This window comes from Bacteroides caecimuris, from assembly GCF_001688725.2.
In the GTDB taxonomy this organism is placed as follows: domain Bacteria; phylum Bacteroidota; class Bacteroidia; order Bacteroidales; family Bacteroidaceae; genus Bacteroides; species Bacteroides caecimuris.
Map to the genome: position 1 here is coordinate 3,399,741 of NZ_CP015401.2, position 57,671 is coordinate 3,457,411.

The window sequence follows — 57,671 nt, forward strand, 5'->3', positions numbered from 1 at the left end:
TATTGAAAGAACGGCACACCGGACGGAGCCGTATACCCCTGTTCTCGCGTGACGGCTCGGCGTTCCGAGCCATCATGAAGCGGATAAGGCTGGTAGCCCCCACCGACATGAGCGTGCTGATATTCGGGGAGAACGGCACGGGCAAGGAGCATATCGCCCACCTGCTGCACGACAAGGGCAAGCGGGCAGGAAAGCCGTTTGTGGCTGTGGACTGCGGTTCGCTCACCAAAGAGCTTGCGCCGTCGGCATTCTTCGGACACGTCAGAGGGGCGTTCACCGGTGCGGACAGTGCCAAGAAAGGTTATTTCCATGAAGCGGAAGGCGGCACGCTGTTCTTGGACGAGGTGGGCAACCTCGCACCGGAAACCCAGCAGATGCTTCTGCGAGCCATACAGGAACGGAGATACCGCCCGATAGGTGACAGAACGGATAAGAGTTTCAATGTCCGCATCATCGCCGCCACCAACGAGAATCTGGAAAAGGCGGTCAATGAAAAGCGTTTCCGGCAGGATTTATTATACCGCCTGCACGACTTCGAGATAACCGTTCCGCCGTTGCGCGACTGTCAGGAGGACATCATGCCTTTGGCTGAGTTCTTCCGTGAAATTGCGAACCGGGAACTGGAATGCGATGTCATCGGCTTTGACGGTGAAGCCCGCAAGACATTGCTGACCCATGCGTGGCCGGGCAACGTCCGTGAGCTTCGGCAGAAAATCATGGGTGCTGTTTTGCAGGCACAGACCGGTCTTGTCACGAAAGAGCATCTGGAACTTGCCGTGACGAGGGCGACCTCACCTGTCAGTTTCGCCCTGCGCAATGATGCGGAAGACAAGGAGCGTGTCTTACGCGCGTTGAAGCAGGCGAACGGAAACCGCAAGGTTGCCGCCGAACTGCTCGGGATAGGACGTACGACGCTGTACAACAAACTGGAAGAATATGGATTGAAGTATAAATTTCAGCAATCATAACTGATAATCATTGGATATAGGCTATTATGAATATCAATGTTGCAATTTCATTCATTGTAAAGATATAGGCTTCAAAAAATAATGTTATCTTTACATACAGACTAGTTGTTCAATAGTAACGAGCCGCAAAACTTTGAAATTAGGTAATCATTCTATTTTCCGCCACGACAATTTTATCGGCTGTTTTTCAGCCGATAAAATAAAAATGCCCGCAAGAAAATATTTTTGTTTTAACATTCCGGTTTATAAAAACATGGTAGAAGAGTCTTCTTGTCGCAGTCCTTACCATGAAGAATACATTCGAACAGGTGCTTCAGGTAATCCTGAGGGTCTATGCCATTAAGCTTGCAGCTTTCTATCAGAGAGAAGATGAATGCCGAGTTTTCTGCCGCATCCTCACTGCCTATGTTCATACAGTTCTTGAGCAACAGCTTTACCGGTTTCATCCTTTGTTCACAGAGGTTGTTCGATATTTCCGCTGCACCGTCCTTGAGGATATTTCTCAGGGACTTCCACTGGTTTAACGTATAATTGACAGCCTTTCTCATCAGTTCGTTAGCCATAATCTTCGCATCCTGCATCATCATGACCACCTTATGATGGATACTTTCAAGGATCGGTCCTGTAAGCTGCCGTCTTTTCCCCTTTATCTGCTCACCGCTGAGCTTCATGGTGCGGAACAGCTCTTCATTCATGAACATATCGCCGATGGAGTCTATTATCTCCATCGCTGTCCTGTCCGAAGGCAAGGCGTCAACCCACAACCTTCTGCAGTGCGTCCAGCATCCTATATGCAGCACCTTTGAGTCTTCTCCATCAAACATTCTGTAAACCGTATATCCGTCAGTGGACAGGGTCCCCATAAAATGTTCCAGGAACGACTTCGCCACATCGGATGACCTGCTGCCGTTGTTATAGTGATAATAGACCATCTTCATATGCTTTGCAAAGAATGCCCATAAGTACTTTCTCCTGTAAGCCTTGCCTTCCTTTGTTTCGATGCCTACAAGTTCGGTCGTCTCATCAACCATAAGATATTCAGCCTGCTGTACAAACCCCTTGAATACCTCTCCGATAAAACCCTTGAGTTTGGCGATTCCGTTATGGATATAGCTGTTCAGTGTGGTATTGCTTATGTGGATGCCCTCTCTGGCAAGCAGTCTTATCTGCCTGTTCTCCGGCATGCTGAAGTCATATTTCAGACAGAGCAGACGGGCAAGCAGTTCAGGAGAGAAGATGCCTCCAAGGTCTTTCAGCGGATGTTCCATCGTGTTCGCGAAAGTGCCGTCCGCAAGCTTCACCCTTGCCACCTTGTAGACATGCTCCACGTTATGAGCCCTTACATGTTCTATGACCCTGTATTCCCACACATCAGGCATACCGTTGCGGTTCATGAACCGTCCTCCTTCGGGAAGCGTGTAATACTCGTCCACTTCATGTACTACCACTTTGTCAACTTTCAATTTGGTTTTCACGGCACGTGGTGCAGTTTCCTTTCTTCTTGAAGGTTGGCTGTCCTGTGCAGGTGTGCTACCAGAAATGGTACTGCTGCCGGTTTCGTTACCGTCAGCCTTATCGTTGTCATCATCCTTTCTGTCAGAACCGTCATATTCGGACTTATGCAGTGCAGACTTGTCAAGGTTACGGTTGTTCAGCAGTTTTCTTTGCTCGGATGTACGGCCGAAACGGTGTTTCCTGCTGTCCTCAAGCTGAAGCCTGAGATTGGATATCTCGTTTGCCAGCATCCGGTTCACCTCGTCTTTCGCTTCAAGCTGCTTTCTCATAAGCTCCATTTCTTTTCGATAGTTCTCGACTGTTACGGATAATTCATTGATTGTATCAACCAGAGCCTTGGAGTTCTCCTTATTGGATTCTTCAATGGCCTTAAGCCTCGCAATCAGTTCGTTTACCTGTTTGCGAAGCCCTGCCTTTTCCTCATTCGCCAGACCCAACTGGCAGCAAAGTAACTCGTATGCCCTTTCATCAATCATGATATAAAGGTACGAAAAACCAGGCAGTTACGCAAACTTTTTATCGTTTATTTTTATATTATTTTACTGATAGTCAATATGTTAATATTAATCTTTTGAACTAACGTACATCTTGTCAACTACAATACTTTCCGTAAGATAGGCCATGTCTGACCATTGTATCCGGTAGCATTTGGAGACCTCATCAAATACCGGTTTCTTGAACTTTCCCATGACAGGACGTTTCTCGTAAAGCACATAAAAACCGCGTTCGTAATGAAGTATCTTCACAACCTTCCGGTTACGGGACATGAACATATATACATTGGATGCATCGCTCGGGTCAAGTGACATCTCTTCCCTTATACTCTCACACAGACGGAAAATGCCTTTCCGCAAATCCACATTACCGTTGAACAGATAATAGTTCAGGTTAGCACTCAGTCCAAGCATATCATCCTATCATTTTATTAAGCAACAAGCTCAAATCAAGAACTGTGGTGTTTCTCAGAAACAGTGTGGCACCTGATGTCAATTGCAACTTAACCCATCTTATAGGAGGCTCACCTTCAAGCTGTTTCACTTCCATTTTCACGGTTGGACTGTTGCAGGGATTGCCGGTTATCTGCACCTTGGCTACCTTGGGCTGTTCCACCCGGACTGTCTTGCCTAACTTCTCACTCCACAGCTGGTGGCGCTGCCAGTTCATGAACTTGTCGTAATTCACTCCATAATCCGCACAGAACTCGCGAAGGTCTTTGGTTTCGCAGCACAGCTGATAGAGGTCGTACACCTCCTGGTAGTTTACTTTTTCTTTTGCCATAATCTTTGTTAGTAATTGGTTATGGCGCAAAGATATGCTGGGTTGCGATGCGTGTCAAGGCGGAAAATAGAATGGTTACTGAAATTAGGACTATTGCCAAGTCATTATCATAAAAACGGATATACTAATAACTCTCACATCTTAAATTATCTGCAATCAATGTCGTTTTTTTACGAAAACCCGACATTGATTGCAGTAAGAGTGTTCCTAAAATCGATCAACAACTCTATGCTAAATGCCATCTGACCAATGAAGAAATCGCATTCATAGAATCAATGATACAGCCAATGTGATAAATAAGGGTGGAAATTACTACAATTTTTTCTACCCTTTCTATCTATTTTCTTAAATTGAGGTGTAATTATGTGAGAGTTTACGAAACCTATCGTTTTTATTTTTAAATTTCTTCGTCTATTTTTGCATTAATGACCTTCAGGTATGCATTGATATCTATCGCGGGGACAGTACCAATAGATTTCAAATAGCTCACAAGCTGAAGGAAGAATGTAAAGAGAGAGACATTCTTGTTGCTAAACTCAATCTCGTTTACTTTGCGACTCTCATACACTTGTTCTATATACTTACGATTATCCTTGATTGGGTCTATATCTTCAGGTTCTGTTTCTTTATAATCAACATAAAAACTACCCGCATCACAGAGACATCCCAAATCCAATGTCTGTAACCCTCTCAATTTCTCTAACTGCTTTATTACCGTATCGTTCCCCCTGTACGAGTTTGTTGTAGTTAAAATACCACCTATTATCTTAGTTAATGGTCGGGCAGGCGTAGTTCTTCCTGAGGCGACCATACTAATACTTGTTCTTTTCAGTTTACGCACGCTCTCAACTTTCTTTGCTGCATATTCTATATGCCCTTCCACATCTTGTTTCACCTCAAACACGGCATACACGCTTTCTGCCGGTATATACATAAAATTATCCTGCTTGAATATGAAAGGTGTGTAAATTGCGTCATAAATGACCACGTCCATCTGTTCGCTAACATTGCCTATCGAATCTATCACAATAGCCTTATCCACCTTATATCTGTCAGGAAGGTATGTGCGTAGGAACTCTATCCAATGTTGCTCCGTAGCATCACCCTTACTACCTGGATGTCCAATAAACTTTCTGTTTACATTCAGGCTGGTCTGCATTTGTTCCTGCAAACCATGAAATAATTCTTTTAAATCTACCATCTTCTTATATTCCAATAGCTTATTATTCTTATAACAATAAAATGTATGGGCACTAAGTCCATTACTTCTAACACTGACTATCAGTAGTAACGGATTCTCAATGGCCACTTCCTTCTCAATATCTATCATAGCCGCCAAATCTGTACTGCTATATTGTGTGGAACCATTTGGATGACTATGCCATTCGCCCACATATTGCAACCCCTCCTTGGCTAATTGTTCCCATACATTTTCCAAGCCCTTGGTAATGCGCATAAACTTTGTCCTACCAGTCAATTTTTCCACAGGCACCACAACTTTTTCTATATATACCGTATGCCTATCTGTAGAATATCGTCCCGCAAGCATTCCTCCGTTCTCATTAGGATATTCGCCCTCAGCCTGCAACTTTATTTGGTTGAATACTAAGGTTGGTATCTCTATATACAAATCATTACTTGCCAAATAATACTTCATAACTTGTTTATCTTTAAATTCAAGTCGTCTTCTGTTATATAAAAATCACTTAATGGTTCCTGCTTGCTCAACATCTTGATAATATGTTTCACGGCGACTTGCACTTTGCATTCTATGTCATTATACGAAGCCTTAAAGGTTGGATTCCAACAACCAATGGGATTGTACATGTCGGTTTCCACATCGTGTTTAAATAAGCCATAAACCAACAAAACAGTCTCTGTTACATTAGGAGAAAAGGCACATATCAAATCTTGTGCGTGATTGGTTATTGAGAGATTAACCAATTGGGCTTTCGTTCCAATAGAATCCATTACCCGCATCAGTTGATTATCCGTAGTACAATCAAATATCACATCAAACTCGTCAAAGAATTCTGCAAGAGCACTTTTGTCCTCATGCCCTGCCGCATATGTTTTTATCACTAAGTCAGCAATAGACTTCAAACTGGTACATTCAACATGAGGCGAAATCTGCGTCAGTAAACTCGTTATATCCAAGGTTTTCTCAATTATACCTGTATAAAAAGGATATGCAGACCGGCAAACATTACCAGGTTCCTTATTGTCTATGTCATATAGAGTCAGGTTTTTCGCACCACATCTTGTTAGAGTTTCTGCCAAAATACTTCCTATAGCCCCGACACCCATAATCAGCATTTTCTTATTAGCCAGTTCTTTGGGCATAGCTCCACGCCCAAAGAAATACTTATAGGAAATATCCACAGTTTCTGCCCATTGGATTTGCCCTTGCCTAAAATCAGTTAACCAAAGCCTATTCTTACCAGTGCCCACCCGCACAGGTTCTATCGGCAGATCATCCATGAAGAGAATCATTGCCTGCCAGTGAACGCCACCTTCGGGAATTCTATATCCACAAAACAACGGGAAGAAATCACACTTGCCTCTATGCGATACCACAAAACTATGGATATAGTTTTTCTGACTCTGCGAGAAAAGTCCCCTGATAGAATTGTAATTCTCAACAATAAACTTGTTGTATACCGATGGAATGTTGTTCAGCAGACAATATACTCCCTTAAACGACCTTAATTCTTGGTAGGACTTACTAATCCTACAGAACATTTCCGCATTCTTTACCTGTACGCACGACACAAACTTTTGTACCACATAGTTGATAACTGGCGTGTCTTTTTTACGACCTGTTGGTAATGTCGTATAGTGTACTATTCCGTAGTCTCCTTCAGTAAAATCCTCTTGAGTCTCTGCGAAACAGAAAGTATAATACTGCCCGCGAATCGTATGATGATTCACTACCAAATGCTCGTAGTGAGCATCCTTTTCTCCCCTTACATAGTATTTCTCGACCCATTCCTTCAACTGTTTCAAGTCGTTCACAAACTGACTCTCTGCATTATCATATTCCGCAGGGTGCATGCAAAGATTACCTCCCTGCATAATATGTGGATAATCCAGCAGATTTTTATTTTGAAAATGGATAGGTTCCATGCCCATAGTTTTGAACGGATAAGTAGGACTAATCTCTACATACCATTCCAAGTCAGCATGTTCTTGATCTGTAACCACGGCAATACGGCCTTTTAAGGAGCCTGCTTCATCAATGATAAAATCTTCAATAAGACTAACGCCATGAATGGAACCTATCAATTCCTTTATTTTATCTGCAGTCATCATATTTTACTATCCGAACCGTTTTGTACTTGTAGGATAAGTAGCACCTGTATCTTTCTCTTTATATCCGCAATATTTTTCGTTTACCTTGAAGTAGTAGGGCAAATATAAATCAGGATTACTGTCTATGTTGTTGAGCATGCTTTCCATATCAGATTTAAACGATTGTCTATCGTAGTCCTGCATAGTCCCCACGACATCGTTGTTCGTGTTACCTGGGTCAAAAAGGTGGAAACTACTTTCCGCGATGTGGTCACGTAGATACTCCATCGTGTATTTTAATCTTGGCCAAAGACCCATATCACCATTATAACCATCTAAGGCTCTAATTACGGCCAGTTCAATAACGAAAGACTTATATTTCTTATCTTTTTGCTTTTTCCATATTTTAAGCAGACGAATAATTTGACGTTCACTCGACTTTCCTTCGATATGCGAAATCTGCTTCTGGATATTCGTTTTCTGGCTTGATCCCTTTTTGAATCCCCAATGGTCTTCATTAAAACATAGGTTCAAATCATGCGAATCAAGATAGTTATCATCACTTAGTTCTCTACCAGGCACCACATCAAGTTCAACCGGCTTTTCATCTCCCTCTTCAATAGGGAAACTTACACCGATTGAAACCTTTTGCCTGCGAATAGTCACACCAGTATTCTTATATTCCTCTGCAAGGAAATCGTGTACGCTATCAAACATCTCCTGTAATGTTCCGAAAGCATTACGCTTGAACGGTTCCACTAAATCAAGGTCGAATTTCACATTAGTGGCAGTATGCTTAGCAAAACTGCCAGAACCAAACGAAGAATACTTGTCGCAACCATAATGGTCGTGCATTTTGGCCTTAATCTCCTCTCTACGGTTCTTAACTTTATTCACAAAATTCTGAACGTGGCACATCTTGTGTGTGTCTAACACTTCTCTTAAATGTTTGTTTTTATCAAAACTCATGTTTGCTTTAAATGTATAGTTTATATATTAATTAACAACTCTATAACCTTATGAATCTCCGAGTATGCCTTCAAATCCTCCGGCGATTCCTTACAGAGTCGGCACAACTTTTCTGAATTTGACATCGCCCTTTCTAAATCACCATTTTCTGTCAAGTATTTATAGAGGTCAGTACGTATGAAATATCGTTTTGTTTTTTCATACCCCGGCATATATTTCTGCAATTCTGGAAGCAGTTGTTCGTAACTCTCGTATCGCCGACAAACCACATTAGGCAAAAAATGAATCAAGAACCAAAATTCCGTACATGGATTCGTTTCTACAAACATCACCTTTCCGGCATATTTCTTCTTGCTATACTCTTTCTTTGCTCGCTGATACAGTTGCATTTCGGAAGGATATTGATACAGTCTGTCCATATCAAATAGGCATATGATATAATCATATTGCTTGTTCAAATAGGACTCTACCAGTTTCAAAATATGATTGATGTCGCTGTGCTGCGGAAAATCTGGGGCGACCTTGAAAGGATAACGACACGCAATCCTCAGAGAGTCGAAATAGAACCATTCCGTTTCTCCCTCTCCTATGATGGCAATACTTTTTGTTACTGTCCGCCTCATATCATTAGTCGTTTAGGTTGATATACTGGCTGCCCAAGAATGGCAATTTTACCAATTTACCCTGCTTGTAGGCATTATACGGGGAAAGATTCTTGTGCAGTCCAAGAGAAGAAAGACGCACAATTTTAGTTTCGCCGAGTTCGTCTTTGTCGGTGAACCATATCGTATCACGGCGAATGAAATCCTCGTTAAGAAGATTGATGTCGTGCGTAGTCAGGAGCATTTGGGATGTTCCGTTGCTGTTCGCTAAAAATACTTTTATAAAATAAGCTAATAGCTCATAGTGAATACTTGTTTCCACTTCATCGATAGACACAAACCGATTGGTCTTTAACAGAAAATTCAGTATCACAGCCATTCCCAAGAATCTCATGGTACCATTGGATTCGTATTCTTCCGATAAATCATATACTTTATCGCCTGCCTTATGCTTGAAAGTCAGTTCTGTATTCGTAATTTTACCCTTTCTTAGCATTTCTGACTTTGCTTCTTTATCAATAGGGGCATTCTGAATTAATTGTTCCAATTCAGGAGTAATCAATTCTTCCTCTTCGTGTAATACCACATCTTCTATGTTGAAATCTGACGCTTTCAGGAAGTTTAAAATGAATTTCTTCAAATCCCCTGTTTCGTCTTTATCCAATCGTGATTTGACATATCCCGAAAGTAGCATACCGGGAGCCAATACATCTTTTACCTGTTTGGCAAAGTAATCATATACGTCATTCAGCTTAGTGCGTTCCACGTTGCTTTTGCCAAATGCAGCAAGCACACTGCAATTATTGATAGTGTTACCCCCAATAATATCTTGACTCTTTTTTGCCATTTTTAGATTTGCTCCAAATTCTATGGTTGTCGAGTCTGTATCTGCATCATAACTACGACTATACAATTTTGCAGGACGAATAGACTCATAAACAACCAATGTTTCAGAATAGATGTGTTTCTCATCCAATTCGAAATTAAGTATATATTTTGATTGATTTATGTAGAACACCATTGACATTTTTGTCTTCTCATTCCTTGAAATATCGTCCAACATAAAAGGAATAACTCCGGTTTTTACATTACGATCTTTAGGCATTCTCAAGACAAGCATTCTGAAAAAATCAATAGCATTCAATATGTTGGTTTTCCCTGAAGCATTGGCACCATAAATAATTCCCACTTTCAGCAACCGAACACCATCCTTCACTTCATACGAATACTCATCAGACATAAAAGTATCTGATGAAGGCTCAAAGCTAATTTTTTGAGCCGATTTAATGGAAAAAAAATTCTCAATACTGAACTCTGCTATCATAATCGTTAATTCTTTATCTGATTCTGACTGCAAATATAATCACAAAACTCAAAATAAGGAAATTATAAATAGAAATTTTGTAATAATTCTACAAATTGCAGCAACAAACACACAAATCAATATTTTTAAACACAAAAGAAACTATTCAACCATTCATACCTACATACTCTTTAGCACTCCCAGAGAACAACTAATCAAAAAAAGTAATACATTCACTCTTTTTAAGGTAACATGATATAGAAATCAAAAAATAAGATTACCTTTGCAACAGATATAAAGCCAAAGAGTGGCGCGCAAAATGCGGAAAGTATCACACTGCGAAATCGGTGGAGATGATTTGAATGATTGAAAACCACGATTGAGCATCAGAGATTTATAAGATATTGGTGAGCCCCAGGCGGATCACTGAAAACAAAAGAAAAATCAAGCAAATCCCTGATAATCAGATATTATCAGGGATTTCTTTTTTTCTGGCAGGTAGCAGAAAATAGCCGTTTCAAGCATATTATCGGCTCAGTTAGCTTCCTCCCTGGCATCCGTGTCAGCCTGGATGGTGTCCCATCTGTAGGCGATGCGCATCTCCTGCAAGGCATCGCAGGCGAGTTTCTGTATATGGAAGCGGTCGATAGTCCGTATGGCATTGGGAAAACAGCGTTTGGCGATAAGGCGCATGGAATTTGACATATCCATGGTTATTTCCTTAACCATTAGCCTCTTATTCGCGTCAATGCGCATAAGGGTCTCTGTCACGGCAGCAGCGGTCACACCCTTTACAATGGCTATGATGGTCACTTTCCCTCCGCGCGACGCCCGGTTAGTGACAACCGTATACAACTCGCCATTGCTCGGGGCTGTCTCGTCAATGCAGATGCTTTCACCGATGTTCTCAGGAAAAACGAGCCATTCCTCCGCATGGGAGAGTTCACTCCATTCACGATAGCCGCTGAGTATCTCCTTGTACTGCCTTTCAAACGTATCCCCGTTTATGTGGTAATAGTGGTCAAGCGAACGGGAGGTCGTAGGGAGCGTCTCCATACACTTTTAAAAAAGCCGCGAACTCCTTCGAGTAGCGGGCCCCTTCGGCCTTGAGGTGATAAGTGTCCGAGAAATAACGGTTGTTCTCTTTGTCATACCATCTGCGCCTTCTGACAATCAGGTCCACACCTTTGTTGCGAATTGGGAAGTCACGGATGGTTACGGCATCACAAAAAAACTTGGATTCAATATCGGGATTCTCCTTGTATTCAGCCTTAACCGATTCGTCAAGGTAGATACGGATAAGCGAGGAGTCTTCTTCTAAACCTACTACTTCAAAATTTGAAAGTATCTCTAATGGCAGGATTAACTGCGCCAATACTAATAGTCCTGGATGATTCAGGATGCAAAGGTAGAATTTTATTGATGAATAAAAGAAGCATCCCCCTAGATTTATCCGGTGAGCCATCATTACCATTTTACAGGTTCACTTAAGATGTTGCCGTCTGCTGCATCTTCTGAATTAAAGGTATTACTTTTATATTGAATGCAAAGCACTACAAGTGGCTCTGTTCCATTATTGCGGATAGAACGTTTTCCTTCAGGAACTACACGTACCACACTTCCTTCCGAAATGGGGAATACTTGACCGTCTACCTGAAACTCGCCATTTCCACTAAGGAAAAAATAAAGTTCTTCATGTGTTTTGTGAGTGTGAAGAAATCCTGTTTCTGTTCCCGGTTGGAATAGCTGGAATGAAAATTCGCTTCCTGTGGTTTGAAGTGCAGAACCGCAGAATACTTTACCCGGAATTTTAATTTCAGGAGTAAGTTCCAACACGTAATCTCCTAATTCATTTAACTTACCTAAGTTGATAACATCGAAGTTTGTTGCTGATGTTGTTTTCTCAATCTGTTTCATTGCTTTTAATTTTGAATATGAATATTTCTATTGGTTATATATCGCAAATTAGCTAACTTTGCATTGAATTGTTGCTTCTTTTAGATACTGCAAATTTACAAAGCATTTATTTATCACACAAGAAGTTACAAATATGTATAATAGTTACCAAAAGGTTACTTTTGCAGAAAAACAATAGATTACAATGACGAAAAAAGAAGAAAAAAAATCTATCATTGAAATTTGTCCTATTCGGAATGTTATTGCCCGTTTTGGCAACAAGTGGGCATTATTGGTTATTTACATATTGAATGAAAATGGCTCAATTCGTTTCAATCAATTAGCAAGGCAAATACCTGATATATCAACAAAAGTATTATCCAATACATTACACATATTAGAAGCTGACGGATTGGTAAAGCGAACCGTCTTCCCGGAAGTTCCCATAAGGGTGGAGTATGAATTAACAGAAACAGGAAGAAGCCTTGTTCCTATCATTATATCATTGACAGAATGGGCGCAAAATAATATGAAATCAATAATGGCACACAGAAAAAAGTTAGAGAACTCCGCAAACAAATCCAACTAATAGACCGTTGTTTAGTACAAGTTAATTTTTTAGGTCGAGTAGGTCTGGGCATTTCAGCCCAAACTTCTCACAGAACCGTACGTGAAAGTCTCCCCTCATACGGCTCCTCTCATCCAAACGGTTTCAATCGATTGGGTTTAACACCATGTTGCCAATGGTAAAACAAGGCAGGATTTTTGGAAGCCACTCTTACCAGCCATTTATAAGCATCATTAGGCTTTCGCCTGAACCGCTTATATTTTCTCTCTGCCCACCGGGCTAATTTCAAATTGACACATTGTAGAAAAGCCTTTAATTGACTACCGTAAAACTTACCATAGTAATTCATCCACCCACGTACTTCTGCATTTATTTCAACTGCAATATCAGAGAGTTTTAGCTGAACCCGCCTGTTCAAGTGCCAACCACGCATCGTTTCTGTGATGCGCTTCTTTGACTTTCTACTGATTGCCGGAGCATAGCCATTAAAGACTTGTCCTTGCTTATTCCTCTGACCTCGTGGCTGAAAGGTATAGCCTAAGAAATCAAAAGTGATATCCTTATACTCTTCCCTCCGTTTACCGTCCTTGCAATAAACAATACGCGTCTTCTTTTCATTTAGTCTCAATTTACACGCAGCGAAGCGTTCCACTATGGATGCTTTTAGCATTTGGGCTTCTTCAAGGCTATAACAATGACAAATAGTATCATCAGCATAGCGTTCAAAAGGAATGGTTGGATGATAAAGCAGTATCCACTTTTCTTGCACGTGACGCTCGACAGCTTTCATTAGCAGGTCATGGTCTATGGTATTAAAGAACTTGCTTATATCCACAATTATAATGCCAACAACGCTCACGGGCTTTTCCTATTGCATCATGGGCACTACGATTAGGACGATAACCATACGAGTCTGTATGAAATATCGCCTCCAATCTGTCCTCAATCAACAATACAACCGACATTTGGGCTATACGGTCACCCACCGTAGGAATGCCCAATGGACGAGTTCCTCCGGAAGATCTAGGTATATCCACTAACTTTACAGCTTCGGGAAAATAACTTCCCGAACTCATGCGGTTCCACAACTTGTACAGGTTCTTTCCAAGATTACTCTCGTAATCATCCGTACAGACATTGTCAATGCCAGCACTGCCCTTGTTTTCTTTTACCCGTTTCCATGCATTCATTATCAAACGCTTGTCGATTGTAAACGGTTTTGTGACTTGATGTTGCATCATCCTAATAACATTAATCAATTAGTTGTACAAAATAAATACACCGGACAAGCTGCCCCCTTTGCTCCTTCGCCATTACAGCAATATCAACGCTACTACGAGACAGTCCGCCCCCTCCATAGGCATCGGTACTCAAGCCTTACGGGTTTACCGTTTTTGGTCGCTCCCTTAGCATCCTATGGCGAGTTCCCGTGTTCCCACAACACAGCCTTCATACAGGTCATGCCACCTCTACGCCGGATGCCGTTCAGACTGTAAGCAGGTAACCTCTGAACTTGTCCCACACTCCTTGCATAAGCATGGGGGTGACATCACCCATTGCATTTCGACGCATCATCAATGGTTCCCTTACGGTCATCTCCTGTACGGTCATCTGGCAGTTCATCACTGCCTTTTAAATGTATCGTTCACTACCTTAACCCTTTCGGGAGAAAGCAGCATACACCGGTTTGCAACCTCTTCCTGCAAAGCGATTGCGAGAGACCTACTCTCATCTGTATCGCAGTTACGAATGTGACAGCCATACCACATTCTCACGGCACACTGCAAGGTGCAAGTATATATCTATATATAGCTTGCACCTCGCACTAATCGTAGAATATTTACTTTCAGCGATTTGCGTATTTCAAAATAAAGTTGTATCATAGAACCGAAGATAAAGGCAAACACAATCCCGGCAAGAGAAACCAAATGTTCTTTGAAAAAAGTGCCCAATTCGTCCTCCCTAAAAGATTGAGGTACGCTAAAATATTGATTTTAAGAAAATAAGAGTCTGCGGATTTTCCAGTTCACAATCTTTTATTACACATCTCTTAATCTTGCTATTTTCAATAGAAAATTGTACTTTTGTCATCACTTTATCAGTCAATGTTTTATACAAATGGGCTTTATACACAATTTATTTCTTATTTTGGGACGTGGAATAGGGCAAGTGATGTTCCAGAATAATGCGTTCTCCGGATTATTAATGCTAGTCGGAATATTTCTAAACTCATGGCAAATGGGAATATTAGCAATCTGCGGTAATATAATAAGTACACTAACAGCCTATTTTTCGGGATATAAGCATGATGATATTAAGAATGGACTATATGGATTTAATGGAACTTTAGTAGGTATAGCAGTGGGCGTATTTCTACAATTATCGGTAGGAAGTTTAATCATGTTGATTATCACTTCCGCCCTTTCCACATGGATTGCCTATTTTTTCAGTCGGCAACGTTTGCTCCCCGGATTTACTGCCCCTTTCATTCTTGCTGTATGGGGAATGTTGGGAGTTTGTAGCTGGCTTATACCAGATTTACTAGTCGTTTCCGATACGATTATTGATACCACACAGAATATTAATTATTTCAAGGCCTTCTGTTTAGGTATAGGCCAAGTCATGTTTCAGGGAAATACAGTTCTCGCTGGATTATTTTTCCTCATAGGCATTTTGGTTAATTCTTGGAAGGCAAGTCTCTATACTATCCTAGGAGCACTTCTTCCTATTCCCCTAGCCATTTTACTTGAAGCAGATGCTACATACTTAAATGCCGGATTAATGGGCTATAATGGTGTATTATGTGCCATAGCTTTAGGAGGAACGGGCTGGAAAAGCGGTGTATGGGCAGGATGCTCCGTCTTACTGTCCACCGTATTACAGATTCTAGGAATGAGTTTGGGTATCATTACCTTAACAGCTCCCTTTGTTATATCTGTATGGATCATATTCAGACATCAAGCCAACGGGAAAACGTAATCTTACGACCCATACTTTTCAATCCTTTCATAACCGAAGACTTTACTACGCTCATCTTCCAGCCCTTGCAGCTTTTTACATATAATCTGTGCTCCAATCATACTGAAAGTAATGCCATTGCCACCATATCCCAAATCAAAAAACATCCGTTTCTTACCCGGCCAAGTTCCGATAAAAGGCAAACCGTCTTTCGTCGTACTGAACGTACCACACCATGCCATCTCCGTTTTGAAAGGAATATCCGGAAACAACTTTCTGAATTTCTTCTCCAATATACGGATTTTCTTTCTAAGCAACGCATCACGACGTTCCGGTTCACAGAATTCCTCGTCTTCACCACCCACAATAATACGGTTGCCGCCAGTAGTCCGAATGTACAAATATGGATCGGCCGTCTCCCAAATCAGACAATGTTCAGGCCAAAGTTCACCGGGATCCACCGGATGAGACACTAGTGCATAAGTCGATGTCAAATCCATAATCTCCCGGGGCAGGAATTTCCCGGCTTCAAATCCGGCTGCCACAATCACATATTTACATTTAATTTTATACCCTCCGTCTGTTTCGACAACATATCCTCCACGCTTCTCAACACATTCCTTTACACCTGTATGAGTGAAAACCTCCAGCCCATCTTTCTTTATATGGTAAAGCAACAGACCGGTAGCTGCTCTATAAGCATCAATCTGCGCCGACTCTTCATTCAACAGCCCACAACCCGGCACCTGCAACTTATAACGCTCCTTTATTTCTTCTTTCCCGAGCAGCGAAACGGGTAGATGATGCTTTTTCCGCATCTCATATTCTTCCTTCACCAGTTTCACATCTTTCTGAGTACTCGCATAAAACAGACTGGGCACCCTCTCGAATCCGGCCTCTACCCCAGTGGACTCCAATACCTTTTCAATGTCGGAAATAGATTGCAAACATGCACGGTATGCAGTCACTGCATTATCCTCTCCAATCATTTCCGCCATCCGGCAAAGAGGGACATCTATCTCATACTGCAACAAAGCAGTACTTGCCGCAGAACTCCCCGTTGCAATACTACGTTTATCTATTACACAGCATTTTAAACCAGCATTGCACAATTCGTGCACCATCAAAGCTCCGGTGATACCGGTGCCTATCACCACAATATCTGTAGAAAAATCATCCTTCAACGGATGAAAATAGTCCAATAACGAATTTTTAATAACCCAATAGGGCAATCCTGAATGTAAGTCCATAATATATCCAAACTATACTGATCCAACATTAGTTACGCTCTCATTTGAAACAACAGTACATCAAAAAATATAGTTCGAAGGTTACAAATGTATTTAACATCTATTTAAATAAAAACAAATCATATAGAGCAGTGTCGCATGAGCCCCTATTCATTTTTTAACACAAGAATAAAGTATCATCACACAAATTATCAAACAAAAAATCTTTTTGCACTGTTTCTTTTTCTGAAGTATGAATACATTATTAACTTAAAAACCTTACAATTATGAGAAAATTAAGTTTGGCTGACCTTAAGGGCAGAGTCTCCTGGGGCAGCGTTTTCGGTGGTGTAATGACCGTCTTGGCGATTTCCGTATTGCTATCTATTCTAAATTCAAGTATCGGACTATTCATGCTAGATCCTTTATCCGAACATCCGGCTTCGGGGATAGGTGCAGCCGTTGGCATCGGCTCTGCCATCATACTGATTGCCAGTATGGCGGCAGGCGGATTTGTTGCAGGCAAATTGGCAGGCATGGACGGAATCATACACGGTTTTCTTGTTTGGGCAACCACCTTGATTGTTGCCGCTATCTTAGGAATTTTCTTAGCTGTTGGAGCAGCTAAAATGACAGCAAATGCCTTAGGAGCTGTTTCATCTGTTACCGGAAACGTCATATCCGGAGCAGGAGGTATTGTTGGGAATGGTGTTTCCGCATTATCAGAGAAAGCAGAAGATTTGTTCGGAAAGATTGATTTCAATGCTACGCTGAAAGAGGAAAACATACCGCAAAACATCCGTACCGCACTTATCAAAAGCAATGTGAAGGAGTTGCAACCAGACTACCTGAACAAACAACTGGAAGAGGTAAAGGATGACTTAAGCAAATCTGTCAAAGAAATTGTGGCTTCTCCCCAAGAAACGGATGAAACCATTAATGGTTTCCTAGAACGTCTGAAACAACGTGCAGAAAATCTTAGTCAAAAGATCAATAAGAACGATCTGTCTAAAGCGATAGCCAATAATACCAATATGTCCAAAGCAGAAGCGGACAAAACGGTTGAAGAATATATGAATCTAATAGATAATGCACGTGCGGAAGCCGGCAAACAGATAGATAAGCTGGAAGCAAACCTGCAAAAAGCGGAACAAGAATGGAAAGAAATCAAACATAAAGCATTAGTGGCTGCTGATAAGGCAACAGACGCAGCAGCACGCTCCGCTTTAATTTCATTCTTCGCTCTGTTAGTCGGAGCAGCAGTGTGTTGTGTAGCCGGCGCTTATGGCGGCAGAAAAACACAGGAAAGAGTAGATATCTGATTCTTATTAAATTAACGTGAGTTCAATACAAGTCAATATTATTACGATTTTTTGGAAAGAATGACTAAAAAATCGGTACCATCTCCATTCTTCTCCTTTAGGAAGGAGAAGAATGGAATCACTATTGAGTGTTACCCCACTCTCCTTTATCTATAAAATCTCCACCTAACCTCTCAAAAACTTTCTCCAGACCTTTGCTCATATAAATTAAAAGATATAATTTTGCGCCCCGTTTTTTTAAGAAATTTCAAATTTAATCTAATTTTTAATCAAGCAAAGAATGAAAAAATTTCTTCCTACCGGTTTATTGATGCTGACAAGCGCCCTTATGCTGATCAGTTGTGAAGAGAGTGAGATTCTGAACAATGAGAACGGAAACGGCAATGAAAACAATGTCATAAACCACAATTTCCCCATCCAAATGTCCGAAGCCGACTACAACTCGGACAACACATATTATATACTGAACGACGACGAATCGCCCGATGTCTATTTCGACGCCAATCAGCGAAGTTTCTATGTCAACCAGCCCATGCAGGTCATGCTAGACGATGAACACTACTTCCAACTCCGTTTCTACAGCCCTCGAGCAGTGAAAAACATTACCGTGTGGGCGAAGATAGAAGGCTACGAAGAAGAGTTCAAATTCATCGAACTTGAAAAGGTACAAGCCTTCCAGCAGCTTAGAGTACATATCCCGTTTGCTACGGAAAACCTGACAGCGTATACACGTAGCGGCAAAAAGATGCAAATCGTGGCAAACCCCTATCTTACCAACGAGAACCTGACATTCACCATAGAAAGCGATGATCCCTATTGGGAAAAATTGCAATCCAACAAATGTCGGTGGAGAATCTCTTTTGGAAGATATAGCGGTAACCAGTGGAGAGACAAAATGAAGGCAACCCACACGCGAGAAGCTGTAGCCATATCACTGAACATGAGCTATATGTTTTCGACAGATGAGTTTGTGACAGCCATGAAAGAGTTCGCACCATTCTACAGCGACGCTAACCTCACCCAAGTAGTCGATAAGGACGCCCTAGTGATAAAGGCACGCAATCACGGCGCATTATTGTTCGGTCACTGTATCGGATCGAACGGTTTGGGCGGTGGCTCTACATACGGTCTGAACGAATGGTGCTACCTGGAACACTATGCCGATGACAACAATATGACGCATACTCTTTTCCATGAATTCGCGCACTGTATGGGATTCGGCCATTCGGGCAACATGACTTATGACTCACAAGCTCATCCAGGATGGCAAACACTGTGTGGACAAGTGTACACCAAAATGTCGATAGAAAAGAAACTTCCCATCTACTCCCGCCGTTTCCTGCATACCCGTCTGAACAAAAACAGATATGGAAACAATATCTACTTGGCCTCCAAGTACATCATCGAAGACCCTGAGTTGGATGCCATCGACGGCGGACTGTCACCTCTGAAGGGAGAAACAGACATGGGTGGAAACGACAAAGAAGCACTGACTCTCAAACTTGACTATACGGACATGCCCGGAGCTACGGCAACGACTTTCCGTCCCAAAGACGTATATGTGTACGGAGACACGCTGTATGTGGTAAACGATGCCGATAAGAACTACAGCCTTGAAGTGTTCAGCACCGCCCAAGGCAACAAGAAACATTTAGGCAGCATCAAAGAATGGAAGAACGGTAAAAACACGGAAACCTTCCTCGGACGTCCGAACAGCGTGACACGTGCCAACGACAAAATATACGTCACCCACGAAAGCAGCCGCACGGAAATCTTCGATGCCAAAGACCACAGCTTCATTACCCACATCGGAAGCCAAGACGGCAAATGGGGAGCAGACCTGACGCATACTGTACATGCCTTCGATGTGTTGGTATACAAAGGAATTGTCATGATCCGCGACAAACGCTACGTGGACTTCGTAGAAGAACGTCTGATACAGCCTGCAACAAAGCAGTTCATATATGCACGTACTTCCAAAATGGGTGAAGTGACCAGCACCTACGGAATGGCGATAGACGAACGCAACGGATTGCTGTACTCCACATTCCCCGGCAAGCGCATCGATATATTCACTCCTGCCGATATACGCAACGGAGCCACTTTAGTACGCACCAAGCAATTGCCTTGCAACGCCCAGCCTTACGCGCTGGATTTCTACAAAGACCGCTTGTTTGTCAGCTTCGCTGGCGCGACCAAGTTCTGCGAAGTCAATGCCGAGACAGGAGAAATCGTGAAAGACTACACCACCATCGGTGGCACCACCCTGCAAGCTCCCGAAAAGTTCTGCATACGCCGCAACACTTTGTTTGTGGTCGACCGCGTGAAAAATGGAGAATGCGTTTACGCCATCCCCGCAAGTGAACTTAACTAATATGTCCCCCCTTGCAACAAAGAAAAAACATTATGAAAAAATATACTTATATCCTGTTAATGATACTTGGAGTCATGATGGCTCAATGCACTCCGGAAGATTTAGCGACACCGGACAACAACGTACTACCCGAAGAAAAAGAGGAGGATGAATACACCAACAGCTATTGGTACTACTCTTACGAAGCAACCAATCTCATCACGTGGGAAACGTTGGAGATGGAAAACAAGGACGAGTTTATTCCCTACACTGTCGCCCATTTGGGCGACACCTTGTTTGTGGCAAACATCGGAACAGCCGGAAGTAGCCTGACAGTGTTCAGCCAAAAAGAGAACAAAGCGCTCACTACGTTGAGGACTTGGGAGTTCGGCGGCAAGGAATGGAAGTTCGGCAGCAACATAGAATCCATCGTGCCGGCAAGCAATCGTCTGTACGTAACCGAACGCCAGTCATACATCCATGTATTCCAACTTCCGGAGCTGAGCTATATCACCAGCATCGGCAACGGCCTGTGGAGCGGTCCCGTGTTTCAGGCACAAGCGGTCACTGTCAAAGACAGACTCATCTTTGCACGCGACAAGAACGGAAAAATCAGCATTTACAAAGAATCGGACGCCACTACCGAAAACCACGGTAAAGCCAACCGTTACCGCCAAGCTTCAGACAATGGCAGCCATGGCAACAACGGATTTGCCACCCATTATATGCAACCAGACGATGAGGGAAATATCCTGCTCACCGAATATACAGGAAATAAGATACGTGTACTTAATCCCGCATTGGTGAACGACGACATGGTAAACGGGGATAACATCGACATTGAAGACCGCACCATGACACTCGACTTCAGTCCCAAGACGCTGGCACTAAGCAAAGACCGTTGGTATGCGACCGGCAATAACAATGCCATCAACATCTACGACTGCCAAAAGAAGGAATGGATCAGTAGCATCAAATCCGTCAAGGGCTACAGTTTCGTACAGCCTGAACGTATCTATGCGCAGAACGATTCCGTTTTCTGGATTTCAGATATAAACAGCAATAAACGCACGCTGGTGAAAATGGAAGTACACAAGGGAGAGATACGCGACTAAATCTTTTACACACAATGCTGTATCCAACCGGATATATATGCAAAGAAAAAGAGGGTTTTCAACAAACTCTTTTTTTCTTTGTATGACCGTAAGTTTATGATTTTACCTATCATCCCCCCACTGTGGGGACTCCTCCTTCATGTCGGATTCATGTCGGATTCATGTTGGATTCCAAATCCAGCAACCTCTTTTTAGCAGAAAGTCCGCCGGCATACCCTACAAGCGCTTGATTACTGCCAATCACCCGATGGCACGGAGCAAAAATAGAAATTGCGTTCGCCCCGTTAGCAGCAGCAACCGCACGGACAGCCTTCGGCACATTCAGTTGTCGTGCCAACTCACCGTATGACACAGTCGAACCGTATGGAATCTCCAACAATTTACGCCATACGCTCTTCTGAAATTCCGTACCAACAAAAAACAAAGGCACCTCAAACACAGTCCGCTTGCCATCGAAATATTCATCCAACTGCCTAACCGCTTCCCGTATCACATCCGAAGTACTTTCCTCATATCCGGCTTTCAGCATTTTCCGCAATCTCCTGTCTACAATATCCCGGTGGCTTTCAGCCGCCCAGTCACAAAGACAAAGCTTATCCTCAACCGAGCCAAGCATCAAATCACCACAAGGAGAATGATAACGCTGTATCTGAATTATATTCGTTTTATCTTCCATACTTCCAAAGATACAGTTATTATAGTTACTCTTCAATTTAATCCTCAATTATTTTTAGTACACAATTTACTCTAACACCTGACTTGTATTCCTCTGTTCATCGCCCCTATCACACAGGAGCATCTCCATACTGTTCCGTATTTTACCGTGGAATCTTAACCATTTCAATCGGTTGCTCCTGTATCTTATCCAACGGCTGTGATTGATATTTTACCTTTGAGAAATCAATAGCCTTCAAATCGATGCAACGTATCGAATTGTTATAGGCCGTTTTATAATAAACCTTCCGATTCGTCAGGTCGATAGCCGAAGTCCATTGCGTAGCACTGGGAATATCCGGAATATCACCAACCTGTGAATATTCTATACCGATGGGGATATCAAAATTATTAAGCAAGTGGAAACATTGCTGTACGGTATCAAAGCCTGTGGCACGTTGCGGAGCTGTCCCCCGATAAAAAGCCGCACGCACAAACCGCGAAGGAGGCGTGGCATCGCCCGGAATACCGAGAAAACCGGAATTGCTACCGGTGGGCTGCAACGTAATGCCGCTCAATTTCCGCACGGAAGCGTCACCCGGATAAAGATTGACGTAGTTGTTCAAATTAGTAAGTTGCCATTCAAAGCCGGGGGCATTCGTCAATACTCCTACTCCATTCTCATAAAAATGCGGCACGCCACCTACTATTTCCAACACCACCTGACGTCCCGACGGTTCACCGATACGCCAATGTACTACCGCTGTCTTTTCCAATCCTACAACACGTACAGAAGAAAGGGCTGCCTTCACCTCATCGATAGTGGAAAACTGCGACAACATCCACTCCGTCACTTGAAGGTCTGCCAGTGTCCGTCGGTTCTGTGCAGCATCATACGTTTCATATCCCCCATAATGAGGAAAGAAAAATAGTCCGGCGGAAAGTCCTGCCTCATTGATTCCTTCGGCAATAAATTCTTTTTGTACAACAGTCAGGCCAACCACTCCATATTTTGCCGTAAACGTTAATCCATTGACACCTGTAGGAGTGAATGACGTGAGCTGTTGGCCACGTGGAATAATCACATATTCACTTTGCAACACACCGCGCGCCCATTCAATCGTACGGGCTTGCACATAACTGCCGTCACGAGATGTGAGCGAGATTCCCGTACAAGCTACAGCCTGAAAAGTGCTGCCACATACGGCAGCAATCCCTAACAATAAGTTCTTTGTCATCTTCATCATTATTTATATATTTATTCGCTAAAAACTCAATACTGTATAAAGACAACAAAATATGAGTTATTTTAGTTTGCAGATGCGACATTTGTATTCAAAAAACCTCTCTCCCGCCCCACCATGCAAATTACCGGACGCACATTCTGCCTTCTATCGAACTTATGTTACCTAATACTTTTTTAGAAGCATTTTTTTAAGTTATTTTGCAACGAAAATATCACGAACTTGTCAAATTATGAATTGGATTGGCCTTGATTTAACATTCCCTATTACCGACCCTACATGGATATTTCTCCTTGTACTCCTAATTATATTGTTTGCTCCGATATTATTGAATAAACTGCGCATCCCTCATATTATCGGTATGATCCTGGCGGGACTGGCTATTGGCGAACATGGATTTAACATTCTGGCACGAGACAACAGTTTTCAGTTATTCGGGAAAGTCGGGCTTTATTATATCATGTTCCTGGCTGGCCTGGAAATGAATATGGGAGATTTCAAAGAGACGCGAAACAAAGCATTGGTGCTCGGATTACTGGCTTTTATCGTTCCCATCGGGATTGGATTCGTGGCAAATGTATCTTATCTGAGATATGGTGTAATCACTTCTGTGTTATTAGCCAGCATGTATGCTTCCCATACGCTCGTGGCATACCCCATCGTCACCCGCTTCGGCATATCACGCCATCGTAGCGTAAGCATTGCCGTAGGAGGAACGGCCGTAACGGATACACTCACACTGTTGGTACTGGCTGTTATAGGCGGATTGTTCAAAGGAGAAACCGGAGGATTGTTTTGGATTTGGCTGGTGGTAAAAGTAATCTTTCTAGGAGCATTGATCATTTATTTCTTTCCGCGCATCGGTCGTTGGTTCTTTCACTGGTACAATGACAACGTGATGCAATTTATTTTCGTGCTTGCGATGGTCTTTTTAGGAGCGGGGCTGATGGAGCTTGTGGGCATGGAAGGTATTTTAGGAGCTTTTCTCGCCGGATTGGTACTTAACCGGCTCATCCCACACGTCTCTCCATTGATGGATCATTTAGAGTTCGTTGGTAATGCACTGTTTATTCCTTATTTCCTTATCGGAGTGGGAATGTTAATCAACCTACGTGTTATTTTCGGAGAGGGGGATGCCTTAAAAGTTGCCGCCGTGATGATAACTATGGCACTGACAGGCAAATGGATTGCTTGCTGGCTCACTCAAAAGATATACAAGATGTCTGTTCTAGAACGAAATCTGATGTATGGTTTGAGCAATGCACAGGCAGCAGCCACATTGGCGGCAGTGTTAGTTGGATACAACATTATTCTGCCCACCGGCGAACGTTTATTGAATGATGATGTACTGAACGGAACAGTCTTGCTTATCCTGGTCACTTGCGTAGTGAGTTCACTGATTACCGAACGGACAGCCAGAAAAATGGCAATGGATGATTCACAACCTGAAAATGAACCTTCAAAAGAAACAGAGAAGATTTTAATATCCATAGCCAACCCGAACACTATCGAGGACATGGTGAATCTTTCTCTAGTCATACGTGACCCCAAATTGAAAGATAATCTCCTGGCATTAAATGTTATCAACGATGATAATAATTCTGATAATCAACGAATTCGAAGCAAATATTATCTGGAAAAAGCCGAAATGACAGCAACGGAAACGAATGTATCACTCAAAAAGGTCACCCGATATGATTTGAATATAGCTTCCGGCATTATCCATTCAGTCAAGGAGAATGGGGTTACGAGTATTATCACCGGCTTGCACCGCAAAAAAAACATCACAGATTCATACTTTGGAATACTTGCCGAACATTTGTTGAACGGATTAAACTGTGAAATAATTATCTCTAAATTTCTGATACCGGTCCATACGATCAAACGGATTGTCGTTGCCGTCCCTCCTAAAGCTGAATATGAATCCGGTTTTCCGCATTGGATGGAGCACTTCTGTCGCATGGGAAGCACTCTCGGATGCCGGGTACATTTCTTTGCCAATGAAAAAACAACCATCCGCCTGCAAGCGTGGATAAAGAAAAGGCACAAACAGACGCTTACCGACTTCTCTATCTTAGAAGACTGGAATGACCTGCTGGTATTGACAGGGCAGGTAAGTTACGATCATTTATTGGTTATTATCAGTGCACGACCGGGAACTCTTTCGTATGACAGTTCTTTTGAGAAGTTACCGAGACAGCTCGGGAAATATTTCTCCAACAATAGCTTTATCGTGCTATATCCCAATCAGTCGGGAGAACCGTTGGATACGTCTTTCTTCTCCAAGCTATATACTGATACCGAAACCCTACATTACGAAAAGGTCGGTAAATGGTTTTACAGATGGTTTAAGAAAGAGTGATAAAGAGCGTCAGAAAGCCGGAACTGATAAAATCAGCTTTCGACCTTTTGGCTATAAATTAAGTTATTTCTTTGGCTGATTGTCCACAAACCATCTATCAAGCGTACATTTTTCGTATCATCATCTTCCACGTTCCATGCATAACCTCCTGAAGGCAGTCCACGTCTCTCCAATATTTCATTGGGCTGATTATTGGAAAAGAAAAGTTCCAGTTTCGTAGAGTCGGGACTAAACACAATGAAAGCAGAAGCATTGCTACCGTCCACCGCTTCCGTGCGGATTCCTTTCTCAAACAGGCGGATACAGTCTTTTTGCACTTCACACCATACATATCCGGCAGAACCGATACAGCCATGTTCATCCCGGTCACCTCCCATAAGTGGAGATTGCGGATACTGAACTAATTTAGAAGCCTGCATTCCCGGTGTATAGTTTCCGGTATAGAACACTTCCAACGTATCATTCAGAAGCAAACTGTTGACTTCATCTTTATTTGCCTCCACTGTACTGAACGAAAGAGTATCGTTCTTATCGGTAACAATCGTTACCGTATTCATGGTTGCATCACTTACGATTCCTTTTGAGCTTGCCTCTTTTGACGAGCAACCTGCCATGAGGCAGAGCGTACCTACTGCTAATAATATTGTTTTCATTTTTTTTAATTGGAGCTTTGTTTTTAAATTAATGCAAAGATAAAGGTTATACTGCCAATATTTCGCTTTTACAAAATAAATTAATTCCCGGGCAGATTGTTCACCAACCTATCGAGCAAAAATACAATATGGAACAGCTATATATGTATTCCATATTGATGCTTCACTTCCGCCATCACAAATGTACTTTCCAGTGATCCCAAGCTATCAATCGTCCCCAACACATTCAGAATAAACTCCTGATAGTATTTCATGTTGGGAGCATGAATCTTCAACAGATAATCATAACTTCCTGATATGTTATAACATTCGGTGACTTCAGGAATGTCCTGTATGATCTGTGTAAACTCTGCCGCTATATCCCTATTCAGGCGTCTAAGCTTCACACGACAGAACACGACAAATCCCTGATTCAGCTTTTCCGCATCCAATACGGCAATATACTTCTTTATATAACCTCCATTCTCCAACCGTTTAAGACGTTCGAAAACAGGAGTGGAAGAAAGACTCACCCGTGCAGCCAACTCTTTCGTTGTCAATCGGGCATTCTCTTGCAAAGTACGGAGTATTTGCAAATCTACTTTATCCAGCTTATCAAAAGTATCCATAAGAAAAATATTCTTCTAAAAGGTGATTTCCAGGAATAACGCAGTTGTATTATTCCATACAACCGCACAAAAATAGTATTATTTTCTATATTTCAGCCGTATCTTGTTCAATATATCTACACCTCATAACTTTGCAAGAAAATAAAGAAAAAATAGTAAACTTAAAAATATACGATTATGGTAACAAAGAAATTACACTTCGAGACTTTACAGGTTCATGTAGGACAAGAACAAGCAGACCCGGCAACAGATGCCCGCGCAGTTCCTATTTACCAGACCACCTCTTATGTATTTCACAACTCCGCCCATGCAGCCGCACGCTTCGGACTGCAGGACCCGGGAAACATCTACGGCCGTCTGACCAACTCCACTCAAGGAGTTTTTGAACAACGCGTAGCCGCTCTTGAAGGAGGGGTAGCAGGACTGGCAGTCGCTTCGGGTGCCGCTGCCATCACTTATGCTTTCGAAAATATCACTCGTGCAGGCGATCATATTGTAGCAGCCAAAACTATTTACGGAGGAAGTTATAACCTGCTGGCTCATACCTTGCCCAGCTATGGCATCACAACAACATTCGTTGACCCAAGCGATTTGTCGAACTTTGAAAAAGCTATTCAAGAAAATACGAAAGCCGTATTTATCGAAACTTTGGGAAATCCGAACTCAAATATCATGAACATAGAAGCAGTGGCAGAAATAGCCCACCGCCACCAAATACCTCTGATTATCGACAACACATTCGGAACTCCGTATTTAATCCGCCCCATCGAACACGGAGCAGATATCGTAGTACATTCCGCAACAAAGTTCATTGGCGGACACGGTTCCTCATTGGGAGGAGTCATTGTAGATTCAGGCAAATTCGACTGGGTAGCCTCCGGCAAATTCCCACAGTTGACCGAACCCGATCCATGCTATCATGGCGTACGCTTTGTCGACGCAGCCGGTCCGGCTGCCTATGCAATCCGCATCCGTGCCATTTTGCTGCGTGACACAGGAGCTACCATCAGCCCATTCAACGCTTTTATCCTGCTACAAGGTCTGGAAACTCTTTCCTTACGTGTAGAGCGTCATGTAGAAAATGCTTTAAAGGTAGTGAATTTCTTAAACAATCATCCGAAAGTGAAGAAAGTGAATCATCCGTCATTATCCAACCATCCCGACCATGCACTGTATCAGCGTTATTTTCCGAACGGTGCTGGTTCTATCTTCACTTTCGAGGTAAAAGGCGGACAAGAAGAAGCACACCGCTTTATCGACAGTCTGGAGATTTTCTCCCTGCTTGCCAATGTGGCCGACGTGAAATCATTGGTGATCCATCCGGCGAGCACGACCCATTCGCAGCTCAATGCACAGGAACTAGCCGAACAGGAAATTTATCCGGGCACCGTACGCCTATCCATTGGAACAGAACATATCGATGACCTGATTGCAGATTTGGATCAGGCACTTGCCGAAATCTAACATTCAATCATTGAAATGGAAGATGATTATCTTTGATTGTTCGTTCTATTTCTTTATAATCAAATATGACATTTCTATTCATATATTTTTCCCATATATAGAATCCTCGCAAGCAACGAATAATCAACCTTTCCCCAATCAATATCATTAAACTCTGATGAAGAATAATCCTCTATCCACGATTGCATGGCGTTAAGAAATTCATCTATTGTCCGATTTTCCCATTCTTCAGAATTTTTCAGGAAACTGCTATTCAGTTCGTCCAAGAATGCCAAAAAGGCTTTTTTGGACGATATTTCTTCGATACGTTTAGAAATACAATCCATAGTCATTTGTTATGATTCAATACTTCATATTCCATGTGATTCAATATCCATACAATCATTGTTTACCGGAAAGCAAGCAAAAGCCTTGCTTGTTGAACTGATAGTACATTTCGATGCGTTCAGGCGTTTCGTTTTCAAGCAGCAGAAGCAGTTCTTTGGCAAATTCAAGCGTTGCCGAACCGTTTGCCGTCACAATGTTTTTGTCGCAGATCGCTTGCGCATGAACATATCCGTCAGGATGAGTATAGTTGTGGCCTCCCCAAAGTTGTAGCTGTTCCAAGCCATTGCCGGTATGCTTGACTGCATTGAGGAATCCGTGTTTTGCCATAAATGAAGCTCCATTACAGATTGCACCGACAATCTTTCCTTTCTCAATGGCTTGTTGAACAATCGGTACAACCTGCTCTGCAACAGGAGTAGTCCAACCAAAACCGCCAATCAGCACTAACGCTGCATAATCATCGGGCATCGTTTCAAACGAATAATCAGGTAAAGTTCGAAAGCCACCGATGGATTTTACCGGCTCCATTGTCGGAGCGACAGCCTTATTGACATATTTCGGGTTCTCTTTCAGAGCGAACTCATCAGAGGCTATGGCTTGTGAAAGATATACAATTTCATGTGCCGCATAATCCGGCAGGAGGATATATAGAATTTCGTTGCTCATAACATCATTTTTCTAACGTTTAAAATACGGGAAGAATGGGCGTATCATAATTAATTTCCCTGATGTACTGTAAGTTGAGGGAAAGGGAAGTTGATACCTTTTTCATTGAAGGTTTCGTAAATCGCTTTATTTATATCGAAATAAACACCCCAGTAATCTCCGCTATTTACCCATACACGTGCCACTACATTCACACTGCTGGCGTCCAGCGCGTGAAGAGCCACAAAAGGAGCCGGTTCTTTCAGAATACGTTGGTCAGCAGCAAGAATATCATAAACGATTTTCTGCACTTTCTCATAATCTTCTCCATAATCTACCCCAACAATCCATTCCACGCGACGGGTTTCCTGATGACTATAGTTGGTTACCACTCCACTACTCATTGCACCATTCGGCACATAAATCACTTTATTATCTGCAGTAGTCAAAATAGTATGAAAGATCTGTATTTCTTTCACTGTACCAGAAACTCCCTGACTTTCTATCCAATCTCCCACTTTATATGGCTTAAACAACAATACAATCAAACCTCCCGCAAAATTCTGCAAATTACCGGATAAAGCCATACCGACAGCCACACCGGCAGAAGCCAACAAAGCAGCAAACGAGGTGGTTTCAACGCCAAGAGCACCTACTACAGAAATGATTAACAATACAGTCAACGTAATATTCGCCAAGCTTTTTACAAAAGTCTTGATACTTACATCCACTTTCCTTTTATCCATCAAACGCCCGACAAACTTATTAAGCATAGAGATAAGGAAACGTCCGACGATAAAGACAATGACCGCAATCAGTATACGTTCTCCGGCACGAATGGCAAAGTCTATCAATTGTTGGGTAATCAGCGAGAGTTTGTCCAATCCGTCAGCATTGGCAATCGCTTCTTTCATTAATTTATCTGCGGCCACTTGTACAGAATCCGCAGCTTGTGTTGCTTGTAATAATAGCATAATTAAAAATGTATATTAAAATGAGTAAACAGTTATATGGCTATTCTAATAAGTTACAAAGTTATATTGTTTTTAGTGAATCTAAAAGTTTTTTTTGCTTTCCTCCTGCAAAAGCTGTATTTTTGTAACCGATTCACTGGTAGGGGTGCCTTAACATGACGGGCTGAGAACATACCCATAGAATCTGATCCGGGTAATGCCGGCGTAGAGAACTAATTAATAAGCAAGATGAAAAAAGTTATATGGATGGCCATCGCCTTATCAGGCGTAGGCATCCCTGTTCATGCACAGACGAGTGTAAAGGATAGTATGAAAGTAGTAAACCTGCAAGAAGTGCAGGTAGTATCCACGCGTGCCACCGCCAAAACTCCCGTGGCATTCACCAATATAGGCAAAGCAGAATTGAAGAAGGTTAACTTCGGACAGGATATCCCTTATCTGTTAAGCATGACTCCTTCTACACTGACCACATCGGATGCAGGAGCAGGTATCGGCTACACGACTCTTCGCGTGCGCGGAACCGACGGTACACGTATCAACATCACGGTAAACGGCATACCGATGAACGATGCCGAAAGCCATAATCTGTTCTGGGTAAATATGCCCGACTTTTCTTCCTCCGTAAAAGATATGCAAGTGCAACGAGGCGCAGGTACGTCTACCAACGGGGCAGGTGCCTTCGGAGCCAGCGTTAATATGCAGACTGAAGGTGCATCCATGAAGCCGTATGCCGAATTCAACGGTTCATACGGTTCATTCAACACGCACAAGGAAACGGTGAAAGTAGGAACCGGTTTGCTCAATAATCATTGGACGTTTGACGCCCGTCTTTCCAATATCGGTACGGACGGATACATAGACCGCGCTTCGGTAGACTTGAACTCTTACTACTTGCAAGGAGGCTACTTTGCAGAAAACACATCTGTGAAACTGATTGCATTTGCCGGAAAAGAAAAGACATATCATGCCTGGGGATACGCAACCAAAAAGGAAATGGAGGATTTCGGCAGACGCTACAACCCCTGTGGCGAGATGTACACCGACGCCAACGGCAACAAGCATTTTTATGACGACCAAACGGATAATTATCTGCAAAAGAATTATCAGCTTCTCTTCAATCATACTTTCTCGACAGCCTGGAATCTGAATGTTGCCTTGCATTATACCAAAGGCAACGGCTATTACGAAGAGTACAAAGACGGCAGATCCCTTATAGAATATGGTCTGAAACCATTCACAATTGATGGAATCGAAATAACCAAAAGCGATTTAATCCGTCAGAAGAAGATGGACAACAAATTCGGTGGCGGCGTTTTTTCTCTCAATTATACGGTCAACAGGCTGAATACGTCTCTAGGAGGCGGGGTGAATCAATACCGGGGCAATAACTTCGGAAGAGTTCCCTGGGTGAAGAATTATGTGGGCACTCTATCTCCCGACCATGAATATTACCGCAATAAATCCCAAAAGACCGATGGAAATATTTATCTGAAAGCAAACTACGATCTTACCAAAGGATTAAGCGCGTATGCCGATCTTCAGTATCGACACATCGACTATACCATCGATGGCAACAATGATAAATATGACTGGAGCAAAAATGCCCTGCGTCCATTGGCAGTAGACAAGAAGTTCGATTTCTTTAACCCGAAAGTCGGATTAAACTGGAACATCACGTCCAACCATCGCGTTTATGCCTCTTTCTCGGTTGCTCAAAAGGAACCGACAAGAAACAATTATACAGATGGCGATCCGGATTCGTATCCAAAAGCTGAAAAACTGCTCGACTATGAAGCAGGATATACTTTCGCCAACCAATGGCTGACGGCAGGTGCAAACTTCTACTACATGGATTATACCGACCAACTGGTTCTGACCGGAGCTTTAAACGATATAGGTGAAGCACTAACCGAAAACGTGCCGGACAGTTATCGTATGGGAGTTGAGCTAATGCTGGGAATCAAACCGTGTAAATGGTTTCAATGGGACATCAACGCTACATGGAGCAAAAACCGCATCCAGAATTTTGTAGAAAGCCTGCCGGGCTACCACTATAATGACGACGGTAGCTCTACTTCCCTCCCGACTGTTCAGATCAAGCATAAAGACACTCACATCGCTTTCTCACCCGACTTTCTATTTAATAACCGCTTCTCATTCATTTATAAGGGATTCGAAGCAGCTCTGCAATCACAGTTCGTAAGCAAACAGTATATGACAAATGCGGAAGTAGAAGAATTGATTCTTGATAAATATTTTGTCAGTAACCTCAATCTGGCGTACTCCTTCCGTCCCAAGAAGGTGTTGAAAGAAGTCACGGTAGGGTTCACTGTGTACAATCTGTTTAATGAAAAATATGAAAACAACGGTTGGGCTTCGAGCGACTACACCGATACGGTGGAGAATCGGGGAAACTATGCCGGATATGCAGCGCAGGCAGGAACAAACGTTATAGGACATGTTTCTTTCCGCTTTTAATACCACAGGGCTATGGAATTGAATTTTCTGGAAATATTCGGTACGATTGTCGGTCTAGTCTATCTTTGGTTGGAGTACCGGGCAAGTATCTACCTTTGGATAGCAGGTATTGTGATGCCTGCCATCTATATCTTCGTATATTACAAAGCAGGACTGTATGCCGATTTCGGTATCAATATCTACTATCTGATAGCTGCCATCTACGGTTGGTTCTTTTGGATGTGGGGACACAGAAAAAAGGAAGGTGAACAGTCAGCAGATGCTTCTGCTGATAACAAGCCCCAAGACCTTCCCATCGTGTACACTCCACAAAAATGTTATTCACCTCTTTTTCAGGTATTTATCTTTGCATTTATCGGCATTGCCTGGATACTCATTGAATACACGGACAGCAATGTACCATGGCTGGATAGCTTCACCACGGCACTGAGCATTGTCGGCATGTGGATGCTGGCACGCAAATATATCGAACAATGGTTTGCTTGGATACTTGTAGACATCGTTTGTTGCGGGCTGTATATCTATAAAGACCTTTATTTTACCTCTGCTTTATATGGACTTTACTCCATTATAGCTATCTTTGGCTACTTCAAATGGAAAAAATTAATGAGCATACAACAATGATAAACGAAGACTATACGCCCGAAGCCGTGATATTGGCTAACGGTGAATATCCTACTCACACTCTTCCCTTGCGAATATTGGAAGAAGCTAAATTCGTAGCTTGTTGTGACGGTGCAGCCAATGAATATATCTCTCGTGGACATACACCGGACGTGATTATCGGTGACGGTGATTCTCTTTCACCGGAATATAAAGAACGTTTCTCTTCTATCGTACACCAGATAGCCGACCAGGAAACGAACGACCAAACCAAAGCTGTTCTCTTTCTGCAAGAGAAAGGATTCCGCAAGATTGCCATTGTCGGAGCTACCGGCAAACGGGAAGACCATACGCTGGGAAATATCAGCCTGCTGATTGACTATATGAAAGAGGGCATGGAAATAAGGACAATTACGGACTACGGTGTATTTATGTCTGTGAACGGTACACAGACATTCGAGTCCCATCCCGGACAACAGATTTCGATTATCAATTTCGGAGCAAAAGGATTAAAGGAGGAAGGATTGGTTTATCCGCTCAGTGACTTCACTAATTGGTGGCAGGGTACGCTTAACGAAGCAATAGCCGATGAGTTTACCATTCATTGTACAGGAGAGTATTTGATATTCCTAGCTTTTGTGTAAACTACATTTAAACGGCAGACTTGTACCAAGCCATTGTCACAACTGTGCCACCGTGTTGGCACAGCCGTGACACCTCAATGGCACAACCGTGCCAACACGGTGGCACAAACTCATTCCTAAGAAGAAAATTAAAGCGTCAGCAGATACTTCTTGAAGTCCGCAAAGTCTTTTGTCATTTGAAGGCTCTTCTTCTCGCCTTTCATAAATTCCTGCAATTTGGCAGGTATTTCCACCGTTTCACCAATGATACTTTCTACCGTTTCGAGGAACTTGGCAGGATGGGCTGTTTCAAGGAATACACCCGTTTCGCCCGGTTGTAAACCTTCTGCTAATGCACGATAGCCACATGCCCCATGAGGGTCGAGCAGATAATGGTATTCTTTCCAAGTCTCTTTCACAGTTTCACGGATTTGTTCGTCGGTATAGGTAGTTCCCGAAATCTCGGCGGAGATAGCGGCATGAGAACCTTTATACAAATCGAGTACACGGGCAAAGTTGCTCGGATCGCCTACATCCATGGCGTTAGCGATGGTTGCAATAGACGGACGCGGGTTGTATTCGCCTGTTTGCAGGTATTGATAGAAAATATCGTTGCGGTTGTTGGCTGCAATAAAACGTTTCACAGGCAATCCCATTTTCTTACCGAACAGACCTGCAGTGATATTTCCGAAGTTTCCGCTAGGCACGCAGATTACTGCATTGTCAGCTTTTCCGGCGCGCTTCAACTGGGCGTAAGCATAGAAATAATAAAATGCTTGCGGCAGGAAACGGGCTACATTGATGGAATTGGCAGAAGTCAATGATAGATGTTCATTCAGCTCCTTATCCATGAAAGCAGCTTTTACCAATGCCTGGCAATCATCAAACGTTCCGTCCACTTCGAGGGCAGTGATGTTCTGTCCCAGTGTGGTGAATTGCTTTTCCTGTATTTCGCTGACTTTTCCTTTCGGATAAAGCACATATACATGAATACCGTCCACACCCAGAAAACCGTTAGCCACAGCACTTCCCGTATCACCGGAAGTGGCTACCAGTACATTTACATTCTTCTGACCTTCCTTCTTAATAAAGTATCCCAGCAGACGCGCCATGAAACGACCGCCCACATCTTTGAAGGCTAGTGTCGGTCCGTGGAAAAGTTCGAGTGAGTAGATATTCTCCGCTACTTTCACCAAAGGTACATCGAAACTTAAGGTATCATATACAATCTGTTTCAGAGTATCGGCAGGAACGTCCTCACCGAAGAAAGCATCGGCTACACGATAAGCAATCTCCTGGAAGGACAAGCTTTCAATCGAATCGTAAAAATCTTGTGGAAGCGGTTTGATGGACATAGGCATAAACAGCCCTTTATCGGCAGCAAGTCCTTTCACCACCGCTTCTTGCAGTGAGGCATTAGGCGCTTGTTTATTCGTACTATAATATTTCATGGGATGATATTTTTAGTGCTCACTACAGATTACACAGATTTACACAGATATTTTCTCTATTATTACATAATACAAAAGTCTCTTTTCATTTTAAATCTGTGTAATCTGTAGTGAACATTATTTCATAAATTCTTTAATGAACTCGTCTTCTTTCAACACACCATAACTACCATTGCAGGCAGATACTTCGTCGTAAGTTTGCACCTCGTCCGGCTCAATTCCCGGATACCAGATAAGGAACGGGATAGGATCGGAAGTGTGCGTACGAAGTTCGCAGGGAGTAGGATGGTCAGGCAATACGGCTATTGCTACCGGTTCATCCCAATCTTTCACTGCTTCGTAGATAGGTCCTACGGCACGTTTATCCAAATTCTCGATAGTGAGAAGTTTCAAGTCGATGTCTCCTTCGTGTCCTGCCTCATCGCTGGCTTCGATATGAAGGTAGACAAAGTCATCGATTTTTAAGGCTTCCAATGCAGCAGCCACTTTATTTTCATAATTCGTATTATACAAGCCGGTTGCCCCTTCTACTACAATGCGACGCAATCCGGCATAATAACCGATTCCGTTTATCAGATCGACTGCCGAAATCACCGCACCTTTTTTCACTTGCGGGAAAGTTTCGGAGAAAGTAGTCATCTGCGGACGATAACCGGGGCTCCAGGGCCAAATACTATTGGCGGGGTCTTTGCCTTCTGCCATACGTTTCAGGTTCAGCGGATGGTCTTTCAACAATTCCTGTGATTTCAGAATCAGGTCGTTAATCAGGTCAGCCGTTTCTTGAGCTTCCGGTACCAATGGTTTCACCATTAGCGGACGGAAAGGCTTCAAGGGCACATCGTGCGGTGGAGTACAGTCCAGTTCCTTGTTTCCCCCTTTGATAACCAACAGGTGGCGGTACTGGACTCCCGTATGAAAACGCACGCGGTCGTTGCCCAGTTTCTCTTGCAAGTATTGAATCAATACGTCCGCTTCTTCCGTAGATATATGCCCGGAGGAGTGATTCTTCAGAATCTCTCCTTCCACACAAATCAGGTTACAACGCATTGCCATCTCGCCCGGTTTCAGATCCACGCCGATACTGGCAGCTTCGAGCGGTCCACGACCTTCGTACACTTTCGGAAGATTATATCCCAACACAGACATGTTGGCTACTTCACTACCCGGATGGAAACCTTCTGCCACGGTAATCAGGCGGCCGTTACGTCCCATACGGGCCAACTGATCCATATATGGCGTTTTCGCATATTGCAGGAGCGTCTTGTCCCCTAATGACTTCACCGGCCAGTCGGCCATTCCGTCTCCCAATATGATGATATGCTTCATAAGGCTTTAAACGTTTGCGATGCTCATGATGTCGGCAAATACTCCGGCAGCCGTTACTCCGGCGCCGGCGCCGTATCCCTGAATCATCATCGGATATTCTTTATAACGTTCTGTAGTAAGCAGGATAATGTTGTTGCTGCCTTCCAAGCCGTAGAACGGGTGGTTGGCGCCTACTTCCTGTAAGCCGACAGAGGCTTTTCCGTTCTCCAGTTTGGCTACGAAACGCCAGTGTTTATTTTCTTTCTCCAATACCTGACGGCGAGCTTCAAAGTCTGCGTCGAGACTTGGAACACGTTTCCAGAAATCTTCCAGAGAACCTTCGAAGAAATCGTTCGGAACAAAGAGGTTCTTTTCTACGTCTTCCTGTTCGATGCGGTATCCGGCTTCACGTGCCAGGATAACCAGTTTACGGATGACGTCTTTTCCGCTCAGGTCGATACGCGGATCCGGTTCGGAGTAGCGTTCTTCCTGTGCCATTTTGATGGTACGGCTGAAAGGAATATCGGCGCTGATTTTATTAAAGATATAGTTCAGTGTGCCTGAAAGCACTGCTTCAATCTTCAGAATCTTATCGCCGCTATGAATCAGGTCGTTGATTGTATTGATAATCGGAAGACCTGCACCTACGTTTGTTTCGAACAGATATTTCACGCCACGTTGGCGGGCAATTGTTTTCAGTTCGCGATAGTTTTCGTAAGCAGAAGAAGCGGCAATCTTGTTGGCTGCTACCACAGAGATATTGTGTTGCAGGAAATCTTTGTAAAGCGATGCAATGTCAGCGCTGGCGGTACAGTCTACAAAGACGGAGTTAAAGATGTTCATTCCGATAATCTCGTCGCGAATGGTTTGCAGGTTACTTTCTTTTCCTTTCTCCAACAGTTCCTGACGGAAACTAGAAAGATCGAAACCTTCACGGCTGAACATTGCCTTGGCAGCATCAATGACACCTACCACATGGAGTTTCAATCCGTTTTCCATCATAAGTTTCTGCTGTTGGCAACGAATCTGTTCTACGAGGCTGCCACCTACCGTACCGATACCGCAGATAAAGAGGTTCAATACCTGGTATTCGGACAAGAAGAAAGAGTCATGGATGACGTTCAGTGACTTGCGTAAGGATTTGGAATCGACAACAAAAGAGATGTTGGTTTCCGAAGCACCTTGTGCACAAGCGATTACGTTGATACCGTTGCGTCCCAACGTACCGAATAGCTTACCTGCGATGCCCGGTGTATGTTTCATATTCTCGCCTACAATAGCAACAGTAGCCAAATCGCTTTCCGCGAGAATTGGAGAAATCTCGCCCATCTCTATTTCTTTGGCAAATTCTTCGTTCAGCACTTCGCAAGCCAGGTCGGCATCGGCATTACGCACACCGATGGAAGTACTGTTTTCCGATGAAGCCTGCGACACGAGGAATACACTGATTCCGTTCTTAGCCAATGCTTTAAAGATGCGGTAGTTTACACCGATCACACCCACCATACCAAGTCCCTGAACAGTAATCAGGCTGGTGTCGTTGATGGAGGAAATACCTTTGATAGCCTTGCTCTGCGGATTGGAAACTTCTTGTTTGATAACCGTTCCCACTCCGTCCGGATTGAAGGTATTCTTTATTATAATAGGAATATTTTTGTGACATACGGGATAGATAGTTGGCGGATAAACCACCTTTGCACCGAAGTTACAAAGTTCGGTCGCTTCTACATAACTCAATTCCGTAATGGTATAAGCAGTTGAAATGACACGCGGGTCAGCCGTCATAAATCCGTCTACATCCGTCCAGATTTCCAGACTTGCCGCATCCAGAGCCGCAGCAATAATGGCAGCCGTATAATCTGAACCACCACGTCCGAGATTCGTCACATCTCCCGTCGTCTTATCCGAAGAGATGAATCCCGGCACCAATGACACTTTAGGGATAGATTGGAAAGCCTCTTTCACCAACTTATTAGTCAGGTCGGTATCCAACGTGTGTTTGCTATGTTTTCTTTCGGTCTTGATAAAAGTACGCGAATCGAACCATTTGGCTCCGTCAATCAGTTCGGTAACGATGATGGATGAAAGGCGTTCACCATAGCTGACGATTGTATCCGAGGTCTTGGCAGAAAGGTCTCTAATCAGGTAAATTCCCTGAAAGATGTCCTTCAACTCGTTCAGCAGTTCGCCAATCTGACGTTGCAACGACACTTGCTTTTCTCCGGCAGGAATCACCTCCTTAATCATCTCCACATGACGGTAAACGATTTCGCGGAACTCGCCCTCGTATGCTGAATCTCCTGCTGCCGCCATCTTTGATGTATTTATCAATTTGTCAGTGATGCCTCCCAATGCGGAAACAACTACAATTACCGGCTCACTTGCCGACTCTACAATTCTCTTTACGCTTAAAATGCTGTTCACGGAACCTACGGACGTTCCGCCGAATTTCATTACTTTCATGAAGATACTTATTTAAATGCAATGTCCTGCAGTTTGCTTTTTACAGAACGATTGGTTGTTTACGAATAAAATTGAATTTGAATTTTGCCTGCTTATACAAGCGTGAATCACGTAGATACACAAAAACTATCCATCAACCCCTAAGGGTCATGGTACACATGGATGTGACTGTATGCGGATAGTACTTCATCATAGTCCTTGTTTCTACTCTTGTTTTTGATAAGTGTCGCAAAAGTAATAATAAAAACGTTCAATCTATCACTTTTTTCGGTTTTTTTCTGATAAAAAGAATCTTCCGTCTTCTATCCGTCCTGTCATCCGCCTTTACTTTTATGACATTTTGCTACTTATATATCAAATATATTATTATATTTGCGAAAACAATCGCACAAAATCAGCTTATGAATCCATTAAATACTTCCGTATTGCTAATATACACTGGTGGAACAATTGGCATGTTCGAGAATGCCACGACAGGTGCTCTGGAGAACTTTAACTTCGAGCAACTGCAAAAGTATATCCCCGAACTGCAAAAATTCAACTTTCCGATTGACACCTACCAGTTTGATCCTCCAATGGATTCGTCGGACATGGAACCGGATATGTGGCGGAAGCTGGTACGCATCATTCATGAAAATTACGACCGCTACCATGGCTTCGTCATCCTGCACGGAACGGATACGATGGCTTACACTGCTTCTGCATTGAGTTTTATGCTCGAAGGACTCGATAAACCTGTTATCCTCACAGGTTCACAACTTCCCATAGGTGTACTCCGCACGGACGGAAAGGAAAACCTGATGACCAGCATCGAGATTGCCGTCGCACAAAATAAGGAAGGGAAAGCGCTCGTACCGGAAGTATGTATCTTCTTTGAAAACCATCTGATGCGGGGAAACCGCACGACGAAAATGAATGCCGAGAACTTCAATGCGTTCCAGTCTTTCAATTATCCGGTGTTGGCAGAAGCGGGGATTCATATTAAATATAATAATGTACAGATTCACGTAAATGATAAAGAGCGGGAATTGAAGCCTCATTATCTGCTAGATACCAATGTTGTGGTACTGAAACTCTTCCCAGGCATCCAGGAAAATGTGATTGCCGCCATTCTGGAGATTGACGGACTCAAGGCTGTCGTGCTCGAAACGTACGGTTCGGGCAACGCTCCCCGGAAAGAATGGTTTATCCGTCGGCTTTGCCAGGCTAGCGCACGTGGTATCGTGATTGTCAACGTGACACAATGCAACGCGGGGACGGTAGAGATGGAACGTTACGAAACGGGATACCAGTTATTGCAGGCGGGCGTTGTCTCCGGTTATGACAGTACGACAGAATCGGCTGTCACTAAATTAATGTTCCTGTTAGGACATGGATATACACCGGATGAAGTGCGCGACCGGATGAACCGTTCGATGGCGGGAGAGATAACTCTATAGGGGTCATCTATTTCTATTAGGCAGGGATAACTTATTTCTAATAAATTATCCCTATTTTTGTACCCTACAAGAAGAAAGGAATTTCGATGGCAAAAGAGAAAACCGTATATGTATGCAGTAATTGCGGACAGGATTCACCGAAATGGGTGGGTAAATGTCCGTCGTGTGGAGAATGGAATACGTATGTTGAGGAAATCGTACGGAAAGAACCGACCAACCGCCGGCCGGTGTCGGGCATTGAAACACAGAAACCCAAACCACTGGCACTTAGCGATATTGAAGTGGACGACGAGCCACGCATCAATATGCACGATGATGAGTTGAACCGTGTGTTGGGTGGCGGACTTGTGCCGGGTTCTCTTGTCCTGATAGGCGGCGAACCGGGAATCGGCAAATCCACACTCGTCATGCAGACCGTACTGCACATGCCGGAAAAGAAGATTCTTTATGTGTCCGGTGAAGAAAGCGCACGCCAACTGAAACTTCGCGCCGACCGCCTTTCCGGTGTTTCCAGCGATTGCCTGATTGTTTGTGAGACTTCGCTCGAACAGATTTATGTGCATATCAAGAATACAAATCCCGATTTAGTGATCATTGATTCTATACAGACTATTTCAACTGAGAGTATCGAATCGTCTCCCGGAAGCATTGCACAAGTCAGAGAGTGTTCGGCATCTATTCTTCGTTTCGCGAAAGAAACGCATACGCCTGTGTTGCTGATCGGACATATCAATAAGGAAGGAAGCATCGCAGGTCCCAAAGTACTGGAGCATATCGTTGATACCGTTCTCCAGTTTGAAGGCGACCAGCATTATATGTACCGTATTCTACGCAGCATCAAGAACCGTTTCGGCAGTACGGCAGAACTGGGTATTTATGAAATGCGTCAGGACGGGTTGCGTCAGGTAAGCAATCCATCGGAGCTATTGCTGAGTCAGGACCATGAGGGAATGAGCGGAGTAGCCATCGCTTCCGCTATCGAAGGGATCCGCCCGTTCCTGATTGAGACACAGGCTTTGGTCAGCTCTGCTGTTTATGGAAATCCTCAACGCTCGGCAACCGGTTTCGATTTGAGAAGAATGAATATGCTGCTGGCTGTACTCGAAAAACGTGTCGGATTCAAACTGGCGCAAAAAGATGTGTTTCTGAATATTGCCGGAGGACTGAAGGTAAATGACCCGGCTATCGACTTGCCGGTTATCAGCGCTATCCTTTCGTCCAATATGGACGCAGCCATTGAACCGGAAGTTTGCATGGCGGGAGAAATCGGACTGTCGGGAGAGATTCGACCAGTGAACAGAATAGAGCAACGTATCGGTGAAGCCGAGAAATTAGGATTCAAACGTTTTCTGTTGCCGAAGTATAATTTACAAGGGATTGACACCAAGAAACTGAAGATTGAGTTAGTTCCGGTGAGAAAGGTGGAAGAAGCGTTCAGAGCTCTATTCGGATAGGGCACTGATAAATAGTCACTGATGAATAAATAATCCGCTTTATCAATTTTATAGTCGAAAATAATATCAATAACAACTAAATGATACAAGAATACCAACTCCGCATACTTCCCGAAATCGCAGCAAACGAACAGAAACTAAAGGAATATCTTTCTAAAGAAAAAGGAGTGAACCTACGTGAAATCACCGCTACCCGCATCTTGAAACGGAGCATCGATGCACGGCAGCGGACTATCTTCGTCAATCTGAAGGTACGGGCATACATCCGCGAGATGCCCAAGGATGACGAATACGAACATACTATATATAATAAGGTAGAGGGAAAGCCGCAAGTGATTGTTGTGGGCGCAGGTCCCGGCGGACTATTTGCAGCCCTACGTCTTATCGAACTTGGTTTGCGCCCGATTATCGTAGAACGCGGAAAAGACGTGCGCGAGCGGAAAAAGGATTTGGCGCAAATCAGCAGGGAACACGCGGTTGACCCGGAATCGAATTACAGTTTTGGCGAAGGAGGTGCAGGAGCCTATTCGGACGGAAAACTCTATACCCGGAGCAAAAAGAGAGGGAACATAGATAAAATCCTGAATGTATTCTGCCAGCATGGGGCCTCTACGGCAATATTAGTAGACGCTCATCCGCATATCGGGACAGACAAGTTGCCGCGTGTCATCGAAAATATGCGGAACACCATCATCGAATGTGGCGGTGAAGTGCATTTCCAAACACGAATGGAAGCATTGATTATCGAGAATGAGGAAGTCAAAGGCATCGAAACAAATACAGGAAAAACTTTTCTCGGTCCTGTGATACTGGCAACTGGACATTCGGCAAGAGATGTATATCGTTGGCTGGCGGCAAACAATGTGGCGATTGAAGCGAAAGGCATTGCAGTCGGAGTCCGTCTGGAGCATCCGGCTATGTTGATTGACCAAATACAATATCACCATAAGAACGGAAGAGGAAAGTACCTTCCCGCTGCCGAATACAGTTTCGTCACGCAGGTTGAAGGTAGAGGAGTGTACAGTTTCTGCATGTGTCCCGGCGGTTTCATCGTCCCTGCCGCCAGCGGACCGGAGCAAGTGGTAGTAAACGGTATGTCTCCTTCCAATCGCGGCTCGCGTTGGAGCAACTCGGGAATGGTGGTGGAGATACAACCGGAAGATTTGACAAGCGCAGAGCGGAAAGCGGAGAACGGAGAGTTGACTACGCAACAAACCGAGCAGTTGTTAGCACTTAATCCATCTCTGAGCAATTCCCAACTCTCCATACTCAATACCCAACTTCTTCCCGTCCTTCATTTTCAGGAAGAATTGGAACGTCAGTGTTGGTTGCAAGGCGGCAGAAGGCAGACGGCTCCTGCACAACGCATGCTGGATTTCACCCATAAGAAACTAAGTTATGACTTACCCGAATCGTCATACGCACCGGGACTGATTGCTTCACCGCTTCACTTTTGGATGCCGGAGTTCATCAGCCGGAGGTTATCTCACGGTTTCCAGCAATTCGGACGCAGCAGTCAGGGTTTCCTCACCAATGAAGCGGTGATGATTGGGGTGGAGACACGCACTTCTTCTCCCGTCCGCATCGTACGCGACAAGGAGACGTTGCAACATGTGACTGTCCGCGGACTATTCCCTTGCGGGGAGGGCGCAGGCTACGCCGGAGGAATCGTTTCTGCCGGAGTGGACGGCGAGCGATGTGCGGAAGCGGCAGCACAGTATATCAACCGTTGATCATGACACACAGAGTTATGAATACATCACCCGAAATAGCCATTATAGAACCGAATACCCTCACCTGTCTCGGTCTGAAAGGAATCCTCGAAGAGATGATTCCAATGGCAACGATACGTATCTTCCGGCGTTTCAATGAGCTAATGGACGATACTCCGGATATGTATGCCCATTACTTCATCTCCGCACAGGTCTACGTGGAGCACAATGCCTTCTTCCTTCCGCGAAAACGCAAAACGATTGTGCTGGCAAGCGACAGTCCGCAGTTTCAGCTAAGCGGCGTGCCCGTGCTCAACATTTACGAAGGAGAAGAAGAATTGGTGAAGAGTATCCTAAAACTTCACCAACACGCCCACCACGGCGGCTATCCGATGAAGGACATGCCACCCGTGCCTGCGCAGCAACCTTGTCAGGAACTGCTGTCCGCACGCGAGATTGAAGTGCTCGTGCTCCTCTCCAAAGGACTGATTAATAAAGAGATTGCAGACAAACTGAACATCAGTCTGACCACTGTCATCACTCACCGGAAGAATATCACTGAGAAATTGGGCATCAAGTCCGTCTCAGGACTGACTATCTATGCCGTGATGAACGGATATATCGAGGTAGACCGCATCTGACGGCGACAAGAAATGCACACAGGCCGCCGCCACACAGATTCGTTTAATTGCCCCATGCTATGGCGCTGTATGTCATATCGGTAGCAGTATGGACAGGTGCTTGCCATTCGCCTTGGTTCCAGTCATAATCGGCAACCGTATATGTGCCGTCCTTTTCGGACAATACGGTAAATGTGCCGGGGCGCTCAAAGTTGTGCGACACAGAGATTACCTTACCCCGCAAAACGGCAAACGGCTCTTGCGTCCACCACTCGCTTTGGGGGACGTCCAACAAGTAAAAACGGCTGCCGCCTTTATCGGCAGAATCCGAAACCACATACCCTACCTTCGTGGCAAAAGTATCCCCGCTTTCTGTTGCCGGAAGGCGCACGCTGAAATAAAACGGGATAAGCGCATCGGCCTCTACAGTTTCCTGTACATGAAATCTTGAGGGACTGTAAAGCACAGGCGCCCATTTTCCCTCACCGATTTTTGCCGACAATAGAATAAGCAACCGTTGGTCTTGCGCAAACACTCCGGGATAGTCGCCAAACTGCTCCGCACTCAATCCTTCAGGCAGCGGAGATGCACTACCCATAACAGAACCGGAACCGACATTCATCCGGGTCGGAACGGCATAGTTGCTTTGTTCCAAATCAGCGGAGATATTATCAAGGTAGTAGGAACCCTTTTGATTTCTCACAAAAGCAGAAACCATACTATGTTTTCCGGTAACCAATGCCAATGTACCATAACCAGTGGTATACAACGGCCTCCATTCACCGGTACAGAAATCGAGGAAGAAGGGTTGCTGTATGCCGTGCGCTTTCGAAAGTCCGCACAATCCATAGGTATATACGCAGTTGGCGATGGAATGGAAATCCGGCCGTGTGCTGATGTCCCATACATTTGCTGATGCATTCGCTGTGCCATCCGCCCCTATCCTGTCAATCGTGTGCCGTTGGCTGTCGAGTGCATAGAGCCGGAAATCTTTGGGTGTCTGCCCGTCTGACAGCAATATCTTGCCCATCAACATTCTGTCGCCTTCTCTACGCAAGAATATATCGACACGGGAAGGCGGCATGCGGTAAGGCATACGCACGTCTATCCCATCCGGACGGCTCTCTGCAATCTCGGCAGCGACAGGACCTCGAAATCCTTCGGGAAACATCTGCTCACCGGTGTCCCAACGGAAGTCGTACTCCACACAGTCGTTTGCCTGAAAGCCATTGCCGTAAATATGTACGATATCGCCCGGCCGGAGCGTTTGCCCGGCTTCCGTCACTCCGTAGTCGGTCACTAATTGTATTTGTGATGAATCGTCATCGTTGCCACATGCACTAAAAAGCCCGCAAAGAGAGAGGGTCAGGAGAATGGAGGAAAGAATAGATTTCATAGTTAATTTTATTTAGTGAATTAGTGAATAAGAATAATGGGTTGTAAATATAAGATAACCATGCAGTAAAGTATACGGTAGACGATTGCTTTTTATAAATTATTCACAAAGAATAGCCGGTCCTAATGGAATGAATGTGTCAAGCAGAATCAATGAATGCGTCAAACAGAATCGGAAACAAAAATCGGATGTGACGGAATAGAGCATACAACCGAAATCCTAATAAATGAGGATTGCCCGTTTCTCTTATTTGCCGTTACTTTGCATCCGGTAAATGAACAACAAATGAAGACAAAAAAGATTATGATTGCCCTCATGCTCCTGACAGCGGGGACAGCATGGGCGGAGAATTTCCCAAAAGACTCACTAAAAATAGTAGACATCGAAGAAGTGGTAGTGATTGCCACCCCGAAAGAGAACCGTAAATTGCGTGATCTGCCGATGGCAGCCACTGTTTTATCGCAAGAGAACATGCGTGCCAATCAGGTGAACTCTGTGAAAAAACTGACAGGCATCGTCCCCAATCTGTTTATCCCCGATTATGGTTCCAAACTGACCACTTCCATTTATATCCGCGGAATCGGCTCACGCATCAACACCCCGTCCGTAGGACTTTATGTAGACAATATCCCTTATATTGATAAATCTGCATTCGATTTTAACTATGCTGATATTGAACGTATCGACGTGCTTCGCGGGCCTCAAGCCACTCTCTACGGACGTAACACGATGGGCGGGCTTATCAAAGTGCATACCAAATCCCCCTTCACCTATCAGGGAACCGACATACGCATGGGAGCGGCAACCTACAATGACTACAACATATCGTTGACCCACTATCACCGCCTGTCCGACCGTTTCGCATTCTCTACCGGTGGCTTTTACGAACACACGGGCGGTTTCTTTGAGAATTCGGCACGCGACAATGAGAAGGTAGACAAAAGCAATGCCGGAGGCGGACGTTTCCGGGGTATCTATCTGCCGACATCCAATCTGAAAATAGGTCTGGCACTTAGTTATGAATATAGCGATCAGGGTGGTTATCCTTATTATTACACCGGGATTACCCCCAGTGCGATAGCTAAAGCGAAAGAAAAGGGTAAAGAAATGACAGAAGACCGGGCAGATTATATCGGTAAGATTTCGTATAATGACCGTAGCAGTTACCGCCGTGGGTTACTCAACACGGGTGTTAATATCGAATATCAAGCTCAAAATTTTATATTAAGTGCTGTCACAGGGTATCAAAACTTGAACGACCGCATGTTTCTCGATCAGGATTTCACAGAAAAAGCAATCTATACACTGGAACAAAAACAGAAGTCTAACACTATTTCTGAAGAAATTGTATTCAAATCGAAGGCAAATAAAAGATACCAATGGGCAACAGGAGTTTTCGGTTTATATCAAACATTGAATACAAAAGGTCCTGTGACATTTTGGGAAGACGGGGTTAAAAATGTTATTGAAGGAAATGTAAACAACATTTTTGATGGCATGAAGCCTTCGGCTCCCAAATTACACTTGGCTGTCAACAACCCTACATTATTGGTAGGCGGAGACTTCAGTACTCCTATTTGGAATGCGGGAGTTTTCCATCAATCGACATTGAATGACCTCTTTGTAAAAGGATTGTCTTTTACTATCGGCTTACGTTTGGATTACGAAAAGATGAGTATGAAGTATACTTCTGTGAGCGACCCCACCGATTTCAACTTCAGCATGAAAATGATGGCTCCTCCCCCAATGCCATCTATGTCGTTAGAAGCTAAAAATCTGCTCGCAAATGCTGGTTATGACGGGAAAATATCAGACGATTATGTTCAGCTTCTCCCCAAATTCGCATTACAATATGAATGGGGAAAAAGAAACAATGTGTATGCAACCGTATCAAAAGGTTATCGTTCTGGCGGCTACAACGTACAAATGTTTTCTGACCTTATCAGTGGAGATTTAAAAAACTCAATGATAGATGCCATAAAAGAGAGTGACGAGTTCTCCAAATTTGCTGCTATGATTGACCAATATGTAGAGAAAGATGAAGTTCCTGAAGTAAAAGAAGCCACTCGCTATAAACCTGAATATTCATGGAACTATGAAGTAGGAAGCCATCTCACTCTTTGGGAAGGTAAACTTTGGGCAGACCTTTCCGCTTTCTACATGGATATGCATGACCAACAAATCTCTCAGTTCGCTGCAAGCGGTTTAGGACGTACAACCCTTAATGCCGGAAAAAGTCGCAGCTATGGTGCAGAAGCCTCTCTCCGTGCCAACCTGACTAATAAACTAAGCCTGAACGTAAGCTACGGATATACTTATGCTACCTTTACAGACTACGTTGAATATGAAAAGGATAAAGAGGGAAAACTTACTATAAAAGATGACTATAACGGCAAATACGTCCCTTTCGTTCCCAAACACACCTTGAATATCGGTGGGGAATATGCCATCACTTGCAGCCCACGCTCCATATTCGACCGTGTAGTATTCCAAGCTAATTATAACGCTGCCGGACGCATCTACTGGACAGAACAGAATGACGTAAGCCAATCTTTCTACGGAACATTGAACTGGAGAACGAATCTCGAAATCGGAGATGCCATGATTAGTTTTTGGGCACGCAATTTCTTGAATAAGGACTACGCAGCTTTCTATTTTGAAACAATGAATAAAGGATTCATGCAGAAAGGACGTCCGATGCAGTTCGGGATAGACCTCCGATGCCGGTTCTAAAATCCCTCAGCCCTCCACGAACATCATAGATGTGACTGCTGTTCATCGATTTCACCTGATTCTTGAAACACCGATAAATAAGGTGATAACGGGTGAAAGCAAGGTATAAACAAAGGTGAAACCGTTCAATATCGGTTTCACCTTATTTCTCAAAATATCCCTTGAGCTAAAACAAATATCATTATAGCTAATCCCGATATGCTTATAGCTAATCGGAATATGCTTATAGCAAATTCACTGTCAGGTATTAATAGATAAACTGTCAGATATTAACAGTCTGGCCGTCAAGTATTAACTATCTGATGACAATATATTAATAGTTGAGTTACAGCATATATAGATTCAACACGTTGGACATATATAGCCAATACGTTGGAGCTATATACCGGCCACATTGGATCTATATGCCCAACAACCGATATAAACAACTCCAATAGATGAAAGCGATAACAAGGGGCTTCACCTTATTTCACCCCACGCTTTCACCCGTGACCTTCTTATTTACAAGGATTTCAGTTATAAGGTGAAATCGGTGGAACTTACGAATCAAAAGTTGATAGTACTTATACAAATCAGTAGGGAAAAACAAATTCTCATTCATTCCCGTACAACCATAGTCCGTATTTTCTGATAAGCAATACGCTCCGTACCATCCTTTACATAGATGATACCGCAACGCTGAAACCCATGCTTCTCCAAGATATGCTGCATGACCTTATTATCCCGATGTGTATCCACCCGGACATTCGGCATCCGTTGAAAACACCAGTCCAGACAAGCTGCCGCCACCCCTTTCCTTGTGCCGTTCGTTGCCAACCGGTGCACTACCCCATAAGGTTCGTCATTCAACCATGCTCCCTCATAAATATGCTGATAAGTAGGGTCATCACCCAATATAAAACAAAAAGTACCTGATATCACTCCTTGTTCATCCGCACAGACAAAGCTATGCCCCTCTTCAATCTCCTGACGAATCAATACTTCAGAAGGATAACCGTCAATCCATTGAGTAGTATTTCCGGTTGCACGCATAAAGGCACGGGCATAGTCATAAATCTCCATCACTAAAGGGAGATCTTTTATTTCGGTAGATCTGATTTCCATCATTTGAAAAGTTATTCAAGAATAAAACAGATAATAAAATTACTCATTGATAGCTCCACAATGGGGGCATACACCTTTTTGCTTCAACTTTTCCCCACAACGCCCACAACGATACTTATACCCAATGTTCCGATGGACTTTCTTCGCAAAAACCAGCATAAAAAAGGCAAGGAACAGATAACCGATATAAATGTGTGTCATCAGGATAAAGAAGAAATAGCAGAAAATACAACAAGACATCAACCCCAACAAATAAAAAATTGCCGCTGCAGGAGTCAACTGACGGAACAAATCATCAAGCACCGCCAATGCGACAATTAAAAACAGCCAGATACTCAGCAAAAAGACTGAAAGAATGAAAGGAACTTTAAAAGGCGACAAGGTAGGATTGAAATAGAAATGTTCCCATGTTTCCGGTGTAAAAACCTGTATGGACTCATAAATCGTTGCACTGAAAGCCATCAACAAACAGAGGAACAACGGATAAACACTGTCAATATCATTAAAATACACCATCTGCAGCTGTTTCCGACGGAAAGCACGAAGCAGCCAAACACCGACAAACAACGCGAATATAACCACAAAATAGGAAGCGTGCGTATCACTAAACAAATGAATGGCCTGCGAGATACTATCCGTAGGAACAAAAGACCGCTTCAGTTCCACCTCACGTATCCACCCCTGTTCGTCCTGTGTATGTGCCAGCTTCACCCAAATACTATCCACACTATCGGCAGGGTGCACGGCAAATTCGGCTACCACCACGCGGTCACCCCGGTAGAGATTGATATACGTATCCTTGATAGGCAGGCACTCCAACGAGATGGAATCCGCCGTTAATTCCAGGTTCGTGTTCCAGGTATAATGCCGTTCATAAAGGTAATTCAGAGAGTCCTTCGTTTTCTGCGACATCCCTTCAGAGGAAAGATTGGGACGAGTATAATGACAAGACGAGAAGAAAAACAGCAGAACCACCACAAAGGGTACGAAAGAGACAAAGGAAAACAGATTCTCCCACCAACCATCCAACAAGCCGGTTTCGGGGAAATACCCTGATACTCTGTGTCCTCCGCATCCTCTGCGATGAATTATTCTCATTGTTCCGCTTTTACTTTCATTTGACAATGCTTGCAATCAAATTCCAGACGGAAACGTTTGCCATCATTTGACACCAGATAATAAGGTTCTTTATAAGGTGAGCGCACCCGCTGATGAATGGGACACCATCCCATGCTATAACGCAAACAATGTTTGCAGAACATCAATACCGCATCTTCTACCGCCGCTTTCTCGTAAGCCATGGCGACACGCTGTACGCCATGCTCTTCATAGAAAGACACCGCACGGCTGTTCATCACATTCCCCAAATAGGTCAATGCCGTTTGCGGAAAAGCATGATCGGTCTGTTTCCACATTGCCAATTCCTGACGATAGTTTATCCGACGGGCAGCTATCAGCTTATCTGTTGCCTGCCGACGGAAGTCCGCCAACACGGAAACAGGCAGAAACCAGTTTTTTGCAAACGATATTTTTATCTCTTTCGCTTCGAAAGGTGTATTCCCCAATTTGGCAAGCTGTGTTTTCAGATTCTCCGTCTGTGGCGTACGTGCCAATTCCTTTTCGCGGGAAAGGCTCAGCGTGACGCTGTTGTCATCTTCATCGGTCAACGTCAGCGAGAAGCCGAACTCATTATCGGCAAACAATATGCTTACAGCAATCTTCCTTTCAGCCGACTTCCGTGAAAGCACTCGCTCAAATTCCTGATCAAAATTACGATATAATGTGGTACGAGGCTTGATGCGAGGCATTTCCTGTGGATATAGTTTGTTGCTGTCCACCCGGTTGATGCGGAATCCCTGTAAACGTCCCTGTTCGTCGATATAGCAAACGCCGTCACCGTTATTAAAGGATTTCAGCCCGGCAACTGTCAGATAATTGCCGCGAATCTCCTTCACAGTCCCCATCTCCTCGCCCAACGACTTGGGAGTGTTGAAAGAGAAAATCTCTTTGTCACGTCCATGCAGGAAATAATGTGTGAATCCGCGACTGAAACTCTTATCCAGTTGCGGCTTAAACTCGAAATTGCACGTACCCGAAGAAGCCCTTACATATTCCGGACGACGGGCAAAGATGGCATCCAGCTTCTGACGATAAGCAGCCGTTACATTCTTCACGTAAGAAACGTCTTTCAGTCGCCCTTCTATCTTGAACGAGGAAGCTCCGGCATCCAGCAATTGCTCCAGTTCGTCACTTTGATTCATATCTTTCAGGGAAAGCAGATGTTTGTCTTTAACAATCACTTTCCCGTCCACGTCTACCAGACTAAAAGGCAACCGGCAGAATTGCGCACATTCACCCCGGTTGGCACTGCGACCGAAACAGGCTTGGCTGACGTAGCACTGCCCGCTATAGCTGACACAAAGTGCCCCATGTACGAATACCTCTAAAGGCACTTCCGGACAATTTTCGTGTATCTTCTTTATTTCACGCAACGATAGTTCCCGCGCCAGGACTACTTGCCGGAAACCCGCCTCCCAAAGGAATTTTACTTTTTCCGGTGTACGGTTGTCCATTTGTGTACTGGCATGAAGCGGTATCGGAGGAAGATTCAACTTCGTGATCCCCATATCCTGCACAATCAGCGCGTCCACGCCAATCCGATAAAGTGCATGAATCATCTCCTCCGTCTCTTTCAACTCTTCTTCTTTCAGAATCGTATTGACCGTGACATAAATACGTGCATGATACAAATGGGCATGCTGCACCAATGCTTCAATATCTTCCAATGAGTTCACAGCCGCCGCACGTGCGCCAAACTTGGGAGCACCGATATATACGGCATCCGCCCCATGATTGATTGCTTCAATACCACATTCCAGTTTTTTTGCCGGAGCGAGAAGTTCTATTTTACGCTGCTTTATCATTGAATATCGTTGATGTTGTAAGGTGTTTCCTGATAAACGAAGTAATTCAACCAATTGGAGAACAACAAATTGGCATGAGCACGCCAACGTACCAACGGGCCTTTTTCAGGATCATTGTCTATATAATAATTGCGGGGCATCTCTATCGGCAAGCCTTTATTGAGATCGCGACGGTATTCCGTGTCCAGCGTCAGCGGAGAATATTCGGAGTGTCCCGTGACAAAGAATTCACGACCGCCCCGTGCCATTGCCATATAGACACCGGCATCTTCCGATTCGGAAAGCAACGTCAATTCCGGAACTTTCAGAATGTCTTCCCTGCGCACTTCCGTATGACGGCTATGCGGCACATAGAAACAATCATCAAAACCACGGAAGATGGAGTGGAAAGGTTCCAATACCCGATGTTCAAAGATACCGAACATCTTCTCTTTCAACGGATATTTAGGAACTCCATAATGATGATACAATCCGGCCTGCGCAGCCCAGCATATATATAAAGTAGAAGTGACATGCGTACGTGCCCAATCAAAGATTTCCGTAATCTCATCCCAATAGGTCACCTCTTCGAAGTCCATCTGTTCTACAGGAGCTCCGGTGATAATCATACCATCATACTTCTCGTGACGCATCTGGTCAAAATCCGTATAGAACGTTTTCATGTGTTCTATCGGCGTATTCTTTGACGTGTGGCTCTTGATCTTCATAAATGAAATCTCCACCTGAAGAGGTGTATTGGAGAGTAAGCGCACCAAGTCCGTTTCCGTTGTAATTTTCAACGGCATCAGATTCAGAATCACAATCCGTAGCGGACGAATATCCTGTTGCGTAGCGCGGGAAGTATCAATAACAAAAATATTCTCTTCCTTCAAAAGCTCTATCGCAGGTAGTTTATCGGGTAAATTTAAAGGCATAATCGCTATATATTAGTAATTTGAGTGCAAAAATACGAAAAATATAGCAGATTATAGGGAGGTAGCTTATTTAGAAGACGTACAAATTAAGTCAATTTAAACATAGAAGCATAACAACCAATCAATAAAAGCCTTATTTTTGCCGGAGAAATTAGTACTAATAATTTAAATCTTAGAAAAATGGCATACGTAATTAGTGACGATTGTATTGCTTGCGGAACTTGCATTGACGAGTGTCCGGTAGAAGCTATCTCTGAAGGTGATATCTATTCTATCAACCCAGATGTATGTACTGAATGTGGTACTTGTGCAGACGTTTGTCCGTCTGAAGCAATTCATCCGGCTGAATAATACAAGTTACAAAAAGAGTATAGGCTGCTTTCTACGGAAGGCAGCCTTTTTTATTGCTCTACATTTTCTTGTTTTCTCCACCACAGATTACACACATGAACACAGATTATTTATATTCAACTGAAAAAAAATGGAACGATGTGTGCTCTCTTGAAAACAAAAAAATTCCCTTACTACACAACATGTTGTAGCAAGGGAATCACAATCTAAATATTTCTCAAACAATAAATATTCTTTTAATCTGTGTTCATCCGTGCAATCTGTGGTGAACTCTTATTTCAACTTAGCCAATGCTTCTTTGATACGACGGATAGCCTCTACGATATTTTCATCGCTTGTAGCATAACTCATACGGATACATTCAGGAGCACCGAAAGAGGCACCACCTACACAAGCCACGTGAGCTTCTTCAAGCAAGTACATTGCCAAATCATCTGAATCTGCAATCTTACGTTCGCCGTTGCTCTTTCCAAAGAAAGCATCGCATTTCGGAAACAGATAGAAAGCACCTTGCGGAACGTTTACCTCAAATCCCGGAATTTCCTTAGCCAACTTCACAATCAGGTCACGACGGCGTTGGAATGCTTTCTGCATTTCTTTTACCGGTTCTTGTGTTCCTGTATATGCAACTTCAGCCGCTTTTTGAGAAACAGAACAAGGACCTGAAGTGTACTGACCTTGCAACTTGTTGCAAGCTTTTACAATCCATTCCGGTCCGGCAATGAACCCGATTCTCCATCCTGTCATAGCGTAAGCCTTGGATACACCGTTTACAATCACTGTACGTTCCTTCATCTCTGGGAACTGAGCGATACTCTGATGCGCACCGATATAATTGATATGTTCGTAAATCTCGTCAGCGATTACTATCACCTGCGGATGTTTAGCCAATACAGCTGACAATCCAGCCAATTCTTCTTTCGTGTATACAGAACCTGTCGGATTAGACGGAGAACAAAGAATCAATGCTTTCGTCTTCGGGGTGATAGCCGCTTCCAGCTGTTCAGGAGTAATCTTGAAATCTTGTTCGATACCTGCCGAAACAATTACGGGAGTACCTTCTGCCATTTTCACCATTTCCGGGTAGCTTACCCAGTAAGGAGCCGGTACGATGACTTCGTCACCCGGATTTACCAATACAAGAATTGTATTACAAACAGATTGTTTGGCACCGTTGGCACACGAAATTTGAGCGGCTGTATATTCCAGACCGTTTTCTTTTTTCAGTTTCTCAACAATAGCATTGCGCAAAGCCGGATAACCCGGTACCGGAGAGTAACGAGAAAAGTTATCATCTATGGCTTTTTTCGCAGCTTCCTTGATGTGATCAGGAGTATTAAAATCCGGTTCTCCTACACTTAAGTTAATAACATCAATACCCTGTGCCTTGAGCTCGCTGCTCTTTTGCGACATGGCAAGCGTCGCCGATGGCGACAAGCTGTTCAAGCGATCTGACAATTGATTCATTTTGTATCTATTTTATTATTATTGAGTGAAAATCGTTGCAAAATAAGCGATAACATTTGATATATGAAAACAAATTAATGATTTACTTATTAAAATGCAAAGTATGTCCCATTCTTTCTTTCTTTGTTCGCAAGTATCGTTCATTATACGGATTAGGGACTGTTTCAACAGGTACATTTTCTACTATCTCCAATCCGTATGCTTCCAAGCCAACACGTTTCACCGGATTATTTGTCAAAAGTCTCATTTTGTGTACTCCCAGCTCACGAAGGATTTGTGCGCCTACTCCATAATCGCGTTCGTCGGCAAGGTGTCCCAAACAAATATTAGCGTCAACGGTATCCATACCGTCTTCCTGCAGTTTATAGGCTTTCATCTTTTCCATCAGACCGATGCCGCGTCCTTCCTGATTGAGGTAAATCACCACCCCTTTTCCTTCTTTTTCGATCATTTCCATCGCTTTATGCAGCTGCTCGCCACAGTCACAACGCTGTGAGCCAAGAATATCTCCGGTAGCACAAGAGGAGTGGACGCGTACCAAGATAGGTTCGTCTTCATTCCATGTTCCTTTAAATATAGCCATGTGCTCCAATCCGTTTGATTTCTGGCGGAAAGGAATCAGACGGAACTTTCCGTGTTCGGTAGGCATATCTACTTCTACTCCTTTTTCTACAATGGATTCCTGTTTCAGGCGATAAACGATCAGGTCACGGATAGAAATCAATTTCAATCCGTATTGGTCTGCCATCTGACGGAGTTCGGGCAAACGTGCCATTGTTCCGTCTTCACTCATGATTTCCATCAAGGCACCTGCGGGGTAAAGTCCTGCCAGACGAGCCATATCAATCGTAGCTTCTGTATGTCCGGCACGGCGAAGTACTCCTTTTTCTTGCGCATACAACGGATTGATATGTCCGGGACGTCCGAAAGTAGCCGGTGTAGAAGTCGGATCGGCCAACGCCTGAATAGTAGCGGCACGGTCGGAAGCGGAAACACCTGTTGTGCAGCCTTCCAGTTTGTCGATAGTAACCGTGAAAGGAGTTCCCAACACGGAAGTATTGTCACTTACTTGATGTGGTAAGTCCAACTCCTTGCAACGAGACACTGTGACAGGTGCACAAAGTACGCCACGTGCATGTTTCAACATAAAATTTACTTTTTCGGGAGTTATTTTTTCAGCTGCAATAATCAAGTCGCCTTCGTTTTCGCGGTCTTCATCATCCACTACTATGACAAACTTGCCTTCTTTGAAGTCGGCAATCGCATCTTCTATTCTATCCATTTTAATAGTCTCTTTCATAACGCTTATTTATTGATTTTCTGTATGATGAATTGAATTTGTTCATTGTTCTTTATAATCCGTTCCATGTCCTTAGCCAGACGAACGCGGAACGTCCAAATGCGGAAATAGAAAAACAAACCGATAGGGAAAATGACTCCGGCTGCCAGATTCAACCAATATATATGAAACGGGCGCACGTGAGCCGAAACGGAGATAACCGGATAATTGTTTAATGCACCGATCAAAGTGGCAGATTTCGTATTGGACATTTCTTCAACCAACGCTTCCAGCTTTTCATTGATTGCCATCACCTCGTTATCATCCTCACTCGCCATCCATAGCTTAAAGTAATTCGGTGCTTTTTCCAATCGTTTCCTGGTGGCATACGTTTTACACTCTGCCGAGAGTTGTTCCAAATCACCCATCAGACGTGCGTAATCAGGATCATGGATAATCACTTCTTTCTTAAATATATGGCGCACACTACGAATTCCCACAATCTTTTTAAACCAGTTGATATAGGCATCTGCATTAAGCACCACAGAGTCTTTATTCGATTTATAAGTAAGGAAGATTCCTAACGGGGCAAGGACTGCGCTACTTGTCCACATCCCCATCCAAACAACCCACTTACCGTCGCGGGCCATTTTATATCCTGTATTATCAATGATATAGTAAATGATAAATACCAACACTGACACGATGACCGGCATTCCCAAACCTCCTTTGCGGATAATACCACCCAACGGAGCTCCGATGAAGAAGAACAGCAGACAAGAAAGTGAAATCGTTATCTTCTTATGCCATTCCGTCTTATGTTTTCGGATACTATAATCATTGTTCTCCATGGTGAATTTCTTGAACCCAAGATCGCTGGCCACGTTCTCCGCACGACTGACAGCAGAAGAAATCACCTTCTGTTTCTGCGTTAAAGAGGCTACTTCGTAAAGACTATCTACATTATATTCATGGATATCCGCCTTTTCTATTTTGACCGTATCTTCTTTTGTCAATCCATAAGAAGGACGGAAAGTTCCTTCTGACACTTCCTTGT

Annotated in this window: 50 protein-coding genes and 1 riboswitch (2 of these 51 cut by a window edge); of the genes, 17 read left to right on the top strand and 33 right to left on the bottom strand. The window is 43.6% G+C overall.

All coding sequences use genetic code 11. The annotated features are described in order from the left end of the window. On the top strand, positions 1–968 hold the 3' portion of the coding sequence (locus A4V03_RS14760; protein WP_065539461.1) for a sigma-54-dependent transcriptional regulator. It extends 355 nt beyond the left edge of the window; only the last 968 of its 1,323 coding nucleotides appear in the window; its start codon lies off the left edge, out of view; its stop codon occupies positions 966–968. Positions 969–1,198: 230 nt separating this feature from the next. Here the strand turns inward: A4V03_RS14760 and tnpC are convergent, their stop codons facing one another. The 11 genes from tnpC to A4V03_RS14815 form a co-directional block, all read right to left on the bottom strand. Further along, positions 1,199–2,959 (bottom strand): IS66 family transposase, encoded by a 1,761-nt coding sequence (tnpC, locus tag A4V03_RS14765; protein WP_065539462.1) that lies wholly within the window; start codon positions 2,957–2,959, stop codon positions 1,199–1,201. An 87-nt stretch (positions 2,960–3,046) separates the two neighbouring features. Continuing rightward, on the bottom strand, positions 3,047–3,391 hold the full coding sequence (tnpB, locus tag A4V03_RS14770) for an IS66 family insertion sequence element accessory protein TnpB (RefSeq protein WP_065538204.1): 345 nt from the start codon (positions 3,389–3,391) through the stop codon (positions 3,047–3,049). Between the two features lies 1 nt (position 3,392). Then, a complete protein-coding gene (locus A4V03_RS14775) occupies positions 3,393–3,761 on the bottom strand; it encodes a hypothetical protein (RefSeq protein WP_065538205.1) in 369 nt (122 codons plus the stop codon). 397 nt (positions 3,762–4,158) lie between these two features. Next, a complete protein-coding gene (locus A4V03_RS14780; protein ID WP_065539463.1) occupies positions 4,159–5,418 on the bottom strand; it encodes a DUF6602 domain-containing protein in 1,260 nt (419 codons plus the stop codon). Further along, on the bottom strand, positions 5,415–7,070 hold the full coding sequence (locus tag A4V03_RS14785; protein WP_201442233.1) for a ThiF family adenylyltransferase: 1,656 nt from the start codon (positions 7,068–7,070) through the stop codon (positions 5,415–5,417). Before A4V03_RS14785 ends, A4V03_RS14780 begins: the two co-directional genes overlap by 4 nt. A gap of 9 nt (positions 7,071–7,079) precedes the next feature. Then, entirely contained in the window at positions 7,080–8,021 is a 942-nt protein-coding gene (locus tag A4V03_RS14790; protein WP_065539465.1) for a nucleotidyltransferase family protein, read from the bottom strand. A gap of 20 nt (positions 8,022–8,041) precedes the next feature. After that, on the bottom strand, positions 8,042–8,644 hold the full coding sequence (locus A4V03_RS14795) for an RloB family protein (RefSeq protein ID WP_065539466.1): 603 nt from the start codon (positions 8,642–8,644) through the stop codon (positions 8,042–8,044). Between the two features lie 4 nt (positions 8,645–8,648). After that, positions 8,649–9,947 carry an AAA family ATPase gene (locus A4V03_RS14800; RefSeq protein ID WP_065539467.1) on the bottom strand — a complete coding sequence of 433 codons (1,299 nt, stop codon included), beginning with the start codon at positions 9,945–9,947 and terminating at the stop codon, positions 8,649–8,651. Between the two features lie 513 nt (positions 9,948–10,460). Then, entirely contained in the window at positions 10,461–10,982 is a 522-nt protein-coding gene (locus A4V03_RS14805; RefSeq protein ID WP_236588623.1) for an ISAon1 family transposase, read from the bottom strand. Further along, on the bottom strand, positions 10,948–11,400 hold the full coding sequence (locus A4V03_RS14810) for an ISAon1 family transposase N-terminal region protein (protein WP_236588622.1): 453 nt from the start codon (positions 11,398–11,400) through the stop codon (positions 10,948–10,950). The genes A4V03_RS14805 and A4V03_RS14810 overlap by 35 nt, the downstream gene beginning before the upstream one ends. Beyond that, entirely contained in the window at positions 11,394–11,843 is a 450-nt protein-coding gene (locus tag A4V03_RS14815) for a cupin domain-containing protein (protein ID WP_065539468.1), read from the bottom strand. The genes A4V03_RS14810 and A4V03_RS14815 overlap by 7 nt, the downstream gene beginning before the upstream one ends. A 184-nt stretch (positions 11,844–12,027) precedes the next feature. Between A4V03_RS14815 and A4V03_RS14820 the strand changes: the two genes are divergently transcribed. After that, positions 12,028–12,411 (top strand): winged helix-turn-helix transcriptional regulator, encoded by a 384-nt coding sequence (locus tag A4V03_RS14820; protein ID WP_065539469.1) that lies wholly within the window; start codon positions 12,028–12,030, stop codon positions 12,409–12,411. Between the two features lie 109 nt (positions 12,412–12,520). Here the strand turns inward: A4V03_RS14820 and A4V03_RS21155 are convergent, their stop codons facing one another. The 3 genes from A4V03_RS21155 to A4V03_RS20850 all read right to left on the bottom strand — a co-directional run bounded on the left by A4V03_RS21155 (position 12,521) and on the right by A4V03_RS20850 (position 14,016). Beyond that, a complete protein-coding gene (locus tag A4V03_RS21155) occupies positions 12,521–13,225 on the bottom strand; it encodes a group II intron maturase-specific domain-containing protein (protein ID WP_201442217.1) in 705 nt (234 codons plus the stop codon). Next, the gene (locus A4V03_RS21160; protein ID WP_201442216.1) at positions 13,203–13,631 is read right to left on the bottom strand and encodes a reverse transcriptase domain-containing protein; all 429 of its coding nucleotides are present in this window, start codon (positions 13,629–13,631) and stop codon (positions 13,203–13,205) included. Before A4V03_RS21160 ends, A4V03_RS21155 begins: the two co-directional genes overlap by 23 nt. A gap of 244 nt (positions 13,632–13,875) precedes the next feature. After that, on the bottom strand, positions 13,876–14,016 hold the full coding sequence (locus A4V03_RS20850) for a hypothetical protein (protein ID WP_157448004.1): 141 nt from the start codon (positions 14,014–14,016) through the stop codon (positions 13,876–13,878). Between the two features lie 492 nt (positions 14,017–14,508). Here A4V03_RS20850 and A4V03_RS14830 point away from each other — a divergent pair, with 492 nt between their 5' ends. After that, positions 14,509–15,369 carry an urea transporter gene (locus A4V03_RS14830; protein WP_071807693.1) on the top strand — a complete coding sequence of 287 codons (861 nt, stop codon included), beginning with the start codon at positions 14,509–14,511 and terminating at the stop codon, positions 15,367–15,369. Positions 15,370–15,371: 2 nt separating this feature from the next. Here the strand turns inward: A4V03_RS14830 and A4V03_RS14835 are convergent, their stop codons facing one another. Further along, positions 15,372–16,598 carry an NAD(P)/FAD-dependent oxidoreductase gene (locus A4V03_RS14835; protein WP_065539470.1) on the bottom strand — a complete coding sequence of 409 codons (1,227 nt, stop codon included), beginning with the start codon at positions 16,596–16,598 and terminating at the stop codon, positions 15,372–15,374. A 266-nt stretch (positions 16,599–16,864) separates the two neighbouring features. On the opposite strand from A4V03_RS14835, the gene A4V03_RS14840 reads away from it, so the two are divergent. From A4V03_RS14840 to A4V03_RS14850, 3 genes are all read left to right on the top strand, one after another. Continuing rightward, on the top strand, positions 16,865–17,899 hold the full coding sequence (locus tag A4V03_RS14840) for a hypothetical protein (protein ID WP_065539471.1): 1,035 nt from the start codon (positions 16,865–16,867) through the stop codon (positions 17,897–17,899). Between the two features lie 280 nt (positions 17,900–18,179). Continuing rightward, entirely contained in the window at positions 18,180–20,273 is a 2,094-nt protein-coding gene (locus A4V03_RS14845) for a hypothetical protein (RefSeq protein ID WP_065539472.1), read from the top strand. A 32-nt stretch (positions 20,274–20,305) separates the two neighbouring features. Then, on the top strand, positions 20,306–21,367 hold the full coding sequence (locus A4V03_RS14850; protein WP_065539473.1) for a quinoprotein amine dehydrogenase: 1,062 nt from the start codon (positions 20,306–20,308) through the stop codon (positions 21,365–21,367). 148 nt (positions 21,368–21,515) lie between these two features. On the opposite strand, the gene A4V03_RS14855 is transcribed toward A4V03_RS14850, so the two are convergent. Together A4V03_RS14855 and A4V03_RS14860 are read right to left on the bottom strand one after the other, a co-directional pair. Continuing rightward, on the bottom strand, positions 21,516–22,043 hold the full coding sequence (locus tag A4V03_RS14855; RefSeq protein ID WP_065540449.1) for a methylated-DNA--[protein]-cysteine S-methyltransferase: 528 nt from the start codon (positions 22,041–22,043) through the stop codon (positions 21,516–21,518). A 142-nt stretch (positions 22,044–22,185) separates the two neighbouring features. Further along, positions 22,186–23,268, bottom strand: a complete 1,083-nt coding sequence (locus tag A4V03_RS14860; protein ID WP_065539474.1) for a linear amide C-N hydrolase — start codon at positions 23,266–23,268, stop codon at positions 22,186–22,188. A 229-nt stretch (positions 23,269–23,497) separates the two neighbouring features. On the opposite strand from A4V03_RS14860, the gene A4V03_RS14865 reads away from it, so the two are divergent. Next, complete coding sequence (locus tag A4V03_RS14865) at positions 23,498–25,627, top strand: cation:proton antiporter (protein ID WP_065539475.1); 2,130 nt, start codon at positions 23,498–23,500, stop codon at positions 25,625–25,627. 32 nt (positions 25,628–25,659) lie between these two features. Here A4V03_RS14865 and A4V03_RS14870 read toward each other — a convergent pair whose 3' ends face one another. Beyond that, entirely contained in the window at positions 25,660–26,280 is a 621-nt protein-coding gene (locus tag A4V03_RS14870; RefSeq protein WP_065539476.1) for a hypothetical protein, read from the bottom strand. Positions 26,281–26,417: 137 nt separating this feature from the next. Next, entirely contained in the window at positions 26,418–26,888 is a 471-nt protein-coding gene (locus A4V03_RS14875) for an Lrp/AsnC family transcriptional regulator (RefSeq protein WP_065539477.1), read from the bottom strand. 177 nt (positions 26,889–27,065) lie between these two features. Between A4V03_RS14875 and A4V03_RS14880 the strand changes: the two genes are divergently transcribed. Next, complete coding sequence (locus A4V03_RS14880; protein WP_065539478.1) at positions 27,066–28,352, top strand: O-acetylhomoserine aminocarboxypropyltransferase/cysteine synthase family protein; 1,287 nt, start codon at positions 27,066–27,068, stop codon at positions 28,350–28,352. 74 nt (positions 28,353–28,426) lie between these two features. On the opposite strand, the gene A4V03_RS14885 is transcribed toward A4V03_RS14880, so the two are convergent. Genes A4V03_RS14885 through A4V03_RS14895 form a run of 3 tightly spaced genes read right to left on the bottom strand, consistent with a single transcriptional unit; the run spans position 28,427 to position 30,298 of the window. Then, the gene (locus A4V03_RS14885) at positions 28,427–28,678 is read right to left on the bottom strand and encodes a DUF7660 family protein (RefSeq protein ID WP_120467959.1); all 252 of its coding nucleotides are present in this window, start codon (positions 28,676–28,678) and stop codon (positions 28,427–28,429) included. A gap of 55 nt (positions 28,679–28,733) precedes the next feature. After that, positions 28,734–29,345: a DJ-1/PfpI family protein gene (locus A4V03_RS14890; RefSeq protein ID WP_065539480.1), complete on the bottom strand. Its 612-nt coding sequence runs from the start codon at positions 29,343–29,345 to the stop codon at positions 28,734–28,736. A 50-nt stretch (positions 29,346–29,395) separates the two neighbouring features. Continuing rightward, positions 29,396–30,298 carry a mechanosensitive ion channel family protein gene (locus tag A4V03_RS14895; protein WP_065539481.1) on the bottom strand — a complete coding sequence of 301 codons (903 nt, stop codon included), beginning with the start codon at positions 30,296–30,298 and terminating at the stop codon, positions 29,396–29,398. A gap of 131 nt (positions 30,299–30,429) precedes the next feature. After that, a riboswitch (TPP riboswitch) is annotated at positions 30,430–30,526 on the top strand. Here A4V03_RS14895 and A4V03_RS14900 point away from each other — a divergent pair. From A4V03_RS14900 to A4V03_RS14910, 3 genes are read left to right on the top strand one after another with little or no spacing between them, the layout of a single operon-like run. Beyond that, complete coding sequence (locus A4V03_RS14900; RefSeq protein WP_065539482.1) at positions 30,527–32,776, top strand: TonB-dependent receptor; 2,250 nt, start codon at positions 30,527–30,529, stop codon at positions 32,774–32,776. A 12-nt stretch (positions 32,777–32,788) separates the two neighbouring features. Beyond that, positions 32,789–33,400: a nicotinamide riboside transporter PnuC gene (gene pnuC / locus A4V03_RS14905; protein ID WP_065539483.1), complete on the top strand. Its 612-nt coding sequence runs from the start codon at positions 32,789–32,791 to the stop codon at positions 33,398–33,400. Next, positions 33,397–34,023: a thiamine diphosphokinase gene (locus tag A4V03_RS14910; RefSeq protein WP_065540450.1), complete on the top strand. Its 627-nt coding sequence runs from the start codon at positions 33,397–33,399 to the stop codon at positions 34,021–34,023. Before pnuC ends, A4V03_RS14910 begins: the two co-directional genes overlap by 4 nt. A 128-nt stretch (positions 34,024–34,151) precedes the next feature. On the opposite strand, the gene thrC is transcribed toward A4V03_RS14910, so the two are convergent. The 3 genes from thrC to thrA form a co-directional block, all read right to left on the bottom strand. Then, the gene (thrC, locus tag A4V03_RS14915) at positions 34,152–35,453 is read right to left on the bottom strand and encodes a threonine synthase (RefSeq protein ID WP_065539484.1); all 1,302 of its coding nucleotides are present in this window, start codon (positions 35,451–35,453) and stop codon (positions 34,152–34,154) included. Between the two features lie 117 nt (positions 35,454–35,570). Next, a complete protein-coding gene (locus A4V03_RS14920) occupies positions 35,571–36,779 on the bottom strand; it encodes a cofactor-independent phosphoglycerate mutase (RefSeq protein WP_065539485.1) in 1,209 nt (402 codons plus the stop codon). 6 nt (positions 36,780–36,785) lie between these two features. Then, positions 36,786–39,221: a bifunctional aspartate kinase/homoserine dehydrogenase I gene (gene thrA / locus A4V03_RS14925; protein ID WP_065539486.1), complete on the bottom strand. Its 2,436-nt coding sequence runs from the start codon at positions 39,219–39,221 to the stop codon at positions 36,786–36,788. Positions 39,222–39,622: 401 nt separating this feature from the next. Between thrA and A4V03_RS14935 the strand changes: the two genes are divergently transcribed. The 4 genes from A4V03_RS14935 to A4V03_RS14950 all read left to right on the top strand — a co-directional run bounded on the left by A4V03_RS14935 (position 39,623) and on the right by A4V03_RS14950 (position 44,467). After that, positions 39,623–40,660, top strand: a complete 1,038-nt coding sequence (locus A4V03_RS14935) for an asparaginase (protein WP_065540451.1) — start codon at positions 39,623–39,625, stop codon at positions 40,658–40,660. An 86-nt stretch (positions 40,661–40,746) separates the two neighbouring features. After that, a complete protein-coding gene (radA, locus tag A4V03_RS14940; RefSeq protein WP_024987843.1) occupies positions 40,747–42,114 on the top strand; it encodes a DNA repair protein RadA in 1,368 nt (455 codons plus the stop codon). An 80-nt stretch (positions 42,115–42,194) separates the two neighbouring features. Further along, a complete protein-coding gene (locus A4V03_RS14945) occupies positions 42,195–43,847 on the top strand; it encodes an NAD(P)/FAD-dependent oxidoreductase (protein ID WP_065539487.1) in 1,653 nt (550 codons plus the stop codon). Between the two features lie 17 nt (positions 43,848–43,864). Beyond that, positions 43,865–44,467, top strand: a complete 603-nt coding sequence (locus A4V03_RS14950) for a response regulator transcription factor (protein WP_024987841.1) — start codon at positions 43,865–43,867, stop codon at positions 44,465–44,467. A 43-nt stretch (positions 44,468–44,510) separates the two neighbouring features. On the opposite strand, the gene A4V03_RS14955 is transcribed toward A4V03_RS14950, so the two are convergent. Then, the gene (locus A4V03_RS14955) at positions 44,511–45,842 is read right to left on the bottom strand and encodes a WD40-like domain containing protein (protein WP_065539488.1); all 1,332 of its coding nucleotides are present in this window, start codon (positions 45,840–45,842) and stop codon (positions 44,511–44,513) included. 285 nt (positions 45,843–46,127) lie between these two features. On the opposite strand from A4V03_RS14955, the gene A4V03_RS14960 reads away from it, so the two are divergent. After that, a complete protein-coding gene (locus A4V03_RS14960; RefSeq protein ID WP_065540452.1) occupies positions 46,128–48,575 on the top strand; it encodes a TonB-dependent receptor in 2,448 nt (815 codons plus the stop codon). Between the two features lie 597 nt (positions 48,576–49,172). On the opposite strand, the gene A4V03_RS14965 is transcribed toward A4V03_RS14960, so the two are convergent. From A4V03_RS14965 to metA, 4 genes are read right to left on the bottom strand one after another with little or no spacing between them, the layout of a single operon-like run. Then, the gene (locus A4V03_RS14965; protein WP_024987838.1) at positions 49,173–49,679 is read right to left on the bottom strand and encodes a GNAT family N-acetyltransferase; all 507 of its coding nucleotides are present in this window, start codon (positions 49,677–49,679) and stop codon (positions 49,173–49,175) included. 39 nt (positions 49,680–49,718) lie between these two features. After that, complete coding sequence (locus A4V03_RS14970; RefSeq protein WP_236588621.1) at positions 49,719–50,777, bottom strand: hypothetical protein; 1,059 nt, start codon at positions 50,775–50,777, stop codon at positions 49,719–49,721. Further along, positions 50,774–52,603, bottom strand: a complete 1,830-nt coding sequence (locus tag A4V03_RS14975) for a peptidase U32 family protein (RefSeq protein WP_065539489.1) — start codon at positions 52,601–52,603, stop codon at positions 50,774–50,776. Before A4V03_RS14975 ends, A4V03_RS14970 begins: the two co-directional genes overlap by 4 nt. After that, positions 52,600–53,517 carry a homoserine O-acetyltransferase MetA gene (gene metA, locus A4V03_RS14980; protein ID WP_065539490.1) on the bottom strand — a complete coding sequence of 306 codons (918 nt, stop codon included), beginning with the start codon at positions 53,515–53,517 and terminating at the stop codon, positions 52,600–52,602. The genes A4V03_RS14975 and metA overlap by 4 nt, the downstream gene beginning before the upstream one ends. Before the next feature lie 180 nt (positions 53,518–53,697). On the opposite strand from metA, the gene A4V03_RS14985 reads away from it, so the two are divergent. Beyond that, the gene (locus A4V03_RS14985; protein ID WP_024987835.1) at positions 53,698–53,868 is read left to right on the top strand and encodes a DUF362 domain-containing protein; all 171 of its coding nucleotides are present in this window, start codon (positions 53,698–53,700) and stop codon (positions 53,866–53,868) included. 273 nt (positions 53,869–54,141) lie between these two features. On the opposite strand, the gene A4V03_RS14995 is transcribed toward A4V03_RS14985, so the two are convergent. From A4V03_RS14995 to A4V03_RS15005, 3 genes are all read right to left on the bottom strand, one after another. Then, the gene (locus tag A4V03_RS14995) at positions 54,142–55,335 is read right to left on the bottom strand and encodes a pyridoxal phosphate-dependent aminotransferase (RefSeq protein WP_024987834.1); all 1,194 of its coding nucleotides are present in this window, start codon (positions 55,333–55,335) and stop codon (positions 54,142–54,144) included. Positions 55,336–55,417: 82 nt separating this feature from the next. Next, positions 55,418–56,635, bottom strand: coding sequence for a bifunctional 3,4-dihydroxy-2-butanone-4-phosphate synthase/GTP cyclohydrolase II (locus A4V03_RS15000; RefSeq protein WP_065539491.1), 1,218 nt, complete (start codon positions 56,633–56,635; stop codon positions 55,418–55,420). A 5-nt stretch (positions 56,636–56,640) separates the two neighbouring features. Then, a protein-coding gene (locus A4V03_RS15005; RefSeq protein ID WP_065539492.1) for an LptF/LptG family permease crosses the window boundary here: on the bottom strand, positions 56,641–57,671 show its 3' portion. Its footprint extends 868 nt past the window's final position; 1,031 of the gene's 1,899 nt are visible here — the last part of the coding sequence; its start codon lies beyond the right edge, outside the window; the stop codon is at positions 56,641–56,643.

Coding starts and splice junctions, on each gene's coding strand:
- A4V03_RS14800 (WP_065539467.1), bottom strand. CDS start 9,947: ATGATAGCAGAGTTCAGTATTGAGAATTTTTTTTCCATTAAATCGGCT.
- A4V03_RS14950 (WP_024987841.1), top strand. CDS start 43,865: ATGAATACATCACCCGAAATAGCCATTATAGAACCGAATACCCTCACC.
- A4V03_RS14815 (WP_065539468.1), bottom strand. CDS start 11,843: ATGAAACAGATTGAGAAAACAACATCAGCAACAAACTTCGATGTTATC.
- A4V03_RS14865 (WP_065539475.1), top strand. CDS start 23,498: ATGAATTGGATTGGCCTTGATTTAACATTCCCTATTACCGACCCTACA.
- A4V03_RS14895 (WP_065539481.1), bottom strand. CDS start 30,298: ATGCTATTATTACAAGCAACACAAGCTGCGGATTCTGTACAAGTGGCC.
- A4V03_RS14965 (WP_024987838.1), bottom strand. CDS start 49,679: ATGGAAATCAGATCTACCGAAATAAAAGATCTCCCTTTAGTGATGGAG.
- A4V03_RS14880 (WP_065539478.1), top strand. CDS start 27,066: ATGGTAACAAAGAAATTACACTTCGAGACTTTACAGGTTCATGTAGGA.
- A4V03_RS14790 (WP_065539465.1), bottom strand. CDS start 8,021: ATGAGTTTTGATAAAAACAAACATTTAAGAGAAGTGTTAGACACACAC.
- A4V03_RS14830 (WP_071807693.1), top strand. CDS start 14,509: ATGGGCTTTATACACAATTTATTTCTTATTTTGGGACGTGGAATAGGG.
- pnuC (WP_065539483.1), top strand. CDS start 32,789: ATGGAATTGAATTTTCTGGAAATATTCGGTACGATTGTCGGTCTAGTC.
- A4V03_RS14910 (WP_065540450.1), top strand. CDS start 33,397: ATGATAAACGAAGACTATACGCCCGAAGCCGTGATATTGGCTAACGGT.
- A4V03_RS14995 (WP_024987834.1), bottom strand. CDS start 55,335: ATGAATCAATTGTCAGATCGCTTGAACAGCTTGTCGCCATCGGCGACG.
- A4V03_RS14840 (WP_065539471.1), top strand. CDS start 16,865: ATGAGAAAATTAAGTTTGGCTGACCTTAAGGGCAGAGTCTCCTGGGGC.
- A4V03_RS14885 (WP_120467959.1), bottom strand. CDS start 28,678: ATGGATTGTATTTCTAAACGTATCGAAGAAATATCGTCCAAAAAAGCC.
- A4V03_RS14870 (WP_065539476.1), bottom strand. CDS start 26,280: ATGAAAACAATATTATTAGCAGTAGGTACGCTCTGCCTCATGGCAGGT.
- A4V03_RS14955 (WP_065539488.1), bottom strand. CDS start 45,842: ATGAAATCTATTCTTTCCTCCATTCTCCTGACCCTCTCTCTTTGCGGG.
- A4V03_RS14875 (WP_065539477.1), bottom strand. CDS start 26,888: ATGGATACTTTTGATAAGCTGGATAAAGTAGATTTGCAAATACTCCGT.
- A4V03_RS14920 (WP_065539485.1), bottom strand. CDS start 36,779: ATGAAGCATATCATCATATTGGGAGACGGAATGGCCGACTGGCCGGTG.
- A4V03_RS14960 (WP_065540452.1), top strand. CDS start 46,128: ATGAAGACAAAAAAGATTATGATTGCCCTCATGCTCCTGACAGCGGGG.
- A4V03_RS14860 (WP_065539474.1), bottom strand. CDS start 23,268: ATGATGAAGATGACAAAGAACTTATTGTTAGGGATTGCTGCCGTATGT.
- A4V03_RS14785 (WP_201442233.1), bottom strand. CDS start 7,070: ATGACTGCAGATAAAATAAAGGAATTGATAGGTTCCATTCATGGCGTT.
- A4V03_RS14805 (WP_236588623.1), bottom strand. CDS start 10,982: ATGGAGACGCTCCCTACGACCTCCCGTTCGCTTGACCACTATTACCAC.
- tnpB (WP_065538204.1), bottom strand. CDS start 3,391: ATGCTTGGACTGAGTGCTAACCTGAACTATTATCTGTTCAACGGTAAT.
- radA (WP_024987843.1), top strand. CDS start 40,747: ATGGCAAAAGAGAAAACCGTATATGTATGCAGTAATTGCGGACAGGAT.
- A4V03_RS14775 (WP_065538205.1), bottom strand. CDS start 3,761: ATGGCAAAAGAAAAAGTAAACTACCAGGAGGTGTACGACCTCTATCAG.
- A4V03_RS14850 (WP_065539473.1), top strand. CDS start 20,306: ATGAAAAAATATACTTATATCCTGTTAATGATACTTGGAGTCATGATG.
- metA (WP_065539490.1), bottom strand. CDS start 53,517: ATGCCTTTAAATTTACCCGATAAACTACCTGCGATAGAGCTTTTGAAG.
- A4V03_RS14795 (WP_065539466.1), bottom strand. CDS start 8,644: ATGAGGCGGACAGTAACAAAAAGTATTGCCATCATAGGAGAGGGAGAA.
- thrC (WP_065539484.1), bottom strand. CDS start 35,453: ATGAAATATTATAGTACGAATAAACAAGCGCCTAATGCCTCACTGCAA.
- A4V03_RS14780 (WP_065539463.1), bottom strand. CDS start 5,418: ATGAAGTATTATTTGGCAAGTAATGATTTGTATATAGAGATACCAACC.
- A4V03_RS21160 (WP_201442216.1), bottom strand. CDS start 13,631: ATGATGCAACATCAAGTCACAAAACCGTTTACAATCGACAAGCGTTTG.
- A4V03_RS14890 (WP_065539480.1), bottom strand. CDS start 29,345: ATGAGCAACGAAATTCTATATATCCTCCTGCCGGATTATGCGGCACAT.
- A4V03_RS14985 (WP_024987835.1), top strand. CDS start 53,698: ATGGCATACGTAATTAGTGACGATTGTATTGCTTGCGGAACTTGCATT.
- A4V03_RS14810 (WP_236588622.1), bottom strand. CDS start 11,400: ATGGTAATGATGGCTCACCGGATAAATCTAGGGGGATGCTTCTTTTAT.
- A4V03_RS14855 (WP_065540449.1), bottom strand. CDS start 22,043: ATGGAAGATAAAACGAATATAATTCAGATACAGCGTTATCATTCTCCT.
- A4V03_RS14900 (WP_065539482.1), top strand. CDS start 30,527: ATGAAAAAAGTTATATGGATGGCCATCGCCTTATCAGGCGTAGGCATC.
- A4V03_RS15000 (WP_065539491.1), bottom strand. CDS start 56,635: ATGAAAGAGACTATTAAAATGGATAGAATAGAAGATGCGATTGCCGAC.
- A4V03_RS14845 (WP_065539472.1), top strand. CDS start 18,180: ATGAAAAAATTTCTTCCTACCGGTTTATTGATGCTGACAAGCGCCCTT.
- thrA (WP_065539486.1), bottom strand. CDS start 39,221: ATGAAAGTAATGAAATTCGGCGGAACGTCCGTAGGTTCCGTGAACAGC.
- A4V03_RS14975 (WP_065539489.1), bottom strand. CDS start 52,603: ATGATAAAGCAGCGTAAAATAGAACTTCTCGCTCCGGCAAAAAAACTG.
- A4V03_RS14820 (WP_065539469.1), top strand. CDS start 12,028: ATGACGAAAAAAGAAGAAAAAAAATCTATCATTGAAATTTGTCCTATT.
- tnpC (WP_065539462.1), bottom strand. CDS start 2,959: ATGATTGATGAAAGGGCATACGAGTTACTTTGCTGCCAGTTGGGTCTG.
- A4V03_RS14835 (WP_065539470.1), bottom strand. CDS start 16,598: ATGGACTTACATTCAGGATTGCCCTATTGGGTTATTAAAAATTCGTTA.
- A4V03_RS14935 (WP_065540451.1), top strand. CDS start 39,623: ATGAATCCATTAAATACTTCCGTATTGCTAATATACACTGGTGGAACA.
- A4V03_RS14970 (WP_236588621.1), bottom strand. CDS start 50,777: ATGAGAATAATTCATCGCAGAGGATGCGGAGGACACAGAGTATCAGGG.
- A4V03_RS14945 (WP_065539487.1), top strand. CDS start 42,195: ATGATACAAGAATACCAACTCCGCATACTTCCCGAAATCGCAGCAAAC.